The organism is Streptococcus sp. HMSC034B05, assembly GCF_001809055.1.
GTDB classification, from domain to species: domain Bacteria; phylum Bacillota; class Bacilli; order Lactobacillales; family Streptococcaceae; genus Streptococcus; species Streptococcus constellatus.
Map to the genome: position 1 here is coordinate 1 of NZ_KV795623.1, position 50,019 is coordinate 50,019.

Here is a 50,019-nt window from a genome sequence, read left to right on the forward strand (position 1 = left end):
GGCGGTTAGAGGTTCGACTCCTCTAGGGTGCATAAAAAGGTTTGACTTTTTTAATATTTTTGGTATAATGAATATATATATTCAATAGTTAGAGCACCCTTAGCTCAACTGGATAGAGTACCTGACTACGAATCAGGCGGTTAGAGGTTCGACTCCTCTAGGGTGCATAGGGAAGAAGTCTGAGGGCTTCGGTTTTTCTACCTATACGGGAAGTAGCTCAGCTTGGTAGAGTACTTGGTTTGGGACCAAGGTGTCGCAGGTTCGAATCCTGTCTTCCCGATATTTTATTCGATATTAGCTTAAATAAATGTTAGTTTTTAACATCTGGAGAGAATAAGTTTATTCTCTCCTTTTTTCGACTTAATATAAATTGTAGTATTGAAAGCGGGAGAAGTATTTTGCTTTTCTCTTTTATATTTAAATGCTACTGGCTTATTTATTATCAACTTCTTGAATCATATGTTACATTCTGGAGAGGTGTGAAATTTTATAAATATTAGGTTAGAAATTATTATGTTTTGCTGGTAATGTTATTTTCTAATATTTGAGATTTGTATTAACTCAAAATAGTTATTTTATATTTAGTCATTTGCTAAGATGGGCGAATAATTATAGATAGTATTTATTAATGTGATAAAAAAATAGATAATGGATAAGAAATTTAATTTGTGTTATGATAGAAGTGTGATGAAGGAGAGAAGATGTATAATAATTTACTTGTACTACAATCAGATTTCGGTTTGGTAGATGGGGCTGTATCGGCGATGGTCGGTGTGGCGTTAGAAGAATCTCCAACTTTAAAAATACATCATTTGACCCATGATATTACGCCTTACAATATTTTTGAGGGAAGTTATCGTTTGTTTCAAACGGTGAATTATTGGCCGGAGGGAACAACTTTTGTATCAGTTGTGGATCCGGGTGTTGGCTCTAAGCGCAAAAGCGTGGTTGCCAAAACTGTACAAAATCAGTATATTGTCACGCCAAATAATGGGACACTTTCTTTTATCAAGAAACATGTGGGAATTGTTGCGATTCGTGAGATTTCGGAGGTGGAAAACCGACGAAAAAATACGGAGCATTCTTATACGTTTCATGGTCGGGATGTTTATGCTTATACAGGGGCAAAACTAGCTAGTGGACATATTACTTTTGAGGAGGTAGGACCTGAACTAGATACTGAGGATATCATGGAAATTCCTGTTGTGGAAACGACAATTGGGAATGATTTTGTTAGTGGGGCTATTGATATTTTAGATGTTCGTTTTGGGTCACTGTGGACTTCTATTAGGCGTGAGGAATTTTATACTCTAAGTCCTGAATTTGGTGATCGGTTTGAGGTCACGATTTACAATAATGATATGCTGGTCTATCAAAATCAGGTGACTTATGGGAAATCTTTTGCGGATGTCCGGATTGGTCAGCCAATTTTGTATATCAATTCTCTTTATCGTGTTGGTCTGGCTATCAATCAAGGTTCTTTTGCAAAGGCCTATAATGTAGGAGTCGGAGCGCAATGGAGTATTGAAATCAAACGGATTGAAAAATAATAAAGGAGGTTGTTATGAAAAATAATTCAATAAGAAGTGTTGTCGCAACGGGGATTGGAGCAGCTCTCTTTGTTGTTATTGGAATGATTAGTATTCCAACACCTGTTCCAAATACTAGTATTCAATTGCAGTATGCTTTGCAAGCCTTGTTTAGTGTAATTTTCGGACCTGTCGTTGGATTTTTGACGGGCTTTGTCGGTCATGCACTAAAGGATTCATTGCAATATGGGAATCCTTGGTGGTCATGGGTCATTGCCAGTGGTTTGTTTGGTTTGATTGTTGGGCTATTTCGAAAACGGATTCGTGCTACGCAAGGGATTTTTGAGGTAAAAGATATTATATCCTTTAATGTGATTCAAGTATTAGCTAATGCAATAGTATGGGTTGTTATTGCCCCATTAGGGGATATTTTGATTTACAATGAGCCTGTCAATAAGGTTTTGGTACAAGGTGTTGTTGCAACGATTTCTAATGGCTTAACTGTTGCTATTGCGGGAACAGTGCTGTTGCTGGCTTATGCTCGTACACAAACCAAATCGGGAAGTTTGAAAAAGGATTAGTTATATTTGAGGGCTCAGAAAGAATAATCTGAGCTTTTTTATTTTAAATTTTTTCTAAGGCCATAAAAAATGTACAAAATGTTATTTATATATTGCATTTTATAAAATATATTGTGTAATAGTAATGAGGAAGGAATTGAAATTTATGAAAAATGATAAAAAAACAGTAGGAGCAGCTTACATGATATGGCTGTTGCTAGGAGTAACTTTTTTATTAGTAGGATTGAGTCAGAAAAATTGGACGTTCATAGTTCTGGGTTTTAGTAATATAATTTTGGGTTTCACCTTGTACGCGACAAAGAAAAAAAGTGATTTTAGTCAAGAGGATAAAGAGAATGACGAAAAATCTTAAATTGAAAATGGCGCGGGTAGAGCATGACATGACACAGGGAGATTTGGCCGATGCGATTGGTGTGACACGGCAAACGATTGGTTTGATCGAAGCGGGTAAGTATAATCCTAGTCTCAGTTTGTGCATTGCAATTTGCAAACGATTGGACAAAACATTAGATCAATTATTTTGGGAGGAGGAATCATGAAATTCATTAAACGTCAGATTTTGGATGAGCGAGAAGAGTAATTAATCAATAAGGCTGGGACGGAAGCATTTAGTTTGCTGATGATTAGTAATTTTATCTTTTATATTGGAAGTGTCTTTGTCCATTCAGGGGAAATCTATGCGCAGTTATTCTTATTTTCGAGTATGATTGCATTTCTTTACTTTTTGGAGTGTTGTCGATGGCTAGGTGCTAATTATTTTAATAGTTTTACCTTTACTATTTGGGGTGTGATTGCCATGACAGCTTTTGTGACTGTCATGATCCTAGTTCAAAATTTTCAAATCAATCAGGCTATTTATCAGAACAATCCGTTGCATGCCAAGTTTTTATTGGCTATCCCAATTACATTTTTGCTGTATCTCCCTATCATGTTGGTGATTAATCTGCTACTAGAGATTATCGGTAAATGGCAGAAGGCGCGATTTGAGAAATATTTATCAGAGCTAGAAGATTAGAAGATGAAGCCTGAGAGGAGGTTTGTCATGAACAAAATAAAGGATTATTTTAGTGGCGAAAAAGACGAGCGTATTCGGCAAGGGACATACAAGGCTGAAGCCTATGCGTTTTGAGTTTTACTTGTCATTTTAGGCATTGGAATTGCTATCAAGTTTTTCTGTTTCACTTTTCAATAAAATCTTATGTGGATGAATTGCTAGCTATTCTGATTAGCGGCGGAATTTACTTCTTTGTGATGAGGAAAGAAAAAATTGTTGAAAAGAAGAAGCTAGGAATACTCATGACTTTATTCCAAGCATTCTGTTTGACAGTTTTGAGTGGTTATTATCACTATCATTTTGGTGTATTGCATGATAAAACTCGTCCGACAAATGATTTCATTCTGTTTCTATTTGGCAGTTTTATCACATATTTGGTTGCGCCAGGAATATTTAATTGGTTTGTAAATACATACAATCAATCTCGTCAACACAAGATTGATAAGGAAATGGACGATTCTGAATGAGAGAAGATCAGGCTGTCTTTATATGTTAAGGAGGTTGGGCTACCTAGCCTTTTTTTGACAAAAGTGAACTACTTTTTGGGTAATCCGTCCGCCCCTCGGCCAGAGCAAACTAGTTTCGGTTCATGTTGTCCTAGGCTCGGATGGAGAAAACTGCTTTTGGTTCATATCATCCGAGGCTCGGCCAGAAGAAAGAAGTTCTTGTTCGTCCTGTCGCTCTAGTCGGCAGTCTTAACGAGTTTTGATTTGCTTTGTCGACTAGGTCGCTAATCTTAACAAGTTTTGGTTTGTTTTGTCGACTGAGACGCCAATCTCAACGAGTTTCAGTTTACTTCGTCGACAAGGTCGACCATTTTAATCATTGTCACATTTTCTCATTAACCAAGTAGGGTCGGCAAGAAGCTGAACTCTTTTTGTTTGGTTAGATTCTTTTACACTTAGGGAGAGTTTTAAGGAACTTCAAAATTGATTTTCATCTTATTTTCTTTTGTGCTACAATAGAATGAGTATATATGGGAGGAGCAGTGGATGATTTTAGAGGAATTTGATAATAATCGCAGAGCGATTATCAATCCAGAAGATTTGATTGAGACACTGCCCGATTTCCCAGAGTTGGTGGTATCTTGTTTTGCTCGTGCTACTTTTGAGCGGATGCTAATGAGTTTCCGACATGAACAGGTGGCCACCACTTCCATGGCAAATATTGAGATTCCAATTTACAGGATTATTGTAAAAGGTACACCGATTGCTCTATTTAATGCACCGGTTGGTGCATCAGCTTGTGTCGCTATTCTGGAAGATTTGATTGCCTTCGGGATGAAAAAATTGGTCTTATTTGGAACATGTGGTGTTTTAGATGAAACTATTAAGGAAACGTCCATCATTGTACCTCAGATGGCTATTCGTGATGAAGGAACCAGCTATCATTATCTGCCAGCTTCTGATGAGATAGAGGTGAATGTGGGCTTGCAAGATTTTCTGATTTCCTTTTTAGATGAGAATGGGATTTCTCACTCCGTTGGTAAAGTTTGGACAACGGATGGCATTTATCGAGAGACCGCAGAAAAATTGTATAAGCGTAAAGAAGCAGGAGCCATTTGTGTAGATATGGAATGTTCAGCAGTTGCAGCCTTAGCCGCTTTTCGTAATATTCCCATCTGCCACTTCTTTTATGCGGCGGATCATTTGTCCGAGGAAAATTGGGATATGCGTAATCTGTCGAATCATGCAGATTTAGATGAAAAAGACAAAGTAGCTAACTTGGCAATACAAATTGCTCTTGCTTTATAAAGAAGAATGTGATGGAAAAACCAATTATTCAATTTGAAAATTTTAGTTTTCAGTATCAAGTACAGACAGAACCAACATTAAAAAATGTTGATTTGACAATTTATGAGGGAGAAAAAGTCCTGATTGTGGGGCCTTCTGGTTGTGGTAAATCGACGCTTGGCCAGTGCTTGAATGGAATTATCCCCAATATTTATCATGGAGAAATGACAGGAAGTTTATTGATTCAAGGAAAGTCTGTCTTTGATAGGAGCGTCTATGAACTGTCAAATCTCGTGAGTACAGTTTTGCAGGATACAGACGGTCAGTTTATCGGGTTGAGCGTTGCAGAAGATTTAGCATTTGCTTTGGAAAACGACATGGTGGATTTGCCAACGATGAGAGATAGGGTACATTTATGGGCTGAGAAATTGGAGCTACTGTCGCTCTTACATCAGCGTCCTCAAGATTTGTCTGGTGGGCAGAAACAGCGGGTCAGTTTAGCCGGGGTGTTGATTGATGAAAGTCCGATTTTATTGTTCGATGAGCCTTTGGCAAACCTAGATCCTAAATCAGGGCAGGATACAATTGAGCTGATTGACCAAATTCATGCGGAAGCAAGAACGACGACGATCATCATTGAACATCGTTTGGAAGATGTGCTTTATCGAGCGATTGATCGAATTGTGCTCATCAATGATGGCCGAATTTTGTTTAATGGTAGTCCAGATGATTTGTTGCATACGGATTTACTAGCTGCCAATGGTATTCGTGAACCTCTTTATCTTACAACGCTGCGCCAGCTTGGCTTTCATGTGAAAGATGCTACACAGTTGGCAACTTTAGATCAGATAGACGTATCTTCTATTCAATTTTTGGGAGAGTTGGTTCCTATTCAAAAACCACAGGTGCAAGATTACTTGCTAGAATTGAAAAACGTTCAATTTGCTTATGGGGAGAAAAAAGTTTTAAAAGATATTCATCTAGCAATCTCTAGAGGGGAAAAGATTGCGATCGTTGGAAAAAATGGTGCAGGCAAATCCACGTTAGCAAAAGCGCTTTGTCAATTCATTGAAACGGAAGGAAGCTATACTTGGCAAGGAAAAGACATCAAAGGAGATTCAATTAAGGAGCGAGCAGAGCGGATTGGTTATGTGTTACAAAATCCAAATCAGATGATTTCAACAACCATGATTTTTGATGAAGTTGCCTTGGGATTGAAGCTGCGTGGCGTTGCAGAAGAAGAAATAAAAAAGCGAGTCTTAACTGTACTAAAAACTTGTGGTCTATATGAATTTCGACATTGGCCTATTTCTGCTTTGTCCTTTGGCCAAAAAAAGCGTGTGACCATTGCTTCCATTTTAGTGTTAAATCCAGAGATTATTCTTTTAGATGAGCCAACAGCTGGGCAAGACCAACATAATTATACAGAAATTATGAATTTTTTGGACGAGTTGAATCAAAAAGGCCACACTATTGTGATGATTACACACGATATGCAATTAATGCTGGATTATTCTGAACGTGCGATTGTCATGCTGGATGGACATATCTTAGCAGATAAAGCCCCTGCAGAAGTTCTGACAGATAAGAAGTTGATTCAGGCGGCAAATCTGAAAGAAACATCAATTTTTTCTTTGGCTGAAAAACTAGAAGTAGATCCGCTAGCTTTGACTGAATTTTACATGCGAGAAAGGGAAAAAAGTCATGCTTAATCAACAAAAACTAATCGGTTACCATGCGGGTACGACCTTTCTTCATCGCTTATCGGGTGCTAGTAAATTGTTGTTTTTCATTTTAGTATCAACTGCAGCAATGATTAGCTATGATACACGTTTATTATTGGTCATTGCAGTTGGATCGCTCTTTTTATTCAAAGTGTCTCATATTCATTTTAAGGATGTATCATTTATTTTGATCTTTGCTGGTCTTTTTGCTGCTTTGAATCTCATCATGGTCTACCTGTTTGCACCTCAGTATGGAGTAGAGATTTATGGAGAACAGACAGTTTGGCTAAGTGGACTAGGTAGTTACACTGTAACTGCTCAGGAGATATTTTATCTATTTAATTTATTTTTGAAATATCTCTGCACTATTCCTTTGGCGGTTATTTTTCTGATGACAACTCACCCAAGTCAGTTTGCCTCTAGCATGAATCAAATCGGAATACCCTATAAAATAGCTTATTCTGTCAGCTTAACGCTGCGATATATTCCGGATTTGCAAGAGGAGTTTTACTTGATTAGAATGTCCCAAGAAGCACGTGGATTAGAATTGTCAAAAAAAGCAAAGTTCAGTCAGCGAATCAAAGGCAATTTGCAAATTATTGTTCCCTTGATTTTTAGTTCGCTGGAACGGATTGATACGATTGCGACAGCTATGGAATTGCGGCGTTTTGGCAAAAATAAGAAGCGGACATGGTACACTTATCAGGCTTTTCAGAGGTTGGATATTGAAGTAATTGTACTGGCTGGTTTATTTTTATTATTCAGTCTATTACTCTTTGTCGTGAATCACGGTCGATTTTACAATCCTTGGCTATAAATGAGAATTGAAATGTACATAGGAGGAAGAAAATGATTGCATTGGTAACAGGAGCTTCGGCTGGTTTTGGACAAGCTATTTGTCGCCGTTTGGTGGCAGAAGGCCATCAAGTGATTGGTGCAGCAAGAAGATCAGAAAAATTAGCGCAACTTCAGCAGGAATTGGGCTTTGCAAACTTTTATCCACTTCAAATGGATGTATCGGATGTGAAAAGTGTGGATGAGGCTTTAGAAAATTTGCCAGAGGCTTGGCAAAAGATTGATATTTTGGTCAACAATGCAGGTTTAGCGTTAGGTTTAGATAAGGCTTATGAAGCAGATATGCAAGATTGGCTGACAATGATTCAGACTAATGTTGTTGGTTTGGTTTATCTAACACGCCAGATTATACCACAAATGGTAGAGCGGGATAGTGGGCTTATTATCAACCTTGGTTCAACTGCTGGGACAGTCCCTTATCCAGGAGCTAATGTGTAAGGAGCTAGTAAAGCATTCGTAAAGCAGTTTTCTCTGAATTTACGTGCTGATTTGGCTGGACATCATATTCGTGTGACCAATATTGAACCCGGTCTTTGTGAAGGCACAGAATTTTCAACTGTTCGGTTTAAGGGAGATAAGCAACGATCTGAAAAATTGTATGAAGGAGCTCATGCTATTCAGCCAGTAGATATTGCCAATACTGTTGCTTGGATTATTGGGCAGCCTCCTCATGTCAATATTAACCGAATTGAGCTCATGCCTGTTTCACAAACATTTGGTCCACAACCCGTTTTTCGAGAAGAATAGATAGATGGGGAATAAATGATGGAAATAAATCTTTTATTCTCAATTGATGATCACTATATAGAGCCGTTTAAAACGACCTTATATTCAGTGTATCAGAATACACCGTCAGCTTTGCTGCATGTGTTTGTCTTGCAGAAACAATTGTTAAAAAAGCATGCAGAGATTGAGAGCTTTTGTGAGGCATTAGGAATCGTTTATGATCCAGTTGTGATTGGTGAAAGAGCTTTTGAAGATGCTCCAATCGCTGATCGGTATCCAGAGACAATTTACTATCGTTTATTGGCTCATGAATATCTCCCTAAGGATTTAGACAAAATTCTATATTTGGACGCCGATATTTTATGTTTGAATGATATTTGTCCACTTTATGAAATGGAGTTAGGCGCTTCTTTATATGCTGCAGCTAGTCATGGTTCAGATACTAACATGACAGATTTAGTCAATAAGCTACGCTTACAAAATTTTGAGGCAGAAAGTTACTATAATTCAGGAGTTTTACTCATGAATTTGATAGCAATTCGACAAAAAGTGAAGCGTGACGCTATTTTAGATGATATTGCTCAAAATCGTTTTAAACTTTTTTTACCAGACCAAGATGTACTAAATGCTTTGTACGGGCATTTGACACTCCAGATTCCAGATGAATTATATAATTACGATGTACGCTATAATGTTCTTTATTACGCTAGAAGTAAGGGAGAGTGGGATTTAGACTGGGTCATAAAACATACTGTCTTTCTTCACTTTTGTGGCCGAGATAAGCCTTGGCGGAAAGACTACCACGGCCGCTATGCTGCCCTTTATAAGCATGTCCAGCATTGCTGTAGAAAAGTGGGCTAAATTGGAGATAATAAAGAAACCAAGCAGTTTTAAAGTGCTTGGTGTTTCGTTTTATAAGGGGCGTTTATTAGGAATTCCTGCTTTGCGAGGGTATTTATTGGGAGTTTCTTTTTTCTTATCAACAATAGTGATATAGCGTGGGTCGCCATTTGGAAGTTGATAGCTACTATTTTCTTTGACTTTGCTGAATAGAAGAGAAAGAGCGTTATTAGCCTCCGTTAATTCCTCAGGGGCATTAGTAGCTTTGAGTGCTAAAAGATGTCCACCAACTTTAAGAAAAGGAATGGTTAGTTCGGCTAAGATTTGCATACGGGCAACGGCGCGCGCAGTTACAATATCAAATTGGGCGCGGAAGTCTTTATCTTGAGCAAAATCTTCTGCCCGACCATGATAGAAATGAACTTTTTCCAAATCTAATTCGTCAGCCAGATGATTTAAAAATAGAATGCGCTTGTTTAGAGAATCAATAACCGTCACATCTAACGCTGGATAGAGGATTTTCATAGGGAGGCTAGGAAAACCTGCCCCGGCTCCAATATCCAATAGTTTGATATTTTGGTTTTTAATCCGTCCCTGCAAAATTGGTGCAATGGAATCATAGAAATGCTTGAGATACACTTCTTTTTTTTCAGTGATAGCTGTCAGATTGATTTTTTTATTCCATTCAACGAGCAGTTCAAAATAGCGTTCAAACTGCATCTGTTGTCGGTCCGTGAGTTCAATCTGTTGCTGTTTTAAAAGTTGATAAAATTCTTCGGGTGTCATCATTTATCCTTACTTGTATCTTCTTGCCTCTATTATACCAAATAATCAGAAGAGAATCTTTAAAATTTCTTTTTTGAAGAAGTTAAAATGTTTATTATTTTCATTTTTCTGGTATAATATCTATAATAAATTAAAAGGAGAATGACTATGTGGATAATTATTTTAGCTATTGTAGTGGTACTAGTGCTGTTTGTAATTGCTAGTTACAATGGTCTTGTCAAAAGCCGCATGCAAACCAAAGAAGCATGGAGTCAGATTGATGTTCAATTGAAACGTCGAAATGACTTGTTGCCAAATTTGATTGAAACGGTCAAAGGGTATGCCAAATATGAAGCATCAACGTTTGAAAAAGTAACAGAACTGCGTCGGCAGGTGGCTGCTGCAACAACTCCAGCAGAAGCTATGAAAGCAAGTGATGCCTTGACGCGTCAGATCTCAGGAATTTTTGCTGTTGCAGAAAATTACCCAGAATTGCAAGCAAGTACAAATTTTGTAAAATTGCAAGAAGAATTAACTAATACTGAAAATAAAATCTCGTATTCTCGTCAGCTTTATAATAGTGTAACAAGCAATTATAATGTGAAACTAGAAACATTTCCAAGTAATATTGTCGCTGGAATGTTCAGCTTTAAGCCGGCAGATTTCTTGGCTGTTCCAGAGGAAGAAAAATCCGTACCAAAAGTTGATTTTAGCGGTTTAGGAGACTAATATGCTCTTTGATCAAATTGCTAGTAATAAAAGACGAACGTGGGTTCTCTTGATTGCATTTTTTGCTCTCTTAGCGATTATTGGTGCTGCAGTTGGCTATTTGTGGTTCGATTCGATTCTTGGCGGAGTGCTGATTGCCTTTATCATTGGAGGGATTTATGCTTTTAGCATGATTTTTCAGTCTACTGAGGTTGTCATGTCCATGAATGGTGCTCGACAAGTCACGGAAGCTGAGGCTCCTGATTTTTATCATGTGGTAGAAGATATGGCGATGGTAGCCCAAGTTCCTATGCCACGAGTGTATATTGTTGAAGACTCATCACCCAATGCTTTTGCAACAGGCTCAAAACCTGAAAATGCGGCAGTAGCAGCGACAACAGGTCTGTTGAATATGATGAATCGTGAAGAATTGGAAGCTGTTATTGGACACGAAGTGAGTCACATTCGTAATTATGATATTCGAATTTCAACGATTGCAGTAGCGCTTGCTAGTGCGGTAACGATGTTATCGAGCTTGGCAGGGCGTATGATGTGGTTTGGTGGAAGTGGTCGCAGACGTGATAGCCGAGATAATGATAATGGTTTGGGCGTTCTAATGTTGATTTTGTCGCTCATTGCGATTATATTAGCTCCTTTAGCAGCAACGTTGGTTCAATTAGCCATTTCTCGTCAGCGTGAATTTTTAGCAGATGCTTCAAGTGTAGAATTAACTCGCAATCCACAAGGGATGATTAATGCTCTCTTGAAATTAGAAAATAGCGATCCTATGCACCATAAAGTTGATGATGCTAGTGCAGCTCTCTATATTAACGATCCGCAAAAAGAAGGTGGCTTGCAAAAATTATTTTACACCCACCCACCGATTTCTGAACGGGTTGATCGTTTAAGAAAAATGTAAAAAGATTGAGATAGATTCCTATGATTGTATTGCAATCATGACTGTCTATCCCGATCTTTTTTGCTGTTTTACAATATAAGTGAAAGCAATCTAGCTTTATTCCTATCTCTTTTTTAATGAGAGTAGGAGAGATATGATACCACATCCTGTAAACACCATCCAAGTGATTTTCATATTCCAAATAGCTAGACTGGTAAAAATCATCGTTCCTAGTGGAATAGAGAACGAAAAGAGCAAACTAAGAAAACTAGAAGTTTGAGCTAAAACATCTGAAGGCAGTTTGCTGAGAAGCAGGCTGTTAATTTTAGGATTGACCTTCCCAGCAATATACATCATAAAGAAAATAACAAGTAATCCTAGAAAAACAGGTAAATGATAGAAATTGATAATCCCTAAAATAGGAATTGTTAGAGAAGCCCAAAGAGCTAATTTATTGATCGATAATTTGCTAAAATAATCATTGGGGGTAAGACTAGCAGAAATAACTCCTAAAATAAACGTCGTTTCAAAGATTAGTAAAGATTGACTGAAAGAGAGACCAAATAAAGGATGATCCAATAAATACAAATTATAAAGAGCCATAATAGAGCCACCTAGCGCATTAAGGATGAGCACCTGTAATAGTAATTTGAAAAAATTAGTAGAACTATCTTGCTCAAAAATTAATTTAGAACTTTGATACATCTGTTTGAATTGCTGCTTTAGCGGAGTCGTCTTTATTTGTTCACGTTGAACGATTTCATGGGTCAAACGGTGACGGACAAAATAGAGTGTTGTAGAAGATAGTAGGAAAGACAAGGCATTGATAAGAGCGACTAGAGTGAAGTTTTGATTGCTAACAGTTAATAGCCAAACACCAAGAGCTTGTCCAGCAAGATTGCATAGATAGGTGAGGAGTTGTGTGAAAGAAAAAGCTTCCATCATATCTACATCAGCAATATTCTTTTTCAAAATAGGCATTTGTAGTCCACTGCGATAGTCGCTGATAGTATCTGAAAGGATATTGATGAGACAAACGGTTGAAAAGGCAATATAGGTACTAGACTTTGTCAAAATAGCTACCGCAGTAAAGACGAAAGCTTGTACATACCCCATATGAATGAGCCAGCGAGCTTTCTGAATCGTTTTATCCGCTTGCATACCGATAAATATCGTAAAAAATGTTGGAACAAGAACGATAAAATTTGCAATTCCTACAGCAAACTTTGGATGTGGCAGACTAGAAGCAAAAACAACAAAAACAATATTATAAATGGAAGAACCTAGAATATTGAACATGCGTGACAAGCTGATAAAAGCGAATACTTTATTTTTGAAGATGAGTTTCATCCTAATCTCCTTTTTATTTGTTGCAATGATTATAGCAGGAACGAGCCTGATTTCAAGGCATTTTCTGTAAGTGGTAATAAAGTATAAGTAAGTGAATGGTATAGTAAAGTAACTTGCAAGTGAACTTTATGTCTTTTTTCAAAAATGGTATAATAAAACTAGAAATCTAAATACAAACGAGGAAATCATGTTACATATTCAAGAAATTCGTAAAAATCCAGATGGTCTTACTTTTGAGCAAGGTTTTGATTTGACACAAGAATTACAAATGCGCAATCCAGAAATTTTGAATGTCGCAGATATTGTTGCAAGTGGAAAGGTGCAGTATGAAGATGGCCTTTACTTTTTAGATTATGATTTGTCTTATACCATTACACTAGCGTCCAGTCGTAGCATGGAACCGGTAGATCAAAAAGAAAACTACTTGGTGAATGAGGTTTTCTCTGATGCACATAGTGGGAAAATGGACCAAGATTTGATAGCTGATGATTTGGTGTTGCCGATTGAAAATGAAGTAATCAATCTAGCCGAAAGTGTGGCAGATAATATTTTATTGCATATTCCACTTAAAGTGTTGACGTCCGAGGAGAAAGCGAGTGACTGCATGCCTTCAGGAAATGATTGGCAGGTCATAACTGAAGAAGAGTATCAAAAAAGTAAACAAGCGCAAAAAGAGAAGAATAGTCCGTTCGCCAGTTTGCAAGGCTTATTTGATGAAGAGTGAACCCCTCTTTAACATTGGTTTTTAGCAACAAATCCTTTCTTTTCCTGCTTAAAAATGATAAAATAAAACAAACAAAAAAGAGGAGTGCAAAATGACAAAAGCGAATTTTGGTGTTGTTGGTATGGCTGTTATGGGGCGTAACCTCGCCCTTAATATAGAATCTCGTGGCTATACAGTGGCAATTTACAACCGATCAGCGAATAAAACAGAGGATGTGATTGCATCTCATCCTGAAAAAAACTTTGTTCCAAGTTACGATGTGGAAAGTTTTGTGAATTCTATTGAAAAACCACGTCGGATCATGCTCATGGTTAAAGCTGGGCCAGGGACAGACGCAACGATTCAGGCATTGTTACCGTTTCTTGATAAGGGAGATATCTTGATTGACGGTGGAAATACGTTCTATAAAGATACTATTCGTCGTTCAGAAGAATTGGCAAATTCTGGAATCAATTTTATCGGGACAGGTGTATCTGGTGGTGAAAAAGGTGCGCTTGAAGGTCCATCTATCATGCCTGGTGGACAAAAAGAAGCCTATGAATTAGTAGCAGATGTATTGGAAGAAATTTCAGCGAAAGCGCCAGAGGATGGGGCACCATGTGTAACTTATATCGGACCAAATGGTGCAGGTCATTATGTAAAAATGGTCCACAATGGGATTGAGTATGGCGATATGCAATTGATTGCAGAAAGTTATGATTTAATGCAGCACTTGCTTGGATTTTCAGCAGCAGAAATGGCTGAAATCTTTACTGAATGGAATAAGGGTGAGTTGGATAGCTATCTGATTGAAATCACTGCTGATATTTTGACACGTAAAGATGATGAAGGACAAAATGGACCAATCGTTGATTACATTTTGGATGCAGCTGGAAATAAAGGAACGGGTAAATGGACGAGCCAATCAGCTCTTGATTTTGGTGTTCCACTTCCACTTATTACGGAGTCTGTTTTTGCACGTTATATTTCTGCTTATAAAGAAGAACGTGTTCAAGCTAGCAAAGTTCTTCCAAAACCTACTGCTATTAAATTTGATGGGGATAAGGCTGAATTAATTGAAAAAATTCGCCAAGCTCTATACTTCTCGAAAATCATGTCTTATGCACAAGGTTTCTCACAATTGCGTGTCGCATCTAAAGAGCAGGCTTGGAATCTTCCATTTGGTGAAATTGCTTCTATTTGGCGTGCTGGATGTATCATCCGTGCTCGTTTCTTACAAAAAATTACAGATGCATATGGTCGTAATGCAGATCTTGCAAACTTACTTCTTGACGAATACTTTATGGATGTTACTGCAAAATATCAACAAGCTGTTCGCGATGTAGTTGCTTTAGCTGTTCAGGCGGGTGTGCCAGTACCAACTTTCTCTAGTGCGATTGCTTATTTTGATAGCTATCGTGCAGAAAACTTGCCAGCCAATTTGATTCAAGCGCAGCGCGATTACTTTGGCGCACATACGTATGAACGCAAGGATAAAGAAGGCATTTACCACTATTCTTGGTATGATGAAAAATAGGATAAGCTATGGGGAAGCGGATTTTATTAGTTGAGAATGAAAAAAAATTAGCACAATTTATTAGCTTAGAGTTGCAAAATGAAGGTTATCGAGTGGATCTTCTTGAAACGGGAAAAGATGCTTTAGCATCTGCGAGAGCTAATCAATACGATTTATTCCTGTTGAATTTTATGCTTGAAGATATGACAGGAACGGAGTTTGCTGAGCAATTAAGTTTGATAAAGCCTGCTTCAGTCATTATTGTATTGGATAATCGTGATATTATTTTAAAATATACTGAGGAAATCCAACGTTTTGCTGTTAGTTATATGATAGAGCCTTTCATTGTGATGGACTTGGTCGAAAAAATTTCTACTATTTTTCGTGGGCGTGATTTTATTGATCATCATTGTAGTCAGATGAAAGTTTCAACATCTTATCGGAATCTTCGCATTGACGTGCAAAATCATACTGTATATCGAGGGAATGAAATAATTTCCTTGACTAGAAGAGAGTATGATTTGTTAGCAACGCTGATGGGCAGTCATCAGGCTTTAAGCCGTGAACAGCTGTTAGAGCGCGTTTGGAAATACGAAGGAGCAGTCGAAACAAATGTTGTTGATGTCTATATTCGTTATCTTCGTAGTAAACTTGATATAGCAGGGCAGAAAAGTTACATAAAAACCGTGCGTGGTGTTGGCTATGCTATGCAAGAATAAACGTGAAGTGCAGGAAATATCGTTTTTCTGCACTTTTCTAATGGGGATGTTTTTTAATCTGTTATACTTTGCAAGTAAAAAATAGGGAAAGTTTTTAAAATATTATATAAAAACGCTTTACAAAATAGAAATATATGATATAATTAAAGAGTCAAATAAATGCAAACGTTTGCGGAAAGCGCTTGCGGAAAATTTTATAAGGAGATATGAATGATGAAAGAGACATTCAAAAACATATTCAGTTTCGAATTTTGGCAAAAATTCGGAAAAGCTCTGATGGTCGTTATCGCAGTAATGCCCGCGGCTGGTTTGATGATCAGTATTGGTAAGTCAATTCCAATGATCAATCCAAACGTAGCTGCTCTTGTTACAACAGGCGGTATTCTTGAGCAAATTGGTTGGGGAGTTATCGGAAACCTTCACATTTTGTTTGCATTAGCTATTGGAGGTAGCTGGGCAAAGGAACGTGCTGGTGGTGCATTTGCGGCCGGACTTTCATTTATTTTAATTAACCGTATTACAGGGGTCTTTTTTGGAGTAACTTCAGACCTTCTTACAAAACAAGGAGCTACTGTAAAAACTGTCTTTGGTGGAACCATTAAGGTGGCTGATTATTTTGTAAGTGTACTTGAAGCTCCTGCTCTTAATATGGGGGTGTTTGTTGGTATCATTGCCGGTTTTGTTGGAGCAACTGCTTACAACAAATATTATAATTACCGTAAATTACCAGATGCGCTTTCATTCTTTAATGGTAAACGGTTTGTGCCATTCGTTGTTATTTTACGTTCTACAATTGTGGCTTTGATTCTTGCAGTATTTTGGCCAGTTGTTCAAACTGGAATCAACAATTTTGGTATTTGGATTGCTAACTCTCAAAAGACAGCTCCAATTCTCGCACCATTCTTGTTTGGTACTTTAGAACGTCTTCTTTTACCATTTGGACTTCACCATATGTTGACAATTCCAATCAACTATACTCAATTAGGTGGGACATATGAAGTGTTGACAGGGGCTGCTAAAGGAACGACTGTATTTGGTCAAGATCCATTATGGTTGGCTTGGGTAACAGACCTTGTTAATTTAAAAGGTTCACACGCTGACCAATATCAACATCTTCTAAATAGTATTACTCCAGCTCGTTTTAAAGTTGGGCAAATGATTGGTTCATTTGGTATTTTGATGGGGGTTGCCTTTGCAATTTATCGAAATGTAGATGATGATAAGAAACATAAATACAAAGGGATGATGATTGCAACAGGACTTGCAACTTTCTTAACAGGTGTTACAGAACCAATTGAATACATGTTTATGTTTGTTGCAACACCTCTTTATTTGGTGTATGCTGTTGTGCAAGGGTTAGCCTTTGCTATGGCAGATATTGTTCACTTGCGTATGCACTCATTTGGTTCAATCGAATTTCTGACTCGTACTCCACTAGCCATCAATGCTGGTTTGGGTATGGATATTATTAATTTTGTTTGGGTAACAGTGCTCTTTGCAGTTGGAATGTATTTTATTGCCAACTTCATGATTAAGAAATTTAACTACGCAACTCCAGGACGTAACGGAAACTATGAAACAGCTGATGGAGAAGATAGTCCTTCGTCTGCCCCAGCTGGTGGCAAAGTAGCAGAAGCATCTCAAGCTGTGAATATTATCAATCTTCTTGGTGGACGTGCAAACATTGTTGATGTTGACGCATGTATGACACGTCTTCGTGTAACTGTTAAAGATGCAGAAAAAGTTGGTACAGAAGAGCAATGGAAAGCCGAAGGAGCTATGGGCTTGGTGATGAAAGGTCAAGGTGTTCAAGCAATTTACGGACCAAAAGCGGATGTTTTGAAATCTGACATTCAAGACTTACTTGACTCAGGCGAAGTGATTCCTGAAACTCTTCCGAGTCAAATGACAGCTTCACAAGCTGCCGAAGCGAACTACAAAGGTGTGACAGAAGAAGTTGAGACAGTCGCAGACGGTGAAGTGATTGCGATTACAGATGTCAAAGATCCAGTTTTCTCTCAAAAAATGATGGGTGACGGATTTGCTGTTGAACCTGAAAATGGCAAGATTTACTCACCAGTAGCAGGTACGGTTAGCAGCATTTTCCCTACAAAGCACGCTCTCGGTCTCTTGACTGATAATGGTCTTGAAGTGCTTGTTCATATCGGACTTGATACAGTCAGTCTTGAAGGTAAACCATTTGAAGTGCATGTAGCAGAGGGACAAAAAGTAGCAGCTGGTGATTTGCTTGTAACTGCTGATTTGGAAGCGATTAAAGCAGCAGGCCGTGAGACTTCAACAGTTGTTGTCTTCACAAATGCACAAGCGATTAAATCTGTATCAGTTGAAACATTCGGCAAAGTAGCAGCGAAAACAGTTGTTGCTAAAGTAGAATTGTAGATAGAAAAGAGAAATCATGGCAAAATTCCTGACTTTAAATACTCATAGTTGGATGGAAGATGAGCAAGAAAAAAAGTTAGATCAACTAGCTGAGCGGATTCTTCAAGAAAAATATGATGTCATTTGCCTGCAGGAAGTCAATCAAGAAATGGAGTCTGAACAGGTTGTTCAGGCTCCGTTTTATCATGCGGTAGATGACGCCATTGCGATTCATAAGGATCATTTTGTATATTGTCTCGTGGAGAGATTGGTGGAGAAAGGTCTTATTTATCATTGGTCTTGGGCTTATAATCATATTGGATTTGATCGGTTTCATGAGGGAGTTGCTATTTTATCTTTAAATCCATTGAAAGCAAGTGAGTTGTTGGTTTCTAAGACCAACGATCCAACGGATTATCACACTAGAAAAGTACTTTTGGCGGAAATAGAAGTTGCTGGACGGCTTGTAACAGTGGCTTCCTGTCATCTTTCCTGGTGGAACAAAGGGTTCCAAGAAGAATGGGGACAAGTAGAAAAAGAATTATTGCAGCGCAACATGCCTCTACTATTGATGGGAGATTTTAATAATCCTGTCGGTTATGAGGGCTATCGGTACATTCTGAAAAGTCCACTTGCTTTGCAAGACAGTCATGTTGTTGCTGCCACAGTGCTTGGTACAGCAACAGTTGAAGGTGACATTGCTGGCTGGACTGGAAATAAGGATGCTCTGAAAATTGATTATATCTTTACAAGTAAAGATTTCAACATTGAAAAATCTGTTGTCGTCTTTGATGGCAAATCAACACCAATGATTAGTGACCATTTTGGATTAGAAGTAGAAGTGACATTTTAACAATCAAAAGCGAGAAGTTTTGAAATGAAATTTCTCGTTTTTTGATTGTCATTTTTTCGAAGTGAATGTTTTCTAAATAGATAGCTGAAATTTCACTATACTATGGGAATACCAATTTACTAGCTTTTGTTATTTCTTAAAACATGGTATAATGAAGTATTAAGAATTCAGGAGGGAAGCAGATGCGTTGTCCTAAGTGTGGTGGTAGTAAGTCAAGCGTTATTGACAGTAGACAGGCTGAAGATGGCAATACAATTCGTCGTCGTCGTGAATGTGAAGAGTGTCAATATCGTTTTACAACTTATGAACGTGTAGAAGAACGGACGCTCGTTGTCGTTAAAAAAGATGGCACGCGGGAACAATTTTCAAGAGATAAGATCTTTAATGGAATCATTCGTTCGGCGCAAAAACGTCCTGTTTCTAGTGATGAGATTGAGGCGATTGTTAGCAGAATTGAGCAAAAAGTGCGTAGCAATAATGAAAATGAGATTGCGAGTGAGTTTATCGGCGGTCTGGTAATGAAAGAATTAGCGGAATTAGATGAGATTACCTATGTTCGCTTTGCCAGTGTCTATCGTAGTTTTAAAGATGTGAGCGAGTTGGAAAACCTCTTGAAGCAGATTACAAAAACAGCTAAAAAGAAAAAGGAACAATAAATGAAACCCAATGATCAATTTTCTTTTGTGAAAAATAATCTGATCAGTCAGGACAGTACAAATTTAATTCGTCTGTATTTGCCGATTTTAGGGTTTGATGCGACCTCTATTTATCAATATTTGCTCGCTTTTTGGGATAATGGGAAATCATCTTATACTTTTGGACACATTTTGAATCATCTCAATCTGGGAATGAATGCCTTACAAAAGAGTTTAGAAATTTTGTCTGCTATGCGGTTAGTAGAGCTTTATCATGCGGAGAATTATTTTCAAGTTTATTTGCAGCCGACTTTATCTGCTGTTGACTTTTTAGCTAATCCTGTTTATAGACATCTTTTGGAAAAGAAGATTGGTGAAGCTGCGGTAAAGGCTTTGTTACCTAGTCAACCAAGGGGTGAGAAGCAAGATGTGAAGCTGTCAGAGATTTTTCAAGTAGAAGATACAAAAACAGAATTGCGATCAAAGCAGAATCATTTTGAGTTGGACTATTTTAAACAATTGATGGCACGTGAAAACTTGCGCTTTGATAATGAAAAAGAAGATTTGCTGGTACTCTTTGCCATTGCAGAGAAAAAAAATTGGACCTGGTATGAGACCTATTTGTTAGCTAAAAAAACAGCTGTCGGTCATGTGATTTCAACTAAGCGAATGAAGCAAAAATTACAGCAAAAAGTTTCAAATGAACTGTTTTCAACTCAAGAGCAAACGATTCTTCGAGAGGCTAAGAGTAAAACAGCTCTGCAATTTTTGGCAGAAATCAAGAAAGCTAAGCATGCAACGATTACACACGGAGAGCGTCAGTGCTTGACAGAAATGGCAAATTTGGGCTTGTTAGATGAAGTAATCAATGTGATTTTACTATTGACTTTTAATAAGGTAAATTCAGCCAACCTTAATGAAAAGTATGCTTTAAAAGTAGCAAATGATTTTTCCTATCAAAAAATCTTCTCAGCTGAAGAAGCTGTGGTGTATATTCGCGAACGTTATCAAACACAGCATAGCAAAAAAGCAGCGAAAGATTCTGCTCCAAAGAGCAATGTTCCTGACTGGAGTAATCCTGACTATAAGAATGAAACAAGTGCTGAAAAGCAGGCTGAGCTAGAGGAGCAAAAGAGAAAACTTTTAGCGAAATTAGATCAAGGAGGTGACTAGATGGAACGTGTTGGACAAGCAATGTCACGTAGAAATGGTGCGCAGCAATTTGATTATGATAAATTGGTCGAGCAAATCATGGCTGATCCAGATGTGGCGGCTTTTATCCAGTCAGAAGGGATGACACCAGCTGAAATCAAACGAAGCATTTCTAAGTTTAATCAGTATATTTCTGAGCGAAATCGTTTTTTACTAGGCGATAAGGCTTATATTGCTAAGGGATATAAGCCAATTTTAGTGAAAAATGAGGGATATGCTGACGTTTCTTATGAAGAAACTCCAGAGCTAGTTGAAGCACAGAAGCAAGCAGCTATCAATGCGCGCTTAAACCTGATTAGTCTTCCGGCTAGTCTCAAGGAAGCTAGTTTGGCAAAAGTGGATTTAGACGATGTTGGTCGTTACAAGGCTTTTGAGTTGTTGACGAATTTTGTGGCAGATTATCCAAACTATAAAAAAGCGATTTACCTTTATGGTGATTTTGGCGTGGGTAAAAGTTACATGATGGCTGCCTTAGCACATGATTTGTCGGAAAAACGCAGTGTTTCCACGACGTTGCTTCATTATCCTAGTTTTGTGTTGGATGTAAAGAATGCCATTTCTTCCGGTTTGGTGAAGGAAAAGATTGATGAAGTAAAAGTAGCACAAGTCTTGATTTTGGATGATATTGGTGCGGAGCAATCAAGTCCTTGGATGCGAGATGAGATTTTGCAGGTTATTTTGCAGCATCGGATGCAGGAAAATTTGCCAACTTTCTTTACATCAAATTTTAATTTTGCGGATTTGGAACGCCATTTTGCTACATCCAAAAACGGAGATGAAACTTGGCAGGCTCGTCGGGTCATGGAAAGAATAAAATTCTTAGCAGAGGAAGTGCGTCTGGAAGGAGAAAATCGCCGGTGAATGAAATAGTTCATTGTTAGATGAGAAGTTACTTTATGTAGATCAGTTGACTAGTGAATAAATAAGAAAGAGGAAAATATGGCTTTACCAACCATTGCCATTGTCGGTCGTCCCAACGTTGGCAAATCAACACTTTTTAATCGGATTGCCGGGGAACGGATTTCTATTGTTGAGGATGTTGAAGGGGTCACTCGTGACCGTATTTACGCGACGGCTGAATGGCTGAATCGCAGGTTTAGCATGATTGATACAGGTGGTATTAATGATGTGGATGCTCCTTTTATGGAGCAAATCAAGCACCAAGCAGAGATTGCTATGGATGAGGCAGATGTTATCGTTTTTGTTGTGTCTGGAAAAGAAGGTATTACAGATGCGGATGAATACGTGGCTCGTATGCTCTACAAGACCCATAAGCCGATTATTCTAGTGGTCAATAAAGTAGATAACCCAGAGATGCGTAATGAAATTTTTGATTTTTATGCGCTGGGCTTAGGCGATCCATTCCCAGTTTCTTCAGTCCACGGGATTGGTACAGGAGATGTTCTTGATGCCATCGTTGAAAATCTTCCAAATGAAGAAGTGGCAGAAAATCCTGATATGATTAAGTTTAGTCTGATTGGCCGTCCTAATGTCGGCAAGTCTAGCTTGATCAATGCCATCCTGGGTGAGGATAGGGTTATTGCCAGTCCTGTTGCTGGTACTACGCGTGACGCCATTGATACGGTCTTTACGGACAGTGAAGGTCAGGAATTTACCATGATCGACACGGCTGGTATGCGCAAGTCAGGCAAAGTCTATGAAAATACGGAGAAATACTCTGTCATGCGGGCTATGAGGGCCATTGACCGCTCAGATGTTGTTCTGATGGTGCTCAATGCTGAAGAGGGCATTCGCGAGTATGACAAGCGAATCGCCGGTTTTGCTCATGAAGCTGGTAAAGGAATCATTATCGTTGTTAACAAGTGGGATACGCTGGAAAAAGATAACAAGACCATGCAAAATTGGGAAGCAGATATTCGCGACCAATTTCAGTATCTTTCTTATGCACCGATTGTCTTTGTATCAGCTCTTACCAAGCAACGTTTGCATAAGCTTCCAGAGATGATTAAAAATATCAGTCAAAGTCAAAATACCCGCATACCGTCTGCAGTGCTCAATGATGTCATCATGGATGCTATCGCAATTAATCCGACGCCAACTGACAAGGGCAAACGCCTCAAGATTTTTTATGCGACTCAAGTAGCAACCAAACCGCCAACCTTTGTCATCTTTGTCAATGAAGAAGAGCTTATGCACTTCTCTTACCTACGTTTCTTGGAAAATCAAATCCGCAAGGCCTTTGTCTTTGAAGGAACCCCGATTCACTTAATTGCAAGGAAGCGGAAGTAGGGCGGAGCCAGCTAAACAAGGACTGGCATAAAAATAATGGGAGAAGCACAAGGTGATTAGTTTAATGTACCTATGTGAGAAAGAAATATGAATTGGATGAATGTTTCTAGGGCAATGCTCATTGGAATTGCAAGTTTAGCTTATGCGAATATTTACTACGATGATAGAAAGTATAAACCATTTGGTTTTCGTTAATGGTTATCACTTTTTAGTCTGATATTTGTAGGAGTTGCACATCTTTCCTTGACTGCCATAACGTTGGGAACCATTTGACTTATGATAACAAAATTCTCTTTCCCTTTACTGGGGATTTGGCTCTTTTTAGTGTTCCTAGTAACACGCACTAAGTGCTATAAAAAGCTCAAAGAAAATATTTTTTAAAAGAAAGCAAGAAAGAGCTTGCTTTTTTCTTTATGCCGAAAATATGATATAATGAATAGATAAAATAAAGGTGGTACTTATGGCAAAATTGATTCCTGGGAAGATTCGGACAGAAGGGACGACTCTTTATGAAGCAGGGAAAATTGAAATTCTTAAAGTGAAAGATCGGATGATTTACAGCCGAGTTGAAAATCACAATCTGCGATATAGCTTGGACGACGAAGCCATTTTTTGTGCCTGTGATTTTTTTCAAAAAAAGAAATATTGTGCTCATCTGGCAGGATTAGAATATTTTCTAAAAAATGACCCCGAAGGAAAAGTTGTTTTGGCCAATCTGGAAGAAGAACAGACAACTTCTGAGGCAACACAAACAAAGGTCTCTTTTGGCAGTCTTTTTTTGGATAAAATTCTTCTAACAGAAGAAATACCTGTTCGATATGAATTATCGGCAGTTGGGCAAGAAGATGATTATACAGGACAATTTCTGTGGACTTTGCGTATCAGTCGTTTACCCGATGAACGCTCTTATGTTGTTCGAGATATTCGTGCTTTTTTAAAAATTGTTGAAAAAGGCGATTATTATCAAATCGGAAAACACTATTATGAAAAAATGCAATTAGCTGCTTTTGACGAAGCCAGCCAAGAGGTGATTCAGTTTTTACGAGGGCTTGTTTCTTATCAGCAAGATCAAGATGCTTCTTTTATTTTTCCAAATGCAGCTAGACATCTTTATTTTCCATCTAGTCTGTTTGAGGAAGGCTTGAATCGGCTTATGAATTTGCCGCATTTCCGCTTAGAATACAGTCTTTATGATTATGACGAAGTTTTTTTCCAAGATTTACATGCCGAAGTAGGAATTTATGATTTTACAGTAGAGGAAAATTCAGATTATTTTGAACTCACTATTACGGAGCAAAATTATAAAATTCTATACGGTGGTGACTTTATTTTTTATGGAAATCATTTTTACCAATTAACTGAACAGCAAAAGCGTATGATTCAGGTGATGCGAGAATTGCCTGTGGACACCGATCGTAAAAAACGCCTGCAATTTGATACAAGTGATCAAGCGAAACTGGCTTCAGGATTACTAGAATTTCGCAAAATCGGCTCTATTCATGCACCAGAAAGTTTGGTGATTCATACTTTCACCCCGTTATTTAATTTTGAGTTGTTAGAGTCTAAAAAAATCAGTCTCAAAATTCAGTTTGATTATGGAGATCGTATAGTTACCAGTCGTTTGGAGTTAGAAAAATTACCATTTGCTAGTGATTTTCAGTTAGAGCAGAAAGTTTTTCAACAAGCTCTGTCTGCTGGTTTTGAAGCAAATTTTGTAAGCAAGCGTCCTCCGCTGCAGCCACAAGAGCTTTATTCATTCTTCACATCAACTCTTCCTCGTTTCAAACGATTGGGAAAGGTAATTGTATCAGAAAATTTGGCAGCTTTATACCAAGTTGAAAGACCGACAATTTCGATTCAGACAAATGGTGGTTTGCTAGATATCGGTTTTGACTTTACCAGTATTGACCAGGCGGAAGTGGATGATGCTTTAGCAGCTCTTTTTTCGACTAATGATTATTTCATCAGTAAATCTGGCAAGGTGCTCGTTTTTGATGAGGAAACAAAAAGAGTCGGCAAAACCTTACAGGATTTACGAGCTAAAAAAGGAAAAAATGGTATTTTCCAGACACAGCGGATTGCTGCCTATCAGCTATCTGAATTGTTCAAATGCCAAGAAAAAGTGAGCTTTTCAGAAGAGTTTCGCCATTTAGCTTTTGATTTGACGCATCCGGAGGAATTTACACTGCCGCCATTAAAAGTGGAGGCAACTTTGCGTGATTACCAAGAAACTGGTGTCAAGTGGATAAGCATGCTTGACCGTTACGGGTTTGGTGGTATTTTAGCAGATGATATGGGGCTTGGGAAAACACTCCAAACGATAGCCTTTTTAAGTAGCAGGCTAAAAAAGGAAACGAACGTCTTAATTTTGGCGCCATCTAGTTTGATTTACAATTGGCTGGATGAGTTTGCAAAGTTTGCACCGGATATTGATGCGGCAGTCATCTATGGCTTAAAATCAATAAGAGATAACTTAATTGCAGAACGTCATCAAGTGATGATTACAAGTTATGCCTCTTTCCGTCAAGATGTTGAAGAATATAGTCAATTGAACTTTGATTATCTCTTTTTAGATGAAGCACAGGTCATGAAAAATGCGCAAACCAAGATTGCTCATCATTTACGAAATTTTGAGGTCAAAAATACTTTTGCTCTTTCTGGAACACCGATTGAAAATAACCTCAGCGAATTATGGTCTATTTTTCAAATTGTTTTGCCAGGATTATTACCTAACAAAAAGAACTTTTTGAAACTGCCTGCAGAAACTGTTGCTCGTTTTATCAAACCATTTGTCATGCGGCGAAAGAAAGAAGATGTCTTGCAAGAATTGCCAGAACTCATCGAAGTTTCTTATCGCAATGAGCTTGCGGATAGTCAAAAGGCTATCTACCTAGCGCAACTAAAACAAATGCAGGAGCGTGTGCTTACTTCTACAGATGAAGAACTTAATCGCAGCAAAATGGAAATCTTATCTGGCTTGATGCGATTACGTCAAATCTGCGATACTCCTGCGCTCTTTATGGAGGACTATCATGGAGAGAGTGGCAAACTAGAAAGCCTGCTAGAACTATTAGAGCAGATTCAGACAGGAAGCCACCGTGTGTTAATCTTTTCTCAATTCCGAGGAATGCTAGACATTATCGAAAAAGAATTGAAAAAGATGAAAATGGAGACATTTAAAATTACAGGTTCTACACCAGCAAAAGAGCGGCAAGAAATGACAAATGCCTTTAATAATGGGGAAGGAGACGCCTTTTTAATCTCTTTAAAAGCTGGTGGTGTTGGCTTGAATCTAACTGGTGCTGATACTGTTATCTTAGTAGACCTTTGGTGGAATCCAGCAGTAGAGTCTCAGGCAATTGGTCGAGCTCACCGTATGGGTCAAGAAAGAAATGTAGAAGTATATCGATTGATTACGCGAGGAACGATTGAAGAAAAAATTCAAGAGTTGCAGGAAAGCAAGCGTCATCTCGTATCAACTATCCTAGATGGAACAGAATCCCGTAGCAGCCTAACCGTTGCTGAAATACGAGAAATTCTAGGAATTTCTACAGAAACACTTGAAAAATAGCACCAATAGGTTATAATGAAGTGTTGAAAGGAAATGTGCTCATGAAAGAAAAAACTTTTCCATTGATTTCTGATGATGAGATTATGCTATCAGAAATGCCGCGTATGAATCTTTACGATGAAAGTGATCTTATCAGCAATATTAATGGTGACTATGTTGATAAAAATTATTTAGAATGGGAACCAATTGTAAAGAAAATTGCAGATAGTCAGGTAAAAGAAGGAAAAGCTTACCAAGCAACTTCAGCTATTCCGTCTGCTGAAGTCGCCAAACCTGCCCCAAAAAGCTATGCAGAATTGGCTAGAGAAGAAGCCAGAGCGGATTTAAAAAAGAAACGCTCAGCAGCTTATTTGACTTCAGACTTTATAACTAAAAAACGCCCCCATCCTGCTGTTAATAAGGCTAATACAGCTATTTCACATCAACCAACAGCATTTTTCCAAAAGGAAAATGGTAGTGGGTTATCAAAATATAGTCGAAATTTAAAGCAGGATCATTATATTTTAGCAGATATCAAAGTAAATACCTCTTTGCCGAAGGAATCACCCAAAAAATCTAAAAATAATTATGACTTTTTAAAAACAAGTCAAATTTATAACAAAAAAGAATTGCAAAATCAAAGAGAGCGTCGGATAGCACAAGAGTTAAATTTAACACGATTGGAAGAAAAATAATCGAATGTTGACAAAAAGTAAAGACGTTTTGGTGTGAACGCGATTTCACCTATTTAATGTTCTTTGTATTTAAGGAGAAATTATGACAAAAACCTATCATTTTATTGGGATTAAGGGCTCTGGAATGAGTGCCTTAGCATTGATGCTGCATCAAATGGGACATCAAGTTCAAGGAAGCGATGTTGAAAAATACTATTTCACTCAACGTGGCTTAGAACAAGCAGGAATTAAAATCTTGCCTTTTGACGAAAAAAATCTTCAAGCAGATGTAGAAGTTATTGCAGGAAATGCTTTCCGTCCGGATAATAATCTTGAAATTGCCTACGCCGATGCAAATGGCATTTCTTATAAGCGTTACCATGAATTTCTTGGAATCTTTATGCGTAATTTTGTCAGCATGGGGGTGGCGGGTGCACATGGAAAGACATCAACGACTGGCATGTTAGCACACGTTTTGTCAAATATTACAGATACTAGTTATCTCATCGGTGACGGTACGGGACGTGGCTCTGCAAATGCGAAATATTTTGCGTTTGAAGCAGATGAATATGAGCGTCACTTTATGCCTTATCATCCTGAATATTCGATTATTACGAATATTGACTTTGACCACCCAGATTATTTTACTAGCTTAGAAGATGTTTTCAATGCATTTAATGATTATGCTAAACAAGTTAGCAAAGGGGTGTTTGTTTACGGTGAAGACAAGGAGTTGCGTCGGATTACAGCCAATGCTCCTATTTATTATTATGGTTTTAAGGAAGGAAATGACTTTGTCGCTCATGATTTGCTTCGTTCTACGACGGGTTCCAGCTTTAAAGTTTCTTTCTGCGGGAAAGAATTAGGAGAATTCAAGATTCCTAGCTTTGGTCGCCACAATATTATGAATGCAACAGCTGTTATTGGTTTATTGTATACAGCTGGATTTGATTTGACTTTGGTTCGAGAGCATTTGGCTACTTTTGGTGGTGTGAAACGTCGCTTCACTGAAAAAATGGTGAATGGAACGACAATTATTGATGACTTTGCTCATCACCCTACTGAAATCATTGCAACTTTAGATGCAGCTCGCCAGAAATATCCAAGCAAAGAAATCGTTGCAATTTTCCAACCCCATACCTTTACTAGGACTATTGCACTTTTGGACGAATTTGCAGAAGCTTTGAATCAAGCAGATGCAGTGTATTTAGCACAGATTTATGGTTCTGCACGTGAAGTGGATCATGGAGATGTCAAAGTAGAAGATTTGGCAGCGAAGATCGTGAAAAAAGCAGACATCATTACCGTTGACAATGTTTCTCCCTTACTAGAACATCCAAATGCAGTTTACGTTTTCATGGGGGCTGGTGATATTCAAACCTATGAATATTCTTTTGAACGCTTATTATCCAATTTGACAAGCAATGTCCAGTAATCTAACTCCTCAAGTCACTCTTCGAGAAGCTATTTTGGAAGATTTGGAAACAATCAAGGCTATCGAACAGGTGAATTTTTCCACAACAGCGGTTGGTGCAGAAACTATTCAAAAATGGATTGCACATGTTCCAAATACATGCTTAATAGCAGAATTAAATGAAAAAATAGCTGGCTATATTGTCGGGTCAGCCGTTTTTTCACGTCATTTAACAGATGAGTTGTTTGAAAAAGTGGTAGAAAATCCAGATTCGGGTGGTTTCATTGCTATTCAAAGTTTGTCTGTTCACCCGGATTTTAAAGGACAGGGAATTGGAATTCTGCTACTTGCAGCTTTAAAAGAAAAAGCAGTCGTTCAAAATCGACAAGGGATCAATCTAACTTGTCATGATTATTTGATTTCCTATTATGAAATGAATAATTTTAAGAATGAAGGAATTTCAGATTCCGTTCATGCTGGAGTTGGTTGGTATGATATGGTTTGGGATAATCCGTATTTTAAGGAGTAAAAATGAAGATTAGACAAGCAAATTTAGCAGATTTGGATGCTATTACGGCTATTGAATTGGAGAATTTTGGACCAGAGGAAGCCTTAAGTCGAGAGATTTTAGAAATTCATATTCAAAAATTAACAACAAGTTTCTTAGTCGCTGAACGAGGCGGTCAGATGTTAGGCTACCTAGAGGGACCTGTTCGTCCAGAACGCCATCTAGTAGATCAATCCTTTACTTCAGAAGTAAAAGATTATAGTCATTTATCGAATCATTATATTTCGTTGACCAGTTTATCGATTTCTAAAAATGCGCAAAATATGGGACTAGGTCGTAGCTTGTTGGATGCAATGAAAGAGATTGCTATTCGAGACCAGCGCTTGGGAATCAACTTAACTTGTCATGATTATTTAGTCGGCTATTATGAAAAGCATGGTTTTATCAATGAGGGGCTGTCTCAATCTACCTATGCAGGTGAAATTTGGTATGATATGGTTTGGGAAACGCCTAGTAATTGAGAGACGTATTGATTATTTCGTAGAAAGCCTGAAAGAAAGGCTTTCTCTTATTGCTTTTCTTTTCCTTTTAAGATATAATAGTAGGGATATTGAACAAGGAGGTCAACTATTTGGCTGAAGATTCACAAGAAAAAGAAGGATTGAGTTTTAAAGAGCAAATTCTGCGAGACTTAGCTAGAGCAAAGGGGACTGAACAACCTACCCCTGTAGAAAAATCTAATGATTTACACGAAAAGTTGGGGCTAGGCCAATCGACACTTCCTTCTATTCAGGAAGAAGAGGAAACACTTGCTTCTGAAATGGATATACCACAGGTGCAAAAAGAAGAAACTAACGAGCCAGAGCCAGCTCCATTAGAAAGTCCTCTTCCAACCATTGAGCAAATAGAAGCCGAAGCGGCAGCTAGGGAAGAGAAAGAGTTTAATACTCATACAACGAAAGTCCCTGTTTCTTACCCAATCAATAAAGCGGTCGAAGAAATCAAGGTTCCAGAAGAATTGGTTCAGCCTGCAGTTTACGGAACAGAGAAAGAAACAAAGCAACTTTCTCGTTCAAATCGGACTTCTCAGATAGTCACTACTAAGAAGCGTCAAAACAAAATCGCAGGAAAAATTGTTAAAACTGTTTTGATATTACTGCTTTTAGGAATTGGAATAACTGGTTTCTTTGCTTATCGTTATGTTGCGTCGGCACTACAACCAGTTGATGCGAAAAATACCAAGTATGTGACGGTTAAGATTCCGACTGGATCGAGCACCAAAGAAATTGGAACAGTCTTGGAAAAAGCTGGTTTGATCAAAAATGCTCAGATTTTTAGCTACTATGCCAAATTTAACAATTATGCAGATTTCCAATCAGGTTATTACAATCTACAAAAGAGCATGAATTTGGATGCAATTGCTAAAAAACTACAGCAAGGTGGAACGGATACTCCGCAAGATCCATCAATGGAAAAATTGACGATTCCAGAGGGATATACGATTGAACAAATTGCAAAAATGATTGCGAAGCTGAAGAAAAATAAATTATCTTCAGAAGCTTTCTTAAAGAAAATACAAGATGATAATTTTATTACTCAGGAAGTTGCGAAATATCCGAAATTATTGGAAAACCTAGCTAAAAAAGAGAGTGGTGTGAAGTATCGCTTAGAGGGCTATCTTTTCCCTGCTACTTACAATGTGACAGATAGTACAACAGCTGAAACTCTCATTGATCAAATGTTAGCTGCAATGGATAAGACTATGTCACGATATTATGATGTTTTAGCAACGAAGAACTTGACGGTGCACGATGTTTTAACAATTGCATCCTTGGTTGAAAAAGAAGGTTCAACAGATCAAGATCGGAAAAATATTGCAAGTGTTTTTTACAACCGTTTGAATCAAAATATGCCTTTACAAAGCAATATTGCAATTCTGTATGCTCAAGGAAAACTTGGACAAAAAACGACCTTATCGGAAGATGCTGCAATTGATACGAATATTGATTCGCCTTACAACGTCTATAAAAACACTGGTTTAATGCCTGGCCCTGTAGATAATCCGAGTCTCTCTGCTATTGAAGCGACGGTTAATCCAGTTAAAACTGATTATCTATACTTCGTAGCTAATACAGAAACAGGAAAAGTTTATTTCGCAACTACCTATGCAGAACATGAGAAAAATGTTCAGGAGCATGTCAATAGTAAATTGACAAAGCCAAGTAGTTCGAATTAAAAGGAGTAGAGCAAAATCGGTACTTCGTAGAACTTGATTTGATTCTCCTTTAGCGCAATGAAAATTAGGTCTGAAATAGAGTGCAATAAGCATATTTTAGACTGGATGGAGATTGTGCCTTGCAAAGGAATCACACACGATATTAGAAAGTTGGGACATTATTGTCCCAATCTCTTTGTTTAAAAAATAGAAAGAAGAAAATAATGGCAGAAAAAACTTATCCTATGACCCTTGAAGAAAAGGAAAAACTTGAAAAAGAATTAGAAGAACTTAAATTGGTTCGCCGTCCTGAAGTAGTAGAGCGTATTAAAATTGCTCGCTCTTATGGAGATTTATCAGAAAATAGTGAGTATGAAGCAGCCAAAGATGAGCAAGCTTTTGTTGAAGGACAAATATCTAGTCTAGAAACCAAGATTCGTTACGCTGAAATTGTAGACAGCGATGCAGTAGCTCATGATGAAGTCGCTATTGGTAAGACCGTTACGATTCAAGAAGTTGGTGAAACAGACGAAGAAGTCTATATGATTGTTGGCGCAGCTGGAGCAGATGCTTTTGCAGGAAAAGTGTCTAATGAAAGTCCTATTGGACAAGCTCTAATTGGCAAGAAAACAGGTGACACAGCTACAGTTGAAACACCTATTGGTAGTTATGATGTAAAAATCCTAAAAGTCGAAAAAACAGCATAATTAAAAAAAGAAAACGCGTCCCGTGGTATCATCACAATCACGGGGCGCGTCTCAGTAAAACATAGAGGAGGGAAATATGTCCCATCAGTCCCAAGTGATTTTAACCAACATGTGTCTAATTGAAGATGATCAGAAGCGCATTGTCATGCAAATTCGGGATCCAAAACGGTATTCTTGGTCAGGAGCAGCTCTGCCTGGCGGACATATAGAAGAAAAAGAAAGTCTCCACCAAGCAGTTGTGCGTGAAGTATATGAGGAAACGGGATTAACAATCCATCGTCCTAGACTGGTTGGTATGAAACATTGGTATACGGCGGAAGGTATTCGTTATCTGGTCTTTCTTTATCGTACAAATGAATTTTCTGGTCATATTCGTTCGTCAGAAGAAGGTGAAGTTATGTGGGTGGCACGTGAAGACCTAGATACTATGGAGTTGGCTTATGATTTAAAAAATCTACTACGTATTTTTGATGATAAATCGTTGTCAGAATTATTTTACAGTGAGCGCTTAGAAAATGATTTTGTTCGTGAATTTTGGTAAGTTTATTTTTGAATGAGAATGTTCTGTCATTCAAGTTGGTGTTTGAAAAAATGGAGTGTTGTTTCATAGTAGGATGATTTTCTGATTGAACGACAAGCAAAAAGCCGGAATGATTATCCCAGCTTTTTTTGTTTATCTTGAACGTTGTTTTCCAGCATTACGATTTTTCTTTTTATTTTGTTTTCTATTTTCGATAACGGCCTGTGCTTGAGGGGTTACATCCTTTTTATAAGTAGAATTTTTAATGTCTTTAGGTGGGTTATTTTTGTATTCTTCAGCTACGCGTTTTCTGAGCTGAGGACGGATGTAATGATTGATAATCAATTGTTGAATGATCATAATGAAACCGCCGATTACCCAGTAAAGTGTTACACCTGCTGGAGCTGTGAAAGAAAAGATAACAATCATGAGCGGGCTCATGTACATCATTTTTTTCATTTGTTCTTTTTGAACTTCATCAACACCGACAAGAGTTAAAGCAGACTGGATGAAATACAAAACACCGACGATAGCAGTAAGGAGCATGCTGGCTTTTCCAAGTGGAATACCTAAAAATACGCTGTGTGCAATTCCTTCAGTGTATTGAGCTGAAAAGTACAAAGCCGAGAAGAAAGGCAATTGAATCAATAATGGTAAGCAGCCAATTCCGCCAAACATGCTGACACCATTTTCTTTTTGAGCAGCCATGAGTGCTTGCTGAGCAGCAAGTTTTTCTTCTTGTGTTTCAGCATTTTTCATACGTTCTTGGATAGGCTCAAAAATAGGCTTCAAGTAGTTCATCTTTTCAGATTGATAAGTTGCTTTCCATGATTGATAAAGTCCCAGTGGCAAAATGATCAGCCGCACAATCAGGGTAACAATGATAATAGCAACACCAAAACCTAGCCCCATGTTATTAGCAAAATACTGAATGGCAAGGCTCATTGGTCTTCCAATGATATCCCAGACAAACCCAGCAGGCTTACCATCTTTTACTTGCACACATCCTGAGAGCAGCAGAAGCATAGATAACCCTAATCCTGAGAATAAAATACGATTTAATTTTTTCACGTGTTTGTTTCCTTTTTCTAAAAAATAATACCTTTCTATTCTACTGTTTTTTTCCTAAATATACAATAGTTCTTAGGACTTAATTTGCAATTTTAAAATCTGAATAGGATTCAAAATTCGTCATTGTAACATCTAAATAGCTGACTTTTGAGAATGGCGTTGGTCCTTTGCGAATTTCTTGGATAAATTTTGCCATAAGGGCAGAGTTTTCTGCTTGCGCCAAAATCTCTACGGTACCATCTTCATTATTCCAGACACGCCCTGTAATGCCACCAATTTCTGTAGCAAGCCTATAGACTCCCCAACGGAATCCGACCCCTTGTACGCGACCTTGCGCAATCATTCTTACTTTTTGCATGCGAGCCTCCTTTTTGTGATATAATATACCTATGAATATTATAACCTCAAAAGCTAATAATGTGGTAAAAAATACTAAAAAATTACTTCAAAAAAAGTATCGGAAAGACTCATACTTAATTGAGGGTTGGCATTTATTTGAAGAAGCAGTAAATGCACAAGCTGAGATTCGACATATCTTTGTTTTAGAAAATTTTTTTGATAAAGTGAAAGATTTTTCTCAAGTTCATGTGGTAACCTCAGAAATTTTGACTGATTTGGCTGATTCGAAAACGCCGCAGGGCATTGTGGCAGAGATTGCTTTTGAAAAACAATCTGCTCCTTCATTTCTCAAAGGGAAATATCTCTTTTTAGAAGATGTGCAGGATCCCGGAAATGTAGGAACGATTATCCGAACGGCTGATGCAGCTGGTTATGATGGAGTGTTTATTTCGCAGCATTCGGCAGATATTTACAATCTTAAAACCCTACGTTCCATGCAGGGCAGCCATTTTCATTTGCCTATTTATCAAATGAAAACATCAGATTTTCTTGAGCTTGCCAAACAAATACAATTGCCGGTCTTGGCAACGACACTTTCAAGAGATTCTATTGATTATCGAGAATTAGCACCAATGACAGATTTTGTTCTTGTATTGGGAAATGAAGGGCAAGGAATCAGCCAGCAGATGATGGATAAGGCAGATCAACTGGTTCATATTTCGATGAAAGGACGAGCTGAGAGTTTAAATGTAGCCGTTGCAGCAGGAATTCTCATCTTTTCTTTAAGTTAAAATTTAGAAATATATTTATAATTTGAAGCACATGGAGGTGGTTCTATGCTTTATAAAGAAGATAAAGAGTATATGGAGCATGTTGGACAATTGATTGCTCAACCACGCGTCCAGAAATTAAAAACCATAACACATCACATTTATTCCAACCGTTTGGAACATTCGATTCATGTTAGTTATACGAGTTATAAAATTGCTAAGAAATTAGGTTGGGATGCAAAAAGTACCGCGCGTGGAGGTCTTTTGCACGATATGTTTTATTATGATTGGCGTGAAACAAAATTCAATAAGAGCCATGCTTGGGTACACCCTCGGTTAGCAGTGAGGAATGCACGGAAAGTAACCAAACTAAATAAAGTCGAAGAAGATATCATTCTCAAACATATGTGGGGTGCAACAGTAGCGCCACCGCGGTATAAAGAGGGCTATATTGTCACCATGGTGGATAAATACTGGGCAATCAAGGAAGCAATAGCACCAGTTCGGAAAAAGATTGCTAAAAGAAGACTTTTCCACAGAAAAATGTTAAAATCATAACATATAACAATAAAGGAGAGAGCTTATGAACAATACAATTATTCAAGAAAATAGTGGTATCAATAGTTTTTATGCAAAAGTATACTCTTTAGTTGGAATGGGGATTGGTATTTCTGCTCTTGTATCAGCACTAATGCTGACCATCTTTCAAGATGTGATTTTGTCTGTCATGACAGGAAATACTTGGATTTTTTACTTAGCAATTTTTGCTGAGCTGATCCTTGTCTGGGTAGCTTCAGGTATGTCTGCTAAAAACAATCCAGCTGCATTGCCAACTTTTCTAGTTTATTCGGCTTTAAATGGTTTTACGATTAGTTTAGTGTTGGCTCTTTACACACAAGCAACAGTTTTAGCAGCCTTTGTTACTTCTTCTGCAATGTTTTTTGCGATGGCATTGATTGGCAAATTTACTAAGAAGGATTTGTCTGGTCTAGGCAGAGCTTTTATTGCAGGGTTAATTGGAATTATCATCGCTAGTTTGGTGAATATTTTCCTTAGGAGCTCTGGACTGGATTTCATCATTAGTATTATTAGTGTGATTATCTTTTCTGGTTTGATTGCTTGGGATAATCAACGAATCCGCTATGTCTATGAGCAATCGGGAGGAAATGTAGCAGCTGGTTGGGCAGTTTCATTGGCCTTGAGCTTGTATCTTGATTTTATCAATTTATTCCTAAGTATTCTTCGTATTTTTGGAAGAGATAATTAGGAGTGAAAGAAATATTAATGATTGAAAGTGGGGCAAAAATCGGTAACTCGAAGAATTCGATTTTGTCGTCCCATCCCCGCAACGATGGCTAGGTTTTAAAAAGCTTGATATAAGCGCCTTTAAAGCCAGACAGTGACTGCGTCTTGCAAATTTTGCTACATAGTTTTAGGAGACTGAGAATTTTTGTCTCAGTCTCTTTTTGTTTATGAAAGAATGAGCTTGTTAGATGTCTTAGGCCATTGACAAGAGTATCGTTTTCTATAGTTTGGACTTTGAAAAATAGACAATTTTTGATATAATAAGAAGATGTAAAAAGGGAAAAGAGGATTACATATTTATGAATTTACTATTAGCTATTTTGTTGATTATTCTTGCTTTTTTTGGTGGCATGGTCGCTGGCATGTATCTTGTCCGCAAACAAATTGAAAAAGAATTTGCAGACAATCCACGTTTGAATATCGATGCTGTCCGTACGATGCTATCCGCAAACGGACAAAAACCAAATGAAGCAAAGGTACAACAAGTGTATCGTCAAATTAAAAATCAACAAAAAGCAGCACTTGAAAATGCTAAAAAGAAAAAATAATCTTTGTTTTATACGATAAATTGATTTTTAAAGAGATAAATGAATGGGGATTTGGGACTTGCACCCAGTCCCTTCTTTAGAAAGAAGAACTTATGGATAATCGACCAATTGGTTTTTTAGACTCAGGCGTGGGCGGTTTGACAGTTGTTCGTGAGTTGATGCGGCAACTTCCACATGAGGAAGTAATTTATATTGGCGATTCTGCACGTGCGCCTTATGGTCCCCGACCTGCAGAGCAAATTCGGGAATACACATGGCAATTGGTACAATTCCTTTTAACCCAAAATGTCAAAATGATTGTTCTCGCCTGCAATACAGCTACTGCTGTGGTTTGGGAAGACATCAAAGAAAAATTAGATATCCCGGTTTTAGGAGTCATCTTACCAGGAGCTAGTGCAGCAATCAAAGCATCTCAACATGGAACGATTGGCATTATAGGAACGCCAATGACGATTCAATCAGATATTTATCGTCAAAAAATCGAACGTCTCTTACCGGAAGTGGAAGTGACAAGTCTTTCTTGTCCCAAATTTGTACCGCTAGTAGAATCTAATGAACTGTCGTCTAGTATTACGAAAAAAGTGGTGTATGAAAGCTTAATGCCTTTAAAAGGCAAGGTGGATACTTTAGTACTAGGCTGTACTCATTATCCTTTACTAAAACCAATCATTCAAAATGTGATGGGACCAACTGTGAAATTGATTGATAGTGGAGCAGAATGTGTACGAGACATTTCTGTCTTACTAAACTATTTTGAAATCAATCACAGCAGAGAAGGAGAACTTCCTCAACACCGCTTTTTTACAACAGCAAATGCGAAAAATTTTGCTGAAATTGCAGAAACGTGGCTAAATAAAGAAATAAATGTGGAGCATGTGACCTTATGAGTAGCAAAATTTATGAGTATAAAGATACCCAAGATTGGTATGTTGGAGAATGGTCTTCTCGTGGCGGAACTTTCCATTTTAAGGATGTTGATTCGGAAGAACTCAGTCGTATGGAAGAAGAGCTCTGTCAATTAGTAGTTGAAGGTCAAGCATTTTCTGTTACGGTTATGCAATATAGCTCAATGATGTCGTTTGTCCAATTCGTCTTGCAAATGATCAATGAGAATCAAAATTCACAGTTTCAGGCGCAATTTCATAAAGGTGCTATTCTGATTACGGAAAAGGGACAATTAGTTTTAGTGCACTTACCTGAAAAAGGTGTCAAATTAAATGTTTTCTTTTCTCAACAAGAATTGTCAGGTTTGACAGTAGGAGATACGATTTTAATTGCTACTCGTAATGAGGGAAAGACCGCTGAATTCCGCAGAATCTTTGAAAGATTAGGCTATCAGATTGAAAATTTGAATGACTATCCTGATTTACCAGAAGTCGCAGAAACTGGGATGACTTTTGAAGAAAATGCTCGTTTAAAAGCAGAGACTATCTCTAAGCTGACTGGCAAAATGGTATTGGCAGACGATTCAGGCTTAAAAGTAGATGCGTTAGGTGGTCTGCCTGGAGTTTGGTCTGCTCGCTTTGCTGGAAATGATGCGACAGACTTAGAAAATAATGCAAAACTACTACATGAATTGGCAATGGTTTTCGAGTTGAAAGATCGCTCAGCACAGTTTCATACAACTCTTGTGGTAGCAAGTCCTACTAAAGAAAGTCTGGTCGTGGAGGCTGACTGGGCAGGCTATATTAATTTTGAGCCAAAAGGGGAGAATGGATTTGGCTATGATCCGTTATTTTTAGTAGGTGAAACAGGCAAAACATCTGCAGAATTAACAATGGAAGAAAAGAATGCTCAATCACATCGAGCTCAAGCAGTTCAAAAATTAGTGGAGGTATTTCCAACATGGCAAAACAAACCATCATCGTAATGAGTGATTCTCATGGAGATCGTGCTATTGTAGAAGAGATCAAGACCTATTATCTCGGAAAAGTAGATGCTATTTTTCATAATGGTGATTCTGAGCTGCCAAGTGATGACGAAGTGTGGCAAGGAATTTATGTTGTAGCAGGGAACATGGATTTCTATGGTGGCTATCCAGATCGTTTGGTGACGGATTTAAATGGTACCGTTATTGCACAAACTCATGGTCACCTTCAGCATATCAACTTTGGTTTTCAAAAATTGGATTTATGGGCACAAGAGGTAGATGCGGATATTTGTTTATATGGGCATTTACATATTCCAGATGCGTGGATGGAAGGAAAAACACTCTTTTTAAATCCCGGCTCTATCAGTCAACCGCGTGGTGTTATCAATGAGCGACTTTATGCTAAGGTAGAGATTAGTGATGATGCATTTCAAGTGAACTACTATACGCGTCAACACGAACTGTATTCTCGCCTATCAAAGGAGTTTACTCGATGATTGCCAAAGAATTTGAAAATTTTCTCTTACAGCAAGAAGACACTTTTTTAACACCGGCAGAAAACTTAGCTGTCTTGATTGATACCCATAATGCAGACCATGCTATTTTATTACTGAGTCAAATGACATACTCACGAGTACCGGTAGTGACAGATCAGAAAAAGTTTGTGGGTACGATTTCGCTAACAGATATCTTGTCTTATCAAATGCAGCACGAAATCCCTGATGAGGAGTTTATGACAACTGATATTGTACATATGGCAAAAAAAGATGACCTAACTGTCGGCCCAGATTTTACATTGACAGAAGTGCTACATAAATTAGTAGATGAGTCCTTCTTGCCAGTTGTTGATCAGGAAAATACGTTTCAAGGAATTATTACGCGTAAATCTATCTTAAAAGCAGTCAATGCTCTTTTACACAGCTTTGCGAATGAATACGAGATCCATCCAAAATGAAAGAAGAAATAACCACCTTTTTAGAAGGAAAAAATTTATCTGATAATTCAAAAACAGCTTATTTTTATGATTTGGAGCAGTTTGTAGATGTGATTCATGCAAAAATTACAGATACTAATCTTCGAATTTATCGGGCTTCTATTGCTGACTTCAAACCTTCTGTTCAAAAGCGAAAGCTATCTGCTGTCAATCAATTTTTGTATTATTTATACAACAAACGCTTCATTTCAAATTTTTATCGCCTAGAGTTGCCAAAAGTTGGAATTCCGAAAGAACACGATGCGGAGATTTTGGACTTATCTAATTTTTATGCCGATACAAATCAATATAACGGTCGTTTGATTGCACTTCTCATTTTGGAAATGGGGCTGTTACCAAGTGAAATTTTGCAGTTAAAAGTAGCAGATGTAAATCTAGATTTTCAGATTATTCGCATTGAGAAAGCAGGTCAAAAGCGTATTGTTCCTATTCCAGATCAATTGATTGGAGAACTGGGAACGACTCTGGAAGGGACTTATTTGTTAGAAAAAAATGGGAAAACCTATTCACGGCAATGGGGCTTTCGTCAATTAGAGGCTTTTTTGATTGAAAAAAATCAAGCTACCTTATCTGCTCAGAGTTTGCGAGAGCAATATATTTTACGTCAGCGAGAGAAAGGCGTAGAAATATATGAAATTGCGCGCAATTTAGGTTTGAAAACAATAATGACGTTGGAAAAATATAGATAATGGACATAAAAATTAAAGATTTTGAAGGCCCATTGGATTTATTACTTCATTTGGTGTCAAGATACCAAATGGATATCTATGATGTGCCGATTACAGAGGTTATTGAGCAGTACTTAGCTTATGTAGCGACCCTTCAAGCTATGAAGTTAGAAGTGACGGGTGAATATATGGTCATGGCGAGTCAGCTCATGTTGATTAAAAGTCGGAAGCTCTTGCCAAAAGTGGCGGATACCATAGAAACTGAAGAGAATCTGGAGCAAGATTTACTTGCTCAAATCGAAGAATATCGGAAATTCAAATTGTTAGGTGAGAAAATGGCAGAGCAGCATGAAGAACGGGCTCTTTATTACTCCAAGCCTAAAATTGAATTGGTATATGAAAATGCTGAGTTACGTCATGACAAAACAACGATTGATTTGTTTCTGGCCTTTTCAAAGTTGATGACACAAAAAAGAGAAGAATTTGCTCAAAACCACACAACCATTGTCAAAGACGAATATAAAATTGAAGACATGATGAATGTAATACGCAATCGCTGCCATTTACAAGAAAAAATTGCTCTTCAAGCAATCTTCTCAGAAACAAAAGATATAAATGAAGTCATTACTCTATTTTTAGCAACATTGGAATTGGTAAAAGTGCAAGAAATTCAAGTGGTGCAGGAAGAAAATTTTGGGAATATTTATCTAATGGGAAAAAGAAATGAGTAAATTAGCAGAGATTGAAGCCTTGCTCTTTGTAGCAGGTGAGGACGGCTTGCGTGTCCGTCAACTAGCAGATCTCCTCTCTATACCGCCTACGGGTGTGATACAGAGTTTGGAGAAATTAGCAGAAAAATATCGAAAAGACGAAGATTCAAGTCTTGCTCTATTAGAGACATCGAATGCTTATAAAATTGTTACCAAACAAGATTTCGCTGACCTTTTGCGGGAATATTCAAGAGCTCCGATCAATCAAAGTTTATCAAGAGCTGCACTTGAAACCTTGTCGATTATTGCTTACAAGCAGCCCATTACAAGAATTGAAGTGGATGAGATTCGTGGTGTCAATTCTAGTGGTGCAATCTCTAAATTACAGATTTTTGATTTGATTCGCGAAAATGGGAAAAAAGAAGTGCTTGGTCGCCCAAATCTTTATGTGACGACTGATTATTTTTTGGATTATATGGGCATCAATAGTCTAGAAGAATTGCCAGTAGTGGAAGAAACAGAGTTAATAACAGAGGAAAGTCAACTATTTGTTGAAAGGATAGAGGATGAGAATCAATAAATATATTGCCCATGCTGGGATTGCTAGTCGTAGAAAAGCAGAAGAATTGATAAAGCAAGGACTGGTCACTGTAAACGGACAAGTTATTCGTGAATTGGCAACGACGATCAAGTCTGGAGATCGCGTGGAGGTAAATGGTCAGCCAATTTACAATGAAGAAAAAGTGTACTACCTCTTAAATAAGCCACGTGGTGTTATTTCTAGCGTGACAGATGACAAAGGTCGTCCAACAGTAGTTGATTTGTTACCAAATGTCACAGAACGGATTTATCCAGTAGGGAGGCTTGATTGGGATACGTCAGGTGCCTTAATTTTGACAAATGATGGAGATTTTACAGATGAAATGATTCATCCTCGAAATGAGATTGATAAGGTCTATGTCGCTCGTGTCAAGGGGGTAGCTGATAAAGAGATCCTTCGACCGTTGACAAAAGGTGTAAAAATTGATGGTAAGAAAACCAAACCAGCTGTTTATGAAATTCTGAAAGTAGATCCGGTTAAGAATCATTCGATTATCCAGTTGACGATCCATGAAGGGCGGAATCATCAAGTAAAAAAGATGTTTGAGGCTGTTGGTTTGCAAGTAGATAAACTTTCCCGCACGCAATTTGGCCATCTAAATTTAACTGGCCTTCGTCCAGGTGAAGCTCGCCGTCTCAATAAAAAAGAGGTCAGTCAGTTACATAATCTAGCTGTTACAAAGAAAAAATAATGAAAAAAGTCCTTATCGCGCTAATCCGTTTTTATCAAAAATTTATCTCACCGGCTTTTCCACCTTCCTGTCGTTATCAGCCAACTTGCTCAAACTACATGATTCAAGCGATAGAAAAACATGGCATCAAGGGTTTGTTGATGGGGATTGCACGTATTTTGCGTTGCCATCCATGGGCGAACGGAGGAGATGATCCTGTACCGGATGATTTTAGTTTGAAACGCAATCACTCAGAAAATAAAGAAACTCACTAGTCTATTGACTGGCGAGTTTTTATTGGATCTAGTTACCGTTTGGACCAAGTTTGTGGCATAAAGAGCAGAATCATTGGGTAAATTTCTAGCCGCCCTGCAATCATAGCAAGAGAGAGCAGGAATTTGGAAATTGGACCAAAGATTGCAAAGCTATCTGTTGTACCAAGCATTGGACCAATGTTGTTGAAACAGCTAAGAACAGCGCTCACGACGGTCATCAAATTATTATTATCTAGACTGACAATGAAAATAAGACTGATGATAATCATCGTATAAAGCACAAGGTATTTTAAGATTTTATGCTGTGTATCTTTGTCAATCACGCTATGGTTGACATGCAGGGTCAGTACACGTTTTGGTGAGAGAGTGGATAAGACTTGATTTTTAGCAATGCGGACTAAGATTAAGCCACGAACAACTTTTAAACCTCCTGCAGTTGATCCGGCAGAACCTCCTATACACATGAGAATGAGGAGAATAAATTGAGAAAAGAGTGGCCAAGAGGTAATGTCACCAAGACCAAAACCAGTGGTGGTGATGATATTCGCTACTTGGAAAAGAGAAATTTCTAAAGTCTTAGCTATATTTTGATAAATATGAAAGACATTCAAACAGATGAGAAGAGTAGTTGATGTTACAATAATGAGATAGGTTCGCAATTCTTCATCTCCAAAGAATGCTTTAAATTTTCTCAATAGTAAAAAGTAGTAGAGGTTGAAATTTACTCCAAAAATAAGTACTCCAAAACTAACTAGATACGTAATGAGAGAGCTGTTATAGTGAGCAATACCATCATTGTAAACTGCAAAGCCTCCTGTACCAGCTGTTCCCATGGCAATGATAAAGCTATCAAATAAAGGCATTCCTGCAAGGTAATAGATTACTACAAAAATAGCAAAAAGTGCCAAATAGAGTAAATAGAGAATTTGTGCCGTGTCTTTTAATTTAGAGACAACTTTACCAAAGATAGGACCAGGAACTTCTGCTCGCATCACTTCCAAATGGCTATTTTTATTATTTTCCATGATAGCAAGGGCAAAGACGAGGACTCCCATACCTCCAATTAAGTGGGTGAAACTACGCCAAAAGAGTAGAGAATGTGATAAGACAGAGACATCTGGTAAGATAGAGGCACCTGTTGTTGTAAAGCCTGAACTGATCTCAAAGAAAGCATCTATGAGGTGAGGAATTTGTCCTGAAAAAACAAAAGGAAGTGCCCCAAAGAAGGACCAAAGTATCCAGCATAAGGCGACAATTAAAACCCCTTCTTTGGCATAAATATGATGATTTTTGGGCTTAAAAGAACTGCCTAAAAGTCCGACCACCAAGAGGATTCCAATTGTGATGCTAATGGAAAGTAAATTTTGATGAGGCTCGCGATAGATGAAAGCCACAATGAGTGGAACTAGAAGTAGTCCAGCTTCAATGATTAACAACTTGGAGAGGAGGAAACGAATCATATTTCTATTCATGGCTTACCTCTCTAACAAATCATATATTTGTGTGATACTTTGAATGAGCGTTGTGACAATGATTTGGTCACCTATTTGAATGTAATCCTCACCCGTTGGGAAAATAGGTTTTCCATTTCGGATAATGGCTGCAATTAAGACACCTTTCTTTAGTTTCAAACTAGAAAGTGGTCTTCCAGTCATTTTATTTTCTTCCTTGATTTGAAATTGCAAGGTTTCAAGTTGTCCATTAGCTAAGTGGTGCATAGCTTGCAAATCGGAATACTGAGCATTCACACGTCCGCGGACAAAGTGCATAATTGTATCTACTGCAATTCTCTTAGGCGTCACAATACTTGAAAATTCCTGACTGTCAATGATTTCAAGTAAACTAGTCCGATTGACTTTCGTGATATTTTTTTGAACCCCCATACTTTCAAGGAACATAGAAGAAATGATATTTTCTTCGTCTACACCAGTCAGGGTCGCAACTGCATCATAGTGTTGAGCACTTTCTTCTAGTAAAATGTCTTTTGCAGTACCATCACCTTGAACAATATGTAAATGCGGAAATTCTTGACTAAACCATTCGGCATGTTTTGAATTAATTTCAATCACTTTCAGTTTGATTTTGCTATTTTTTAGAATATTGAGTAGGTAGTAAGCAATCTTCCCTGCTCCAATGAGCATCAAACTTTTTATAACTTTTGGTCGAACAAAATTATGGAAAAGAATAACATCCACCCGATTTCCAGTGACATAGATTATATCATTCTGCAAAATGGTAATTTCACCATCTGGAATGAGCAATTGATTATCACGTTCAATAGCACAAATCAAGACATTTCCAAATTTCTTCCGAAATTGAGATAAAGTCATCTGACACAGATTACTATTTTGTTTGACTTTAAATGCCATTAAACTGACACGTCCATTTGAAAAATGTTCCACAGAAAGTGCGTTAGGAAATTCGATGATATTGGCAATGTAACGGGCTGCTAGTAGCTCAGGATTGACAATAAGTGAAAAACCAAGGATATTTTTTTCTTTAAAATAAGAATTTGAATATTCTGGATTGCGAGCGCGGACAATCGTTTCTTTTGCCCCCATTTTTTTAGCCAGCACAGACGACACCATATTGACTTCGTCATGCTCTGTCATGGAAATGAAAATATCACAATGCTCTACATTAGCCTGCTCTAAGATTTTAAAATTAGCACCGTTACCGACAATGCCCATAATATCATAACGTTTTGTGATACGATTGAGTACGGACTCATTTTGCTCGATGAGAATCACATCATGTTTTTCAGCCACAAGTGAACGGCAGAGTGCAGATCCGACCTTACCGCCACCAACGACAATAATTTTCATGTTATACCTCCCAAGTATACTTCTATATCATACTCTTTTTTTGCAAAAATTTCATCATTTTGAAGAAAGAAAAATGTATATTTTGTCCTATTAAAGCGTCCTGATGAAAACGATAAGAGAATTCTTGAAAAAATTGACAAATAATCTAGAAAATATGAAAATTTTAAGCTTTTTTTGTTGACATGTGCAAAGAAAGTGATATACTAAGAAAGTACCTTCATTGATTTACCTCAAACCTGTTGTGATGTAAGTTAATGATGCCTTAACCACGCTGTTTGCTGAGCTTGACTCCGAGCAGTGTGGCTATTTTTTTATAGTAGTAATGAAATCAGGAATGAAAAATTATGATATGTAAAAACCACATTGTTCTTTTTGAACCGCAAATCCCACAGAATACGGGTAATATTGCTCGGACTTGCGCAGCAACGAATTCACCGCTTCACATCATTTTACCAATGGGATTCCCGATTGATGATCGTAAGATGAAACGAGCAGGTTTGGACTATTGGGATAAGCTGGATATTACTTATTATGACAATTTAGAAGAGTTTATGAGTAAAATGGATGGACATCTCTATTTGATTTCTAAATTTGCGGAGAAGATTTATGCAGCAGAAAATTTTACAACCGCTGGAAATCATTATTTTATGTTTGGGCGTGAGGATAAAGGATTGCCAGAGGATTTTATGCGTGCTCATTCTGAAAAAGCCCTGCGTATTCCGATGAACGATGAGCATGTCAGAAGTCTGAATTTGTCAAATACAGTTTGTATGATGGTGTATGAAGCCCTGCGGCAGCAAGATTTTACAGGATTAGATCTAGTACACGAATACGAACATGACAAATTAAAATAATGGTGTCAGAATAATTTTTGTATATCAGATAAAACGCTTGCTCTTGCAGGCTTTTTTTGTTATGATTAAAGGGTCTTCAGGGCAGGGTGAAATTCCCGACCGGCGGTAATTTTCAGTCGTTGACAATCTTTTACTTTTTATATAGTAATGTAGCTTCTTGATAGATCTTTGAGGTGCAACATCATCTAAAAATAAAATCTTTGTCGACTAAGGGAACTGTTTTAAGTCCGCGAGCGCAAGCTGATGTGGTGTAATTCCACAACCGACAGTACAGTCTGGATGGGAGAAGACGAAAGGCAGGGGAGAAGTCCCAAGACTGTGGCTTTTAATTTTATTTAAGGAGACTTCCTTATACTATCATAAAGGTTTCACTGACTGGGATAAGTTATTCTTAAGCAAGCCTTTCCAGCTTCTCTAATTTAATAAAATTGGAGGAACCTGTTATGACACATACACGCAAAATGGCTATTATTGCCATTCTTTCAGCTATCTCATTTTTGCTGATGTTCTTTGATTTCCCGATTTTGCCGGGAGCCAGCTTTTTGAAGTTGGATTTTAGTATTTTACCAATTCTATTGGGATTAGTGGTACTGAATCTGAGAGGAGCTTTAAGCATTTTACTGGTTCGTTCAGTGCTCAAACTTCTACTGAACAACCAAGGGGTCAATACCTACATTGGTTTGCCGATGAATATCATTGCAGTTGCTGTTTTCGTAATCGCTTTTGCGCTTATTTGGAAAAAAGAACAGACAATCGTTCGTTTTCTGATTGCTTCTGTGGTGGGAACACTGGGATTGACTGTGGCAATGCTTCTTTTGAATTATATCTATGCAATTCCGCTATATGCAACGTTTGCTAATTTTGATATTTCAAAGATTCTTGGTGTAGCAAATTATCTATTTGCGATGGTCATTCCATTTAATCTATTGGAAGGTGTAGTTTTTGCAATTGCTTTTTGGGTCATTAACTTGCTTTTAAAACCGATTTTAATTAAATATGAAAAATAAACAAACTTTTTTAACCAAGGGCTCTTTTGCCCTTTTACTTTTTGTGATTCTAGGCTATGTTGTCAAGTTTCATCCTAATTATTTAAAAGACTTTGATAGTTTAATTCAGATAACTTTACGTGGAGATTTGCCACATACTTTGACACTTTTCTTTTCTAGCGTAACGAGTCTGATTAATACGCCCGTTATTATGACCTGGGTCGCAGTTTTGGCTGGTTTTTTCCTTTATAAGAAATGGTGGAGTGAGGCTATTCTTTTAATTGGGAATCTTGCCTTGACGGGGCTTTTAGTTGCTTTTTTGAAAAATATCTATCAACGTTCGCGTCCTGCTATTCAACATTTGGTAGAAGAAGGTGGATTTTCTTTTCCGAGTGGGCATGCCTTGGCTTCTACACTAATCTTTGGTACGCTGTTGATTATCGTTAGTCAACGAATAAAATCAGTGCAGACGAAGCGTATCTTGCAAAGTTTGATGGTTGTGATGATTTTTATCATTATGACGTCACGTGTGTATCTGGGAGTACATTATCCGACAGATGTGTTGGGAAGCTTTCTCTTAGGCCTAGGAATTTTGCATGTTGAATTTCCTTATTATGATAAGTTGCGTTTTCAATGGCGTTTCAAAGGAAAACAAAAATAGCATTGCTACAAGGAAAAAGATGATGCGAAAAGTGTTAAATGACAAGTTAGTACATCAAATTTTATCAGTTGTGTCCTGTATTCCCTTGGGGAGCGTAGCGACATATGGGCAAATTGCGCAGTTGATTGGACGAGAAAGAAATGCTCGTTTGGTAGGTCGCGTCCTGTCTCAGGCTGGACTTTATGGGAAGTATCCTTGCCATCGTGTGGTTAATTCCGCAGGACGCTTAGCGCCAGCGTGGGAGGAGCAGAGACATCTCCTTTGGGCCGAAGGAGTGACTTTTAAAACGAATGGCTGTGTGGATTTAAAAAAACATCAATGGAAGCCAACGGATATTAGTAAAGTGTAAATGGAACTCCGAGCGCGAGTTCTGTTTTATTTTGTGGTACAATGAAAGTTATGAAACCTTATAATTCTTTGAATGCTTATTATCGAAAACTATTTGGAGAGAAGACTTTTAAAGTTCCGATTGATGCGGGATTTGATTGTCCCAATCGAGATGGAACGGTTGCTCATGGTGGCTGTACTTTTTGTACGGTGTCAGGTTCTGGTGATGCGATTGTAGCTCCTGAAGCACCGATTCGTGAACAATTTTATAAAGAAATTGCCTTCATGCATCGAAAGTGGCCTGAAGTCAAAAAATATCTAGTTTATTTTCAAAATTTCACCAATACCCACGATAAGGTAGAAGTTATTCGTGAGCGTTATGAACAGGCCATCAATGAGCCAGGGGTTGTAGGTATCAATATCGGTACCAGACCAGATTGCCTGCCTGATGAGACGATTGCCTATCTAGCAGAATTATCTGAACGTATGCATGTGACGGTAGAGTTGGGCCTGCAGACGACTTATGAAACTACTTCGCAATTGATTAACCGCGCACATTCATATGAATTATACGTTGAAACGGTTCAACGGCTGCGGAAATTTCCAAAAATCGAGATAGTTTCCCACTTAATCAATGGTTTGCCTGGTGAAAGCCATGAGATGATGATAGAAAATGTTCGCCGCTGTGTGACAGACAATGATATTCAGGGGATTAAATTACATCTTTTGCATTTAATGACTAACACACGGATGCAACGAGATTATCATGAAGGACGCTTGCAGTTGCTTAGCCAAGATGAGTATGTTGCTATTATCTGTGATCAATTAGAAATAATCCCTGAACATATCGTCATTCATCGAATTACAGGAGATGCGCCACGGGACATGCTCATTGGACCCATGTGGAGTCTCAAAAAGTGGGAAGTGCTAAATGCGATTGAGCAAGAAATGAACCGTCGTGGCAGTGTTCAAGGATGTAAGGCAAAGGAGCAGCGATTTATATGTTAAGACCATTGCAAATGGCACATGCCTTTTTATCAGAAGTCATAACCAAAGAAGATATAGTCGTAGATGCTACTATGGGAAATGGATATGATACTCTTTTCTTGGCACAATTAGCTAAAAAAGTCTATGCTTTTGATATTCAAAAACAAGCCCTCGAACAAACTACCAAGCGTTTAACAGAAGCTAAAGTAGATAATGTTGAATTGCTTTTAACAGGTCACGAAAATGTGGATCAATACATTGAAACTATTAAAGCAGCTATTTTTAATTTGGGCTATCTTCCATCGGCAGATAAGTCGGTAATTACCCAGCCACATACAACCATACAGGCCTTGGAAAAATTATGTCAGCGTTTAGAAGCTGGCGGTCGGATTGCGGTCATGATTTACTATGGGCATACAGGTGGCGAGATAGAGCGGGATGCGGTACTAGATTTTGCGAGCCATCTACCCCAACAGGAATTTACCGTGACTTTGTATAAAACTATCAATCAAATCAATCAACCGCCTTTTTTGGTAATGATTGAGAAATTTAATTCGTAATTAACTCAGTCAGAATAGCGTAAAGCCTAGTTAGGCTGAAAAATATTACATATACCCCTGTTGCTAGTTGATTTTGCTTCACAAAAAAGCCCATTTGGTGTACACTGCAAGTGAAGAAAAAAGCAGAGAGGTAAACCAAATGGACACTTTCCATTATACACCGAGTCGTCATCCTCTTCAACTCAGTATGCCACAGCTTCGTGAAGTCTGATGTGACTTATATCAAAAGATTGCTCCTGATGAGCTGGTTCATCGTAAGAATGTAGAGCAATGCAAGGTTTCAGATGTTTCTGTTTTGACCTTAATGCTATTCCAGGCAAAAATTGGAATGAAGTCACAGCGAAAATTTTACCAATTGATTTGCAATTTCTTCGGATTCA

53 protein-coding genes, 2 tRNA genes, 2 pseudogenes and 1 riboswitch are annotated in these 50,019 nt (G+C 37.9%); of the genes and pseudogenes, 51 read left to right on the forward strand and 6 right to left on the reverse strand.

Translation table 11 applies throughout. The features are described 5' to 3' along the window. Positions 1-93 precede the first annotated feature (93 nt). The 13 genes and pseudogenes from HMPREF2542_RS07970 to HMPREF2542_RS08030 all read left to right on the forward strand — a co-directional run bounded on the left by HMPREF2542_RS07970 (position 94) and on the right by HMPREF2542_RS08030 (position 9,063). A tRNA-Arg gene (locus HMPREF2542_RS07970) sits at positions 94-167 on the forward strand. Between the two features lie 39 nt (positions 168-206). Further along, positions 207-280: transfer RNA gene (locus HMPREF2542_RS07975), tRNA-Pro, on the forward strand. A 421-nt stretch (positions 281-701) separates the two neighbouring features. Then, positions 702-1,550: an SAM hydrolase/SAM-dependent halogenase family protein gene (locus tag HMPREF2542_RS07980; RefSeq protein ID WP_006270191.1), complete on the forward strand. Its 849-nt coding sequence runs from the start codon at positions 702-704 to the stop codon at positions 1,548-1,550. 14 nt (positions 1,551-1,564) lie between these two features. After that, positions 1,565-2,110 carry an ECF-type riboflavin transporter substrate-binding protein gene (locus HMPREF2542_RS07985; protein WP_003068088.1) on the forward strand — a complete coding sequence of 182 codons (546 nt, stop codon included), beginning with the start codon at positions 1,565-1,567 and terminating at the stop codon, positions 2,108-2,110. A gap of 145 nt (positions 2,111-2,255) precedes the next feature. Beyond that, positions 2,256-2,462: a hypothetical protein gene (locus tag HMPREF2542_RS07990; RefSeq protein ID WP_058669798.1), complete on the forward strand. Its 207-nt coding sequence runs from the start codon at positions 2,256-2,258 to the stop codon at positions 2,460-2,462. Then, positions 2,446-2,649 carry a helix-turn-helix transcriptional regulator gene (locus tag HMPREF2542_RS07995; RefSeq protein ID WP_058669797.1) on the forward strand — a complete coding sequence of 68 codons (204 nt, stop codon included), beginning with the start codon at positions 2,446-2,448 and terminating at the stop codon, positions 2,647-2,649. Before HMPREF2542_RS07990 ends, HMPREF2542_RS07995 begins: the two co-directional genes overlap by 17 nt. Before the next feature lie 44 nt (positions 2,650-2,693). Beyond that, complete coding sequence (locus HMPREF2542_RS08000) at positions 2,694-3,125, forward strand: DUF6773 family protein (protein ID WP_227743473.1); 432 nt, start codon at positions 2,694-2,696, stop codon at positions 3,123-3,125. 27 nt (positions 3,126-3,152) lie between these two features. Beyond that, a pseudogene (locus HMPREF2542_RS10250) lies at positions 3,153-3,631 on the forward strand (DUF6773 family protein). Between the two features lie 525 nt (positions 3,632-4,156). Then, positions 4,157-4,918: a nucleoside phosphorylase gene (locus tag HMPREF2542_RS08010; protein WP_058669796.1), complete on the forward strand. Its 762-nt coding sequence runs from the start codon at positions 4,157-4,159 to the stop codon at positions 4,916-4,918. A gap of 11 nt (positions 4,919-4,929) precedes the next feature. After that, positions 4,930-6,609, forward strand: coding sequence for an ABC transporter ATP-binding protein (locus HMPREF2542_RS08015; RefSeq protein WP_058669795.1), 1,680 nt, complete (start codon positions 4,930-4,932; stop codon positions 6,607-6,609). Beyond that, the gene (locus HMPREF2542_RS08020; protein ID WP_003071815.1) at positions 6,602-7,438 is read left to right on the forward strand and encodes an energy-coupling factor transporter transmembrane component T family protein; all 837 of its coding nucleotides are present in this window, start codon (positions 6,602-6,604) and stop codon (positions 7,436-7,438) included. The genes HMPREF2542_RS08015 and HMPREF2542_RS08020 overlap by 8 nt, the downstream gene beginning before the upstream one ends. A gap of 32 nt (positions 7,439-7,470) precedes the next feature. Next, positions 7,471-8,223: pseudogene (locus tag HMPREF2542_RS08025) on the forward strand (SDR family oxidoreductase). Positions 8,224-8,238: 15 nt separating this feature from the next. Continuing rightward, on the forward strand, positions 8,239-9,063 hold the full coding sequence (locus HMPREF2542_RS08030; protein ID WP_058669793.1) for a glycosyltransferase family 8 protein: 825 nt from the start codon (positions 8,239-8,241) through the stop codon (positions 9,061-9,063). Between the two features lie 51 nt (positions 9,064-9,114). On the opposite strand, the gene rsmG is transcribed toward HMPREF2542_RS08030, so the two are convergent. Then, entirely contained in the window at positions 9,115-9,828 is a 714-nt protein-coding gene (gene rsmG, locus HMPREF2542_RS08035; RefSeq protein ID WP_058669792.1) for a 16S rRNA (guanine(527)-N(7))-methyltransferase RsmG, read from the reverse strand. A gap of 147 nt (positions 9,829-9,975) precedes the next feature. Here rsmG and HMPREF2542_RS08040 point away from each other — a divergent pair, with 147 nt between their 5' ends. Both HMPREF2542_RS08040 and htpX read left to right on the forward strand, forming a co-directional pair. After that, a complete protein-coding gene (locus HMPREF2542_RS08040) occupies positions 9,976-10,536 on the forward strand; it encodes a LemA family protein (protein WP_003068112.1) in 561 nt (186 codons plus the stop codon). Between the two features lies 1 nt (position 10,537). Continuing rightward, positions 10,538-11,434: a zinc metalloprotease HtpX gene (htpX, locus tag HMPREF2542_RS08045; RefSeq protein ID WP_058669791.1), complete on the forward strand. Its 897-nt coding sequence runs from the start codon at positions 10,538-10,540 to the stop codon at positions 11,432-11,434. A gap of 102 nt (positions 11,435-11,536) precedes the next feature. Here the strand turns inward: htpX and HMPREF2542_RS08050 are convergent, their stop codons facing one another. Beyond that, on the reverse strand, positions 11,537-12,763 hold the full coding sequence (locus tag HMPREF2542_RS08050) for an MFS transporter (RefSeq protein ID WP_058669790.1): 1,227 nt from the start codon (positions 12,761-12,763) through the stop codon (positions 11,537-11,539). A 187-nt stretch (positions 12,764-12,950) separates the two neighbouring features. Here HMPREF2542_RS08050 and HMPREF2542_RS08055 point away from each other — a divergent pair, with 187 nt between their 5' ends. The 17 genes from HMPREF2542_RS08055 (at position 12,951) to HMPREF2542_RS08140 (ending at position 32,639) form a co-directional block, all read left to right on the forward strand. Next, positions 12,951-13,487 (forward strand): DUF177 domain-containing protein, encoded by a 537-nt coding sequence (locus HMPREF2542_RS08055; protein ID WP_070484704.1) that lies wholly within the window; start codon positions 12,951-12,953, stop codon positions 13,485-13,487. A gap of 91 nt (positions 13,488-13,578) precedes the next feature. Continuing rightward, positions 13,579-15,003 carry an NADP-dependent phosphogluconate dehydrogenase gene (gene gndA / locus HMPREF2542_RS08060; RefSeq protein ID WP_003068118.1) on the forward strand — a complete coding sequence of 475 codons (1,425 nt, stop codon included), beginning with the start codon at positions 13,579-13,581 and terminating at the stop codon, positions 15,001-15,003. 8 nt (positions 15,004-15,011) lie between these two features. Then, positions 15,012-15,701 (forward strand): response regulator transcription factor, encoded by a 690-nt coding sequence (locus HMPREF2542_RS08065; RefSeq protein ID WP_058669788.1) that lies wholly within the window; start codon positions 15,012-15,014, stop codon positions 15,699-15,701. A 210-nt stretch (positions 15,702-15,911) separates the two neighbouring features. After that, complete coding sequence (locus tag HMPREF2542_RS08070; protein WP_048800585.1) at positions 15,912-18,101, forward strand: PTS transporter subunit IIBC; 2,190 nt, start codon at positions 15,912-15,914, stop codon at positions 18,099-18,101. Positions 18,102-18,117: 16 nt separating this feature from the next. Then, positions 18,118-18,933, forward strand: a complete 816-nt coding sequence (locus HMPREF2542_RS08075; protein ID WP_058669787.1) for an endonuclease/exonuclease/phosphatase family protein — start codon at positions 18,118-18,120, stop codon at positions 18,931-18,933. A 182-nt stretch (positions 18,934-19,115) separates the two neighbouring features. Then, positions 19,116-19,589: a transcriptional regulator NrdR gene (gene nrdR / locus HMPREF2542_RS08080; protein ID WP_003068126.1), complete on the forward strand. Its 474-nt coding sequence runs from the start codon at positions 19,116-19,118 to the stop codon at positions 19,587-19,589. After that, positions 19,590-20,741 carry a DnaD domain protein gene (locus tag HMPREF2542_RS08085; protein WP_058669786.1) on the forward strand — a complete coding sequence of 384 codons (1,152 nt, stop codon included), beginning with the start codon at positions 19,590-19,592 and terminating at the stop codon, positions 20,739-20,741. It abuts the gene before it with no gap. Then, the gene (gene dnaI, locus HMPREF2542_RS08090) at positions 20,742-21,641 is read left to right on the forward strand and encodes a primosomal protein DnaI (RefSeq protein ID WP_037598788.1); all 900 of its coding nucleotides are present in this window, start codon (positions 20,742-20,744) and stop codon (positions 21,639-21,641) included. A 78-nt stretch (positions 21,642-21,719) separates the two neighbouring features. After that, positions 21,720-23,030 (forward strand): ribosome biogenesis GTPase Der, encoded by a 1,311-nt coding sequence (gene der / locus HMPREF2542_RS08095; protein WP_058669785.1) that lies wholly within the window; start codon positions 21,720-21,722, stop codon positions 23,028-23,030. Between the two features lie 460 nt (positions 23,031-23,490). Continuing rightward, positions 23,491-26,601, forward strand: coding sequence for a pilus expression-regulating Snf2 family helicase (locus tag HMPREF2542_RS08105; RefSeq protein WP_058669784.1), 3,111 nt, complete (start codon positions 23,491-23,493; stop codon positions 26,599-26,601). Between the two features lie 41 nt (positions 26,602-26,642). Beyond that, the gene (locus HMPREF2542_RS08110; RefSeq protein ID WP_058669783.1) at positions 26,643-27,275 is read left to right on the forward strand and encodes a divisome accessory protein ZapJ; all 633 of its coding nucleotides are present in this window, start codon (positions 26,643-26,645) and stop codon (positions 27,273-27,275) included. 82 nt (positions 27,276-27,357) lie between these two features. Continuing rightward, positions 27,358-28,689 (forward strand): UDP-N-acetylmuramate--L-alanine ligase, encoded by a 1,332-nt coding sequence (gene murC / locus HMPREF2542_RS08115; protein WP_021002467.1) that lies wholly within the window; start codon positions 27,358-27,360, stop codon positions 28,687-28,689. Then, positions 28,679-29,197, forward strand: coding sequence for a GNAT family N-acetyltransferase (locus HMPREF2542_RS08120; protein WP_058669782.1), 519 nt, complete (start codon positions 28,679-28,681; stop codon positions 29,195-29,197). The genes murC and HMPREF2542_RS08120 overlap by 11 nt, the downstream gene beginning before the upstream one ends. Before the next feature lie 2 nt (positions 29,198-29,199). Next, entirely contained in the window at positions 29,200-29,697 is a 498-nt protein-coding gene (locus HMPREF2542_RS08125) for a GNAT family N-acetyltransferase (protein ID WP_058669781.1), read from the forward strand. 110 nt (positions 29,698-29,807) lie between these two features. Continuing rightward, positions 29,808-31,412, forward strand: a complete 1,605-nt coding sequence (gene mltG / locus HMPREF2542_RS08130; protein ID WP_058669780.1) for an endolytic transglycosylase MltG — start codon at positions 29,808-29,810, stop codon at positions 31,410-31,412. A gap of 203 nt (positions 31,413-31,615) precedes the next feature. Then, positions 31,616-32,098: a transcription elongation factor GreA gene (gene greA / locus HMPREF2542_RS08135; RefSeq protein ID WP_003068147.1), complete on the forward strand. Its 483-nt coding sequence runs from the start codon at positions 31,616-31,618 to the stop codon at positions 32,096-32,098. A 76-nt stretch (positions 32,099-32,174) separates the two neighbouring features. Beyond that, a complete protein-coding gene (locus HMPREF2542_RS08140; protein ID WP_058669779.1) occupies positions 32,175-32,639 on the forward strand; it encodes an 8-oxo-dGTP diphosphatase in 465 nt (154 codons plus the stop codon). 132 nt (positions 32,640-32,771) lie between these two features. Here HMPREF2542_RS08140 and yidC read toward each other — a convergent pair whose 3' ends face one another. Together yidC and HMPREF2542_RS08150 are read right to left on the reverse strand one after the other, a co-directional pair. Continuing rightward, a complete protein-coding gene (gene yidC / locus HMPREF2542_RS08145; RefSeq protein ID WP_058669778.1) occupies positions 32,772-33,689 on the reverse strand; it encodes a membrane protein insertase YidC in 918 nt (305 codons plus the stop codon). Positions 33,690-33,768: 79 nt separating this feature from the next. Continuing rightward, positions 33,769-34,047 (reverse strand): acylphosphatase, encoded by a 279-nt coding sequence (locus HMPREF2542_RS08150; protein ID WP_003068151.1) that lies wholly within the window; start codon positions 34,045-34,047, stop codon positions 33,769-33,771. 31 nt (positions 34,048-34,078) lie between these two features. On the opposite strand from HMPREF2542_RS08150, the gene HMPREF2542_RS08155 reads away from it, so the two are divergent. From HMPREF2542_RS08155 to yidD, 13 genes are all read left to right on the forward strand, one after another. Then, the gene (locus tag HMPREF2542_RS08155; RefSeq protein WP_049477063.1) at positions 34,079-34,819 is read left to right on the forward strand and encodes a TrmH family RNA methyltransferase; all 741 of its coding nucleotides are present in this window, start codon (positions 34,079-34,081) and stop codon (positions 34,817-34,819) included. Positions 34,820-34,864: 45 nt separating this feature from the next. Further along, positions 34,865-35,356, forward strand: coding sequence for an HDIG domain-containing metalloprotein (locus tag HMPREF2542_RS08160; RefSeq protein WP_003068154.1), 492 nt, complete (start codon positions 34,865-34,867; stop codon positions 35,354-35,356). A gap of 25 nt (positions 35,357-35,381) precedes the next feature. Further along, positions 35,382-36,065 (forward strand): Bax inhibitor-1/YccA family protein, encoded by a 684-nt coding sequence (locus HMPREF2542_RS08165; RefSeq protein ID WP_003068155.1) that lies wholly within the window; start codon positions 35,382-35,384, stop codon positions 36,063-36,065. Positions 36,066-36,402: 337 nt separating this feature from the next. Then, on the forward strand, positions 36,403-36,651 hold the full coding sequence (locus HMPREF2542_RS08170) for a YneF family protein (protein WP_003068156.1): 249 nt from the start codon (positions 36,403-36,405) through the stop codon (positions 36,649-36,651). 92 nt (positions 36,652-36,743) lie between these two features. After that, positions 36,744-37,538 (forward strand): glutamate racemase, encoded by a 795-nt coding sequence (gene racE, locus HMPREF2542_RS08175; protein WP_058669777.1) that lies wholly within the window; start codon positions 36,744-36,746, stop codon positions 37,536-37,538. Continuing rightward, entirely contained in the window at positions 37,535-38,521 is a 987-nt protein-coding gene (locus tag HMPREF2542_RS08180) for a nucleoside-triphosphate diphosphatase (protein ID WP_058669776.1), read from the forward strand. Before racE ends, HMPREF2542_RS08180 begins: the two co-directional genes overlap by 4 nt. Further along, a complete protein-coding gene (locus HMPREF2542_RS08185; protein WP_003068159.1) occupies positions 38,497-39,018 on the forward strand; it encodes a metallophosphoesterase in 522 nt (173 codons plus the stop codon). The genes HMPREF2542_RS08180 and HMPREF2542_RS08185 overlap by 25 nt, the downstream gene beginning before the upstream one ends. Beyond that, the gene (gene cbpB / locus HMPREF2542_RS08190; RefSeq protein WP_003071900.1) at positions 39,015-39,476 is read left to right on the forward strand and encodes a cyclic-di-AMP-binding protein CbpB; all 462 of its coding nucleotides are present in this window, start codon (positions 39,015-39,017) and stop codon (positions 39,474-39,476) included. Before HMPREF2542_RS08185 ends, cbpB begins: the two co-directional genes overlap by 4 nt. Next, the gene (xerD, locus tag HMPREF2542_RS08195; protein ID WP_058669775.1) at positions 39,473-40,204 is read left to right on the forward strand and encodes a site-specific tyrosine recombinase XerD; all 732 of its coding nucleotides are present in this window, start codon (positions 39,473-39,475) and stop codon (positions 40,202-40,204) included. Before cbpB ends, xerD begins: the two co-directional genes overlap by 4 nt. Next, a complete protein-coding gene (locus HMPREF2542_RS08200) occupies positions 40,204-40,914 on the forward strand; it encodes a segregation/condensation protein A (RefSeq protein ID WP_020998359.1) in 711 nt (236 codons plus the stop codon). Before xerD ends, HMPREF2542_RS08200 begins: the two co-directional genes overlap by 1 nt. After that, positions 40,907-41,473 carry an SMC-Scp complex subunit ScpB gene (gene scpB / locus HMPREF2542_RS08205; protein WP_058669774.1) on the forward strand — a complete coding sequence of 189 codons (567 nt, stop codon included), beginning with the start codon at positions 40,907-40,909 and terminating at the stop codon, positions 41,471-41,473. Before HMPREF2542_RS08200 ends, scpB begins: the two co-directional genes overlap by 8 nt. After that, positions 41,460-42,185 carry a pseudouridine synthase gene (locus HMPREF2542_RS08210; protein ID WP_058669773.1) on the forward strand — a complete coding sequence of 242 codons (726 nt, stop codon included), beginning with the start codon at positions 41,460-41,462 and terminating at the stop codon, positions 42,183-42,185. The genes scpB and HMPREF2542_RS08210 overlap by 14 nt, the downstream gene beginning before the upstream one ends. Next, positions 42,185-42,439: a membrane protein insertion efficiency factor YidD gene (gene yidD / locus HMPREF2542_RS08215; protein ID WP_058669772.1), complete on the forward strand. Its 255-nt coding sequence runs from the start codon at positions 42,185-42,187 to the stop codon at positions 42,437-42,439. The genes HMPREF2542_RS08210 and yidD overlap by 1 nt, the downstream gene beginning before the upstream one ends. 32 nt (positions 42,440-42,471) lie before the next feature. Here yidD and HMPREF2542_RS08220 read toward each other — a convergent pair whose 3' ends face one another. Both HMPREF2542_RS08220 and trkA read right to left on the reverse strand, forming a co-directional pair. Then, complete coding sequence (locus HMPREF2542_RS08220) at positions 42,472-43,911, reverse strand: TrkH family potassium uptake protein (RefSeq protein WP_058669771.1); 1,440 nt, start codon at positions 43,909-43,911, stop codon at positions 42,472-42,474. 3 nt (positions 43,912-43,914) lie between these two features. After that, on the reverse strand, positions 43,915-45,264 hold the full coding sequence (gene trkA / locus HMPREF2542_RS08225; protein ID WP_006269456.1) for a Trk system potassium transporter TrkA: 1,350 nt from the start codon (positions 45,262-45,264) through the stop codon (positions 43,915-43,917). A gap of 344 nt (positions 45,265-45,608) precedes the next feature. On the opposite strand from trkA, the gene HMPREF2542_RS08230 reads away from it, so the two are divergent. The 6 genes from HMPREF2542_RS08230 to HMPREF2542_RS08255 all read left to right on the forward strand — a co-directional run bounded on the left by HMPREF2542_RS08230 (position 45,609) and on the right by HMPREF2542_RS08255 (position 49,639). Then, positions 45,609-46,118 (forward strand): tRNA (cytidine(34)-2'-O)-methyltransferase, encoded by a 510-nt coding sequence (locus HMPREF2542_RS08230; RefSeq protein WP_006268308.1) that lies wholly within the window; start codon positions 45,609-45,611, stop codon positions 46,116-46,118. A 68-nt stretch (positions 46,119-46,186) separates the two neighbouring features. Continuing rightward, a riboswitch (FMN riboswitch) is annotated at positions 46,187-46,413 on the forward strand. Between the two features lie 148 nt (positions 46,414-46,561). After that, positions 46,562-47,125: an ECF transporter S component gene (locus HMPREF2542_RS08235; protein WP_003068171.1), complete on the forward strand. Its 564-nt coding sequence runs from the start codon at positions 46,562-46,564 to the stop codon at positions 47,123-47,125. Further along, complete coding sequence (locus tag HMPREF2542_RS08240; protein WP_058669770.1) at positions 47,115-47,765, forward strand: phosphatase PAP2 family protein; 651 nt, start codon at positions 47,115-47,117, stop codon at positions 47,763-47,765. The genes HMPREF2542_RS08235 and HMPREF2542_RS08240 overlap by 11 nt, the downstream gene beginning before the upstream one ends. 22 nt (positions 47,766-47,787) lie before the next feature. Next, on the forward strand, positions 47,788-48,114 hold the full coding sequence (locus HMPREF2542_RS08245) for an MGMT family protein (protein WP_058669769.1): 327 nt from the start codon (positions 47,788-47,790) through the stop codon (positions 48,112-48,114). Between the two features lie 50 nt (positions 48,115-48,164). Further along, positions 48,165-49,100 carry a tRNA modification radical SAM protein MnmL/YtqA gene (locus HMPREF2542_RS08250; protein WP_082663100.1) on the forward strand — a complete coding sequence of 312 codons (936 nt, stop codon included), beginning with the start codon at positions 48,165-48,167 and terminating at the stop codon, positions 49,098-49,100. Further along, entirely contained in the window at positions 49,094-49,639 is a 546-nt protein-coding gene (locus tag HMPREF2542_RS08255) for a tRNA 5-(aminomethyl)-2-thiouridylate-methyltransferase MnmM (RefSeq protein ID WP_058669767.1), read from the forward strand. The genes HMPREF2542_RS08250 and HMPREF2542_RS08255 overlap by 7 nt, the downstream gene beginning before the upstream one ends. The last annotated feature ends 380 nt before the right edge of the window (positions 49,640-50,019 follow it).

Coding starts and splice junctions, on each gene's coding strand:
- HMPREF2542_RS07980 (WP_006270191.1), top strand. CDS start 702: ATGTATAATAATTTACTTGTACTACAATCAGATTTCGGTTTGGTAGAT.
- HMPREF2542_RS07985 (WP_003068088.1), top strand. CDS start 1,565: ATGAAAAATAATTCAATAAGAAGTGTTGTCGCAACGGGGATTGGAGCA.
- HMPREF2542_RS07990 (WP_058669798.1), top strand. CDS start 2,256: ATGAAAAATGATAAAAAAACAGTAGGAGCAGCTTACATGATATGGCTG.
- HMPREF2542_RS07995 (WP_058669797.1), top strand. CDS start 2,446: ATGACGAAAAATCTTAAATTGAAAATGGCGCGGGTAGAGCATGACATG.
- HMPREF2542_RS08010 (WP_058669796.1), top strand. CDS start 4,157: ATGATTTTAGAGGAATTTGATAATAATCGCAGAGCGATTATCAATCCA.
- HMPREF2542_RS08015 (WP_058669795.1), top strand. CDS start 4,930: ATGGAAAAACCAATTATTCAATTTGAAAATTTTAGTTTTCAGTATCAA.
- HMPREF2542_RS08020 (WP_003071815.1), top strand. CDS start 6,602: ATGCTTAATCAACAAAAACTAATCGGTTACCATGCGGGTACGACCTTT.
- HMPREF2542_RS08030 (WP_058669793.1), top strand. CDS start 8,239: ATGATGGAAATAAATCTTTTATTCTCAATTGATGATCACTATATAGAG.
- rsmG (WP_058669792.1), bottom strand. CDS start 9,828: ATGACACCCGAAGAATTTTATCAACTTTTAAAACAGCAACAGATTGAA.
- HMPREF2542_RS08040 (WP_003068112.1), top strand. CDS start 9,976: ATGTGGATAATTATTTTAGCTATTGTAGTGGTACTAGTGCTGTTTGTA.
- htpX (WP_058669791.1), top strand. CDS start 10,538: ATGCTCTTTGATCAAATTGCTAGTAATAAAAGACGAACGTGGGTTCTC.
- HMPREF2542_RS08050 (WP_058669790.1), bottom strand. CDS start 12,763: ATGAAACTCATCTTCAAAAATAAAGTATTCGCTTTTATCAGCTTGTCA.
- HMPREF2542_RS08055 (WP_070484704.1), top strand. CDS start 12,951: ATGTTACATATTCAAGAAATTCGTAAAAATCCAGATGGTCTTACTTTT.
- gndA (WP_003068118.1), top strand. CDS start 13,579: ATGACAAAAGCGAATTTTGGTGTTGTTGGTATGGCTGTTATGGGGCGT.
- HMPREF2542_RS08065 (WP_058669788.1), top strand. CDS start 15,012: ATGGGGAAGCGGATTTTATTAGTTGAGAATGAAAAAAAATTAGCACAA.
- HMPREF2542_RS08070 (WP_048800585.1), top strand. CDS start 15,912: ATGATGAAAGAGACATTCAAAAACATATTCAGTTTCGAATTTTGGCAA.
- HMPREF2542_RS08075 (WP_058669787.1), top strand. CDS start 18,118: ATGGCAAAATTCCTGACTTTAAATACTCATAGTTGGATGGAAGATGAG.
- nrdR (WP_003068126.1), top strand. CDS start 19,116: ATGCGTTGTCCTAAGTGTGGTGGTAGTAAGTCAAGCGTTATTGACAGT.
- HMPREF2542_RS08085 (WP_058669786.1), top strand. CDS start 19,590: ATGAAACCCAATGATCAATTTTCTTTTGTGAAAAATAATCTGATCAGT.
- dnaI (WP_037598788.1), top strand. CDS start 20,742: ATGGAACGTGTTGGACAAGCAATGTCACGTAGAAATGGTGCGCAGCAA.
- der (WP_058669785.1), top strand. CDS start 21,720: ATGGCTTTACCAACCATTGCCATTGTCGGTCGTCCCAACGTTGGCAAA.
- HMPREF2542_RS08105 (WP_058669784.1), top strand. CDS start 23,491: ATGGCAAAATTGATTCCTGGGAAGATTCGGACAGAAGGGACGACTCTT.
- HMPREF2542_RS08110 (WP_058669783.1), top strand. CDS start 26,643: ATGAAAGAAAAAACTTTTCCATTGATTTCTGATGATGAGATTATGCTA.
- murC (WP_021002467.1), top strand. CDS start 27,358: ATGACAAAAACCTATCATTTTATTGGGATTAAGGGCTCTGGAATGAGT.
- HMPREF2542_RS08120 (WP_058669782.1), top strand. CDS start 28,679: ATGTCCAGTAATCTAACTCCTCAAGTCACTCTTCGAGAAGCTATTTTG.
- HMPREF2542_RS08125 (WP_058669781.1), top strand. CDS start 29,200: ATGAAGATTAGACAAGCAAATTTAGCAGATTTGGATGCTATTACGGCT.
- greA (WP_003068147.1), top strand. CDS start 31,616: ATGGCAGAAAAAACTTATCCTATGACCCTTGAAGAAAAGGAAAAACTT.
- HMPREF2542_RS08140 (WP_058669779.1), top strand. CDS start 32,175: ATGTCCCATCAGTCCCAAGTGATTTTAACCAACATGTGTCTAATTGAA.
- HMPREF2542_RS08150 (WP_003068151.1), bottom strand. CDS start 34,047: ATGCAAAAAGTAAGAATGATTGCGCAAGGTCGCGTACAAGGGGTCGGA.
- HMPREF2542_RS08155 (WP_049477063.1), top strand. CDS start 34,079: ATGAATATTATAACCTCAAAAGCTAATAATGTGGTAAAAAATACTAAA.
- HMPREF2542_RS08160 (WP_003068154.1), top strand. CDS start 34,865: ATGCTTTATAAAGAAGATAAAGAGTATATGGAGCATGTTGGACAATTG.
- HMPREF2542_RS08165 (WP_003068155.1), top strand. CDS start 35,382: ATGAACAATACAATTATTCAAGAAAATAGTGGTATCAATAGTTTTTAT.
- HMPREF2542_RS08170 (WP_003068156.1), top strand. CDS start 36,403: ATGAATTTACTATTAGCTATTTTGTTGATTATTCTTGCTTTTTTTGGT.
- racE (WP_058669777.1), top strand. CDS start 36,744: ATGGATAATCGACCAATTGGTTTTTTAGACTCAGGCGTGGGCGGTTTG.
- HMPREF2542_RS08180 (WP_058669776.1), top strand. CDS start 37,535: ATGAGTAGCAAAATTTATGAGTATAAAGATACCCAAGATTGGTATGTT.
- HMPREF2542_RS08185 (WP_003068159.1), top strand. CDS start 38,497: ATGGCAAAACAAACCATCATCGTAATGAGTGATTCTCATGGAGATCGT.
- cbpB (WP_003071900.1), top strand. CDS start 39,015: ATGATTGCCAAAGAATTTGAAAATTTTCTCTTACAGCAAGAAGACACT.
- xerD (WP_058669775.1), top strand. CDS start 39,473: ATGAAAGAAGAAATAACCACCTTTTTAGAAGGAAAAAATTTATCTGAT.
- HMPREF2542_RS08200 (WP_020998359.1), top strand. CDS start 40,204: ATGGACATAAAAATTAAAGATTTTGAAGGCCCATTGGATTTATTACTT.
- scpB (WP_058669774.1), top strand. CDS start 40,907: ATGAGTAAATTAGCAGAGATTGAAGCCTTGCTCTTTGTAGCAGGTGAG.
- HMPREF2542_RS08210 (WP_058669773.1), top strand. CDS start 41,460: ATGAGAATCAATAAATATATTGCCCATGCTGGGATTGCTAGTCGTAGA.
- yidD (WP_058669772.1), top strand. CDS start 42,185: ATGAAAAAAGTCCTTATCGCGCTAATCCGTTTTTATCAAAAATTTATC.
- HMPREF2542_RS08220 (WP_058669771.1), bottom strand. CDS start 43,911: ATGAATAGAAATATGATTCGTTTCCTCCTCTCCAAGTTGTTAATCATT.
- trkA (WP_006269456.1), bottom strand. CDS start 45,264: ATGAAAATTATTGTCGTTGGTGGCGGTAAGGTCGGATCTGCACTCTGC.
- HMPREF2542_RS08230 (WP_006268308.1), top strand. CDS start 45,609: ATGATATGTAAAAACCACATTGTTCTTTTTGAACCGCAAATCCCACAG.
- HMPREF2542_RS08235 (WP_003068171.1), top strand. CDS start 46,562: ATGACACATACACGCAAAATGGCTATTATTGCCATTCTTTCAGCTATC.
- HMPREF2542_RS08240 (WP_058669770.1), top strand. CDS start 47,115: ATGAAAAATAAACAAACTTTTTTAACCAAGGGCTCTTTTGCCCTTTTA.
- HMPREF2542_RS08245 (WP_058669769.1), top strand. CDS start 47,788: ATGCGAAAAGTGTTAAATGACAAGTTAGTACATCAAATTTTATCAGTT.
- HMPREF2542_RS08250 (WP_082663100.1), top strand. CDS start 48,165: ATGAAACCTTATAATTCTTTGAATGCTTATTATCGAAAACTATTTGGA.
- HMPREF2542_RS08255 (WP_058669767.1), top strand. CDS start 49,094: ATGTTAAGACCATTGCAAATGGCACATGCCTTTTTATCAGAAGTCATA.